Annotated in this window: 54 protein-coding genes (1 of these 54 running past the window's edge); 27 read left to right on the forward strand and 27 right to left on the reverse strand. The window is 73.5% G+C overall.

The genetic code is table 11. From position 1 onward, the window contains the following. Both A3Q37_RS18535 and A3Q37_RS18540 read left to right on the forward strand, forming a co-directional pair. Nucleotides 1–690, forward strand: a 690-nt coding sequence (locus tag A3Q37_RS18535; protein WP_065485909.1) for an electron transfer flavoprotein subunit alpha/FixB family protein, incomplete at its 5' end; no start/stop codon positions are given. Nucleotides 691–853: 163 nt separating this feature from the next. Continuing rightward, nucleotides 854–2,152, forward strand: a complete 1,299-nt coding sequence (locus A3Q37_RS18540; RefSeq protein ID WP_065486253.1) for a DUF6986 family protein — start codon at nt 854–856, stop codon at nt 2,150–2,152. On the opposite strand, the gene A3Q37_RS18545 is transcribed toward A3Q37_RS18540, so the two are convergent. After that, nucleotides 2,139–3,125: an SMP-30/gluconolactonase/LRE family protein gene (locus tag A3Q37_RS18545; RefSeq protein WP_255311854.1), complete on the reverse strand. Its 987-nt coding sequence runs from the start codon at nt 3,123–3,125 to the stop codon at nt 2,139–2,141. The genes A3Q37_RS18540 and A3Q37_RS18545 overlap by 14 nt on opposite strands. Nucleotides 3,126–3,341: 216 nt before the next feature. Next, a complete protein-coding gene (locus A3Q37_RS18550; protein ID WP_065485913.1) occupies nt 3,342–3,893 on the reverse strand; it encodes a CGNR zinc finger domain-containing protein in 552 nt (183 codons plus the stop codon). Between the two features lie 93 nt (nt 3,894–3,986). On the opposite strand from A3Q37_RS18550, the gene A3Q37_RS18555 reads away from it, so the two are divergent. Next, on the forward strand, nt 3,987–4,820 hold the full coding sequence (locus tag A3Q37_RS18555; protein ID WP_065485915.1) for an alpha/beta fold hydrolase: 834 nt from the start codon (nt 3,987–3,989) through the stop codon (nt 4,818–4,820). 28 nt (nt 4,821–4,848) lie between these two features. Here A3Q37_RS18555 and A3Q37_RS18560 read toward each other — a convergent pair whose 3' ends face one another. After that, nucleotides 4,849–5,877, reverse strand: coding sequence for a LacI family DNA-binding transcriptional regulator (locus A3Q37_RS18560; RefSeq protein ID WP_107471557.1), 1,029 nt, complete (start codon nt 5,875–5,877; stop codon nt 4,849–4,851). 209 nt (nt 5,878–6,086) lie between these two features. On the opposite strand from A3Q37_RS18560, the gene A3Q37_RS18565 reads away from it, so the two are divergent. Continuing rightward, entirely contained in the window at nt 6,087–7,016 is a 930-nt protein-coding gene (locus A3Q37_RS18565; RefSeq protein ID WP_065485917.1) for an ROK family protein, read from the forward strand. 195 nt (nt 7,017–7,211) lie between these two features. Next, on the forward strand, nt 7,212–8,249 hold the full coding sequence (locus A3Q37_RS18570; RefSeq protein WP_065485920.1) for an NUDIX hydrolase: 1,038 nt from the start codon (nt 7,212–7,214) through the stop codon (nt 8,247–8,249). Between the two features lie 7 nt (nt 8,250–8,256). Here A3Q37_RS18570 and A3Q37_RS18575 read toward each other — a convergent pair whose 3' ends face one another. Continuing rightward, nucleotides 8,257–8,943: an MBL fold metallo-hydrolase gene (locus A3Q37_RS18575; RefSeq protein ID WP_065486256.1), complete on the reverse strand. Its 687-nt coding sequence runs from the start codon at nt 8,941–8,943 to the stop codon at nt 8,257–8,259. Nucleotides 8,944–9,058: 115 nt separating this feature from the next. Then, entirely contained in the window at nt 9,059–10,423 is a 1,365-nt protein-coding gene (locus A3Q37_RS18580; RefSeq protein ID WP_065485922.1) for a dipeptidase, read from the reverse strand. A gap of 195 nt (nt 10,424–10,618) precedes the next feature. Here A3Q37_RS18580 and A3Q37_RS18585 point away from each other — a divergent pair, with 195 nt between their 5' ends. Further along, a complete protein-coding gene (locus A3Q37_RS18585; protein ID WP_065485925.1) occupies nt 10,619–11,833 on the forward strand; it encodes a geranylgeranyl reductase family protein in 1,215 nt (404 codons plus the stop codon). Between the two features lie 69 nt (nt 11,834–11,902). Here A3Q37_RS18585 and A3Q37_RS18590 read toward each other — a convergent pair whose 3' ends face one another. Further along, nucleotides 11,903–12,358: a nitroreductase family deazaflavin-dependent oxidoreductase gene (locus tag A3Q37_RS18590; protein WP_065485927.1), complete on the reverse strand. Its 456-nt coding sequence runs from the start codon at nt 12,356–12,358 to the stop codon at nt 11,903–11,905. 126 nt (nt 12,359–12,484) lie between these two features. Here A3Q37_RS18590 and A3Q37_RS18595 point away from each other — a divergent pair, with 126 nt between their 5' ends. From A3Q37_RS18595 to A3Q37_RS18605, 3 genes are all read left to right on the forward strand, one after another. Next, nucleotides 12,485–13,222, forward strand: coding sequence for a TetR/AcrR family transcriptional regulator (locus tag A3Q37_RS18595; RefSeq protein ID WP_065485935.1), 738 nt, complete (start codon nt 12,485–12,487; stop codon nt 13,220–13,222). A gap of 114 nt (nt 13,223–13,336) precedes the next feature. Beyond that, nucleotides 13,337–14,572, forward strand: a complete 1,236-nt coding sequence (locus A3Q37_RS18600; protein WP_065486258.1) for a sensor histidine kinase — start codon at nt 13,337–13,339, stop codon at nt 14,570–14,572. After that, on the forward strand, nt 14,569–15,234 hold the full coding sequence (locus A3Q37_RS18605; RefSeq protein WP_065485939.1) for a response regulator transcription factor: 666 nt from the start codon (nt 14,569–14,571) through the stop codon (nt 15,232–15,234). The genes A3Q37_RS18600 and A3Q37_RS18605 overlap by 4 nt, the downstream gene beginning before the upstream one ends. 12 nt (nt 15,235–15,246) lie before the next feature. Here A3Q37_RS18605 and A3Q37_RS18610 read toward each other — a convergent pair whose 3' ends face one another. Next, on the reverse strand, nt 15,247–15,999 hold the full coding sequence (locus A3Q37_RS18610) for a maleylpyruvate isomerase family mycothiol-dependent enzyme (protein ID WP_065485943.1): 753 nt from the start codon (nt 15,997–15,999) through the stop codon (nt 15,247–15,249). A 99-nt stretch (nt 16,000–16,098) separates the two neighbouring features. After that, nucleotides 16,099–17,229 carry an MFS transporter gene (locus tag A3Q37_RS18615; protein ID WP_065485948.1) on the reverse strand — a complete coding sequence of 377 codons (1,131 nt, stop codon included), beginning with the start codon at nt 17,227–17,229 and terminating at the stop codon, nt 16,099–16,101. 239 nt (nt 17,230–17,468) lie between these two features. On the opposite strand from A3Q37_RS18615, the gene A3Q37_RS18620 reads away from it, so the two are divergent. Further along, on the forward strand, nt 17,469–18,683 hold the full coding sequence (locus A3Q37_RS18620; protein WP_065485954.1) for an ROK family protein: 1,215 nt from the start codon (nt 17,469–17,471) through the stop codon (nt 18,681–18,683). Between the two features lie 154 nt (nt 18,684–18,837). After that, nucleotides 18,838–19,131, forward strand: a complete 294-nt coding sequence (locus A3Q37_RS18625) for an SHOCT domain-containing protein (protein ID WP_065485959.1) — start codon at nt 18,838–18,840, stop codon at nt 19,129–19,131. 56 nt (nt 19,132–19,187) lie between these two features. Here the strand turns inward: A3Q37_RS18625 and A3Q37_RS18630 are convergent, their stop codons facing one another. Together A3Q37_RS18630 and A3Q37_RS18635 are read right to left on the reverse strand one after the other, a co-directional pair. Further along, entirely contained in the window at nt 19,188–19,706 is a 519-nt protein-coding gene (locus A3Q37_RS18630; RefSeq protein ID WP_006122603.1) for an ATP-binding protein, read from the reverse strand. 326 nt (nt 19,707–20,032) lie between these two features. Next, a complete protein-coding gene (locus A3Q37_RS18635) occupies nt 20,033–20,350 on the reverse strand; it encodes a hypothetical protein (RefSeq protein ID WP_065486259.1) in 318 nt (105 codons plus the stop codon). A 235-nt stretch (nt 20,351–20,585) separates the two neighbouring features. Between A3Q37_RS18635 and A3Q37_RS18640 the strand changes: the two genes are divergently transcribed. Next, complete coding sequence (locus A3Q37_RS18640; RefSeq protein ID WP_065485964.1) at nt 20,586–21,719, forward strand: PLP-dependent cysteine synthase family protein; 1,134 nt, start codon at nt 20,586–20,588, stop codon at nt 21,717–21,719. A 46-nt stretch (nt 21,720–21,765) separates the two neighbouring features. On the opposite strand, the gene A3Q37_RS18645 is transcribed toward A3Q37_RS18640, so the two are convergent. The 5 genes from A3Q37_RS18645 to A3Q37_RS18665 all read right to left on the reverse strand — a co-directional run bounded on the left by A3Q37_RS18645 (nt 21,766) and on the right by A3Q37_RS18665 (nt 27,645). Continuing rightward, on the reverse strand, nt 21,766–22,245 hold the full coding sequence (locus A3Q37_RS18645; protein WP_065485966.1) for an SRPBCC family protein: 480 nt from the start codon (nt 22,243–22,245) through the stop codon (nt 21,766–21,768). 71 nt (nt 22,246–22,316) lie between these two features. Continuing rightward, nucleotides 22,317–23,882 carry an SDR family oxidoreductase gene (locus tag A3Q37_RS18650; protein ID WP_065485968.1) on the reverse strand — a complete coding sequence of 522 codons (1,566 nt, stop codon included), beginning with the start codon at nt 23,880–23,882 and terminating at the stop codon, nt 22,317–22,319. A 265-nt stretch (nt 23,883–24,147) separates the two neighbouring features. Beyond that, the gene (locus tag A3Q37_RS18655; RefSeq protein WP_065485970.1) at nt 24,148–26,163 is read right to left on the reverse strand and encodes a hypothetical protein; all 2,016 of its coding nucleotides are present in this window, start codon (nt 26,161–26,163) and stop codon (nt 24,148–24,150) included. 88 nt (nt 26,164–26,251) lie between these two features. Further along, on the reverse strand, nt 26,252–26,704 hold the full coding sequence (locus A3Q37_RS18660) for an SRPBCC family protein (RefSeq protein ID WP_065485972.1): 453 nt from the start codon (nt 26,702–26,704) through the stop codon (nt 26,252–26,254). 80 nt (nt 26,705–26,784) lie between these two features. Continuing rightward, nucleotides 26,785–27,645, reverse strand: coding sequence for a DeoR/GlpR family DNA-binding transcription regulator (locus tag A3Q37_RS18665; protein ID WP_065485974.1), 861 nt, complete (start codon nt 27,643–27,645; stop codon nt 26,785–26,787). A gap of 243 nt (nt 27,646–27,888) precedes the next feature. On the opposite strand from A3Q37_RS18665, the gene A3Q37_RS18670 reads away from it, so the two are divergent. Further along, the gene (locus tag A3Q37_RS18670; RefSeq protein WP_065485975.1) at nt 27,889–30,321 is read left to right on the forward strand and encodes a hypothetical protein; all 2,433 of its coding nucleotides are present in this window, start codon (nt 27,889–27,891) and stop codon (nt 30,319–30,321) included. Here A3Q37_RS18670 and A3Q37_RS18675 read toward each other — a convergent pair. The 3 genes from A3Q37_RS18675 to A3Q37_RS18685 form a co-directional block, all read right to left on the reverse strand. After that, nucleotides 30,288–32,720 carry a right-handed parallel beta-helix repeat-containing protein gene (locus A3Q37_RS18675; protein WP_065485977.1) on the reverse strand — a complete coding sequence of 811 codons (2,433 nt, stop codon included), beginning with the start codon at nt 32,718–32,720 and terminating at the stop codon, nt 30,288–30,290. The genes A3Q37_RS18670 and A3Q37_RS18675 overlap by 34 nt on opposite strands. A gap of 167 nt (nt 32,721–32,887) precedes the next feature. Then, entirely contained in the window at nt 32,888–33,508 is a 621-nt protein-coding gene (locus A3Q37_RS18680; RefSeq protein WP_065485980.1) for a hypothetical protein, read from the reverse strand. A gap of 169 nt (nt 33,509–33,677) precedes the next feature. Next, nucleotides 33,678–34,163, reverse strand: a complete 486-nt coding sequence (locus tag A3Q37_RS18685; protein WP_065485982.1) for a DUF6643 family protein — start codon at nt 34,161–34,163, stop codon at nt 33,678–33,680. Nucleotides 34,164–34,511: 348 nt separating this feature from the next. On the opposite strand from A3Q37_RS18685, the gene A3Q37_RS18690 reads away from it, so the two are divergent. Beyond that, nucleotides 34,512–35,873 (forward strand): TerD family protein, encoded by a 1,362-nt coding sequence (locus tag A3Q37_RS18690; RefSeq protein WP_065486261.1) that lies wholly within the window; start codon nt 34,512–34,514, stop codon nt 35,871–35,873. 43 nt (nt 35,874–35,916) lie between these two features. On the opposite strand, the gene A3Q37_RS18695 is transcribed toward A3Q37_RS18690, so the two are convergent. Next, nucleotides 35,917–37,098 carry a glycosyltransferase gene (locus A3Q37_RS18695; protein WP_065485984.1) on the reverse strand — a complete coding sequence of 394 codons (1,182 nt, stop codon included), beginning with the start codon at nt 37,096–37,098 and terminating at the stop codon, nt 35,917–35,919. A gap of 58 nt (nt 37,099–37,156) precedes the next feature. Between A3Q37_RS18695 and A3Q37_RS18700 the strand changes: the two genes are divergently transcribed. The 4 genes from A3Q37_RS18700 (at nt 37,157) to A3Q37_RS18715 (ending at nt 40,870) form a co-directional block, all read left to right on the forward strand. Further along, entirely contained in the window at nt 37,157–37,942 is a 786-nt protein-coding gene (locus A3Q37_RS18700; protein WP_065485986.1) for a glutamate racemase, read from the forward strand. Nucleotides 37,943–38,023: 81 nt separating this feature from the next. Continuing rightward, entirely contained in the window at nt 38,024–38,587 is a 564-nt protein-coding gene (locus A3Q37_RS18705) for a hypothetical protein (protein ID WP_065485987.1), read from the forward strand. A gap of 174 nt (nt 38,588–38,761) precedes the next feature. Next, entirely contained in the window at nt 38,762–40,357 is a 1,596-nt protein-coding gene (gene lnt, locus A3Q37_RS18710; RefSeq protein ID WP_065485989.1) for an apolipoprotein N-acyltransferase, read from the forward strand. A 30-nt stretch (nt 40,358–40,387) separates the two neighbouring features. Beyond that, on the forward strand, nt 40,388–40,870 hold the full coding sequence (locus tag A3Q37_RS18715) for an NUDIX domain-containing protein (RefSeq protein WP_065485991.1): 483 nt from the start codon (nt 40,388–40,390) through the stop codon (nt 40,868–40,870). A gap of 33 nt (nt 40,871–40,903) precedes the next feature. Here A3Q37_RS18715 and A3Q37_RS18720 read toward each other — a convergent pair whose 3' ends face one another. Continuing rightward, nucleotides 40,904–42,964, reverse strand: a complete 2,061-nt coding sequence (locus A3Q37_RS18720; protein ID WP_065485993.1) for a neutral/alkaline ceramidase — start codon at nt 42,962–42,964, stop codon at nt 40,904–40,906. 209 nt (nt 42,965–43,173) lie between these two features. Between A3Q37_RS18720 and A3Q37_RS18725 the strand changes: the two genes are divergently transcribed. Continuing rightward, on the forward strand, nt 43,174–44,127 hold the full coding sequence (locus tag A3Q37_RS18725) for a 5'-nucleotidase (protein WP_065485995.1): 954 nt from the start codon (nt 43,174–43,176) through the stop codon (nt 44,125–44,127). A 25-nt stretch (nt 44,128–44,152) separates the two neighbouring features. Here the strand turns inward: A3Q37_RS18725 and A3Q37_RS35795 are convergent, their stop codons facing one another. Next, nucleotides 44,153–44,299, reverse strand: a complete 147-nt coding sequence (locus tag A3Q37_RS35795) for a hypothetical protein (RefSeq protein WP_176711453.1) — start codon at nt 44,297–44,299, stop codon at nt 44,153–44,155. A 264-nt stretch (nt 44,300–44,563) separates the two neighbouring features. Here A3Q37_RS35795 and A3Q37_RS37275 point away from each other — a divergent pair, with 264 nt between their 5' ends. Both A3Q37_RS37275 and A3Q37_RS18730 read left to right on the forward strand, forming a co-directional pair. Continuing rightward, on the forward strand, nt 44,564–44,719 hold the full coding sequence (locus A3Q37_RS37275; RefSeq protein WP_176711454.1) for a hypothetical protein: 156 nt from the start codon (nt 44,564–44,566) through the stop codon (nt 44,717–44,719). 127 nt (nt 44,720–44,846) lie between these two features. Beyond that, complete coding sequence (locus A3Q37_RS18730) at nt 44,847–45,632, forward strand: SAM-dependent methyltransferase (protein ID WP_065485997.1); 786 nt, start codon at nt 44,847–44,849, stop codon at nt 45,630–45,632. Nucleotides 45,633–45,692: 60 nt separating this feature from the next. Here A3Q37_RS18730 and A3Q37_RS18735 read toward each other — a convergent pair whose 3' ends face one another. Then, complete coding sequence (locus tag A3Q37_RS18735) at nt 45,693–46,376, reverse strand: HSP18 transcriptional regulator (protein ID WP_065485998.1); 684 nt, start codon at nt 46,374–46,376, stop codon at nt 45,693–45,695. A gap of 138 nt (nt 46,377–46,514) precedes the next feature. Between A3Q37_RS18735 and A3Q37_RS18740 the strand changes: the two genes are divergently transcribed. From A3Q37_RS18740 to A3Q37_RS18750, 3 genes are all read left to right on the forward strand, one after another. Further along, on the forward strand, nt 46,515–46,946 hold the full coding sequence (locus tag A3Q37_RS18740) for an Hsp20/alpha crystallin family protein (RefSeq protein WP_010069853.1): 432 nt from the start codon (nt 46,515–46,517) through the stop codon (nt 46,944–46,946). 96 nt (nt 46,947–47,042) lie between these two features. Next, on the forward strand, nt 47,043–47,441 hold the full coding sequence (locus A3Q37_RS18745; protein ID WP_065486000.1) for a DUF2267 domain-containing protein: 399 nt from the start codon (nt 47,043–47,045) through the stop codon (nt 47,439–47,441). Nucleotides 47,442–47,545: 104 nt separating this feature from the next. Next, complete coding sequence (locus A3Q37_RS18750) at nt 47,546–47,983, forward strand: DUF2267 domain-containing protein (protein WP_065486002.1); 438 nt, start codon at nt 47,546–47,548, stop codon at nt 47,981–47,983. A 166-nt stretch (nt 47,984–48,149) separates the two neighbouring features. Here the strand turns inward: A3Q37_RS18750 and A3Q37_RS18755 are convergent, their stop codons facing one another. The 3 genes from A3Q37_RS18755 to A3Q37_RS18765 form a co-directional block, all read right to left on the reverse strand. Next, nucleotides 48,150–49,619 carry a SulP family inorganic anion transporter gene (locus A3Q37_RS18755; RefSeq protein ID WP_065486004.1) on the reverse strand — a complete coding sequence of 490 codons (1,470 nt, stop codon included), beginning with the start codon at nt 49,617–49,619 and terminating at the stop codon, nt 48,150–48,152. Nucleotides 49,620–49,691: 72 nt separating this feature from the next. Beyond that, nucleotides 49,692–50,288 (reverse strand): carbonic anhydrase, encoded by a 597-nt coding sequence (locus A3Q37_RS18760; protein WP_065486006.1) that lies wholly within the window; start codon nt 50,286–50,288, stop codon nt 49,692–49,694. A 318-nt stretch (nt 50,289–50,606) separates the two neighbouring features. Further along, nucleotides 50,607–51,260: a bifunctional 2-polyprenyl-6-hydroxyphenol methylase/3-demethylubiquinol 3-O-methyltransferase UbiG gene (locus A3Q37_RS18765; protein ID WP_065486012.1), complete on the reverse strand. Its 654-nt coding sequence runs from the start codon at nt 51,258–51,260 to the stop codon at nt 50,607–50,609. A 152-nt stretch (nt 51,261–51,412) separates the two neighbouring features. Here A3Q37_RS18765 and A3Q37_RS18770 point away from each other — a divergent pair, with 152 nt between their 5' ends. After that, a complete protein-coding gene (locus A3Q37_RS18770; RefSeq protein WP_065486263.1) occupies nt 51,413–51,679 on the forward strand; it encodes a hypothetical protein in 267 nt (88 codons plus the stop codon). Nucleotides 51,680–51,768: 89 nt separating this feature from the next. Here the strand turns inward: A3Q37_RS18770 and A3Q37_RS18775 are convergent, their stop codons facing one another. Continuing rightward, the gene (locus A3Q37_RS18775) at nt 51,769–53,667 is read right to left on the reverse strand and encodes an ABC transporter ATP-binding protein (protein WP_065486017.1); all 1,899 of its coding nucleotides are present in this window, start codon (nt 53,665–53,667) and stop codon (nt 51,769–51,771) included. Nucleotides 53,668–53,831: 164 nt separating this feature from the next. On the opposite strand from A3Q37_RS18775, the gene A3Q37_RS18780 reads away from it, so the two are divergent. Continuing rightward, the gene (locus A3Q37_RS18780; RefSeq protein ID WP_065486020.1) at nt 53,832–54,557 is read left to right on the forward strand and encodes a ribonuclease H; all 726 of its coding nucleotides are present in this window, start codon (nt 53,832–53,834) and stop codon (nt 54,555–54,557) included. 27 nt (nt 54,558–54,584) lie between these two features. On the opposite strand, the gene A3Q37_RS18785 is transcribed toward A3Q37_RS18780, so the two are convergent. Beyond that, nucleotides 54,585–54,995, reverse strand: a complete 411-nt coding sequence (locus A3Q37_RS18785; RefSeq protein ID WP_079137861.1) for an ATP-binding protein — start codon at nt 54,993–54,995, stop codon at nt 54,585–54,587. 177 nt (nt 54,996–55,172) lie between these two features. On the opposite strand from A3Q37_RS18785, the gene A3Q37_RS18790 reads away from it, so the two are divergent. Beyond that, nucleotides 55,173–55,982: the 5' portion of a Scr1 family TA system antitoxin-like transcriptional regulator gene (locus tag A3Q37_RS18790; RefSeq protein WP_065486270.1), read on the forward strand. It continues 24 nt past the right edge of the window; only the first 810 of its 834 coding nucleotides appear in the window; the start codon lies at nt 55,173–55,175; the stop codon falls past the right edge of the window.

Consider the following 55,982-nt stretch of genomic DNA (forward strand, 5'->3'; position numbering starts at 1 on the left):
TCCTCGGCGGAGGGCAAGGAGATCGCGGCGCGTCTGGCGTTGCGGATCAAGTCGGGCATCATCACCGACGCCACCGACCTGGAGGCCGGGGATGAGGGTCCGGTGGCGACGCAGGCGGTGTTCGCCGCTTCGTACACGACGAAGTCCCGGGTGTCTCAGGGTGTTCCGGTGATCACGGTGAAGCCGAACTCGGCTCCGGTCGAGCCGGCTGCTGCCGCGGGTGCGGTGGAGGCCCTGCCGGTGTCGTTCAGCGCGGGCGCGACGGGCACGAAGGTGACGTCGCGGACGGCGCGTGAGTCGACCGGGCGTCCGGAGCTGACCGAGGCGGCGATCGTGGTCTCGGGTGGGCGTGGGGTCAACGGTGCGGAGAACTTCCCGCTGATCGAAGCCCTCGCCGACAGTCTGGGGGCTGCGGTGGGTGCGTCGCGTGCGGCGGTGGACGCGGGCTGGTACCCGCACACCTCGCAGGTCGGGCAGACCGGTAAGTCGGTCTCGCCGCAGCTGTACATCGCTTCGGGTATCTCGGGTGCGATCCAGCACCGGGCGGGGATGCAGACCTCGAAGACGATCGTCGCGATCAACAAGGACGCCGAGGCCCCGATCTTCGAGCTCGTCGACTACGGCGTCATCGGCGACCTCTTCACGGTCGTTCCCCAGCTGACCGAGGAGATCAACACCCGCAAGGGCTGACCCCTCCTCGCACGACTCCCGCCCGGGCCGCACGGTGAACCCCACCGCGCGGCCCGGTGCCGTTCCGGGCGACCATTGACGCAGGTCGAGCGGCCTTATAACTTCACTATACGGATTGTTGATTCCGGGAAGCGGAAACGGCGAGAGTGTGGAGGGTACGGTCATGGGTCAGCAGGAGAAGGTGGCGACGAGCCTCGCGGGCACGGTCAGCGAGGAGATCAGCGCCTCCCTCGCGGCGGTCGACGCGGAGCTCGCCCGCCGCTACCCGGGCGATCCCGGTACCCGCCAGCCCGTGCACACCGTCTACGTACCCGGTGACGTCTTCGAGCCCGGCACCCTGCGCTCCTGGGGCGACCAGGCGCTGGCCGCCCTCGACGAACACGCCCCCGACGCCGCCTCGTTCGCCGCCGTCCTCGGCATCCCCGACGAGCTGGCGGGCCCGGTCCACGACCGCGTACGCGCCAAGCTGGAGCGTGAGCCCGTCGAGGACCTGCGCATCGACTTCGAGGACGGCTACGGCCCCCGTCCGGACGCCGAGGAGGACGAAGCCGCCGCCCGCGCCGCGCGCCTGGTCTCCGAGGCGTACGCGAACGGCACCGCCGCCCCGTACATGGGCATCCGGATGAAGTGCATGGAGGCCGGAGTTCGCGACCGGGGCATCCGCACCACCGATGTCTTCCTCACCGGTCTGATGGCGGCGGGCGGGCTCCCCGAAGGGCTCGTGCTGACCCTGCCGAAGGTCACGTACCCCGAGCAGGTCACCGCCTTCGTCCAGCTCCTCGAAGCCTTCGAGAAGGCCCACGGCCTCGACGCCGGGCGTATCGGCTTCGAGATCCAGATCGAGACCAGCCAGTCCATCCTCGCCGCCGACGGGACCGCCGCCGTCGCCCGCATGATCGACGCTTCCCGGGGCCGGGCGACCGGGCTGCACTACGGCACCTTCGACTACAGCGCCTGCGTCGGGGTCAGCGCCGCCTACCAGGCCAGCGACCACCCGGCCGCCGACCACGCCAAGGCCGTCATGCAGGTCGCGGCCGCGGGCACCGGCGTACGCGTCTCCGACGGCTCCACCAACGTCCTGCCCGTCGGCCCGACCGCCCAGGTCCACGAGGCCTGGCGGCTCCACTACGGCCTCACCCGCCGCGCTCTGGCCCGCGCCTACTACCAGGGCTGGGACATGCACCCCGGCCACCTGCCGACGCGCTACGCGGCCGTCTACGCCTTCTACCGCGAGGGCCTGGAGCCCGCCGCCGCCCGGCTCGCCGCCTACGTGGCCAAGGCCGGCGGTGACGTCATGGACGAACCCGCCACCGCCAAGGCGCTGAGCGGCTATCTGCTGCGCGGCATCGACTGCGGCGCGCTGGACACCGCCGAGGTCGCCCGGCTGACCGGCCTGACCCGTGCGGACCTGGACGCCTTCGCCTCCCCGCGCCGGGGCGACCTGACGGTCACCGCTCCGTAGAGCCATGGCCTTTGCGCCCTGAGGGGATCGCCAGTCCCGCCGGGGTGCGCAGGCCCGCGACCGGCACCGTCCGCTGGCCGCCGCGCACCGGCAGCTTCACCACCCGGTCGTTGTTGAAGTCCGCGATGTACAGCGCGCCGGCGGGGTCGAAGGCGAGGCCGTACGGGGAGTTGAGCCCGATCGCCGGGGCGGTCCGCTGCGGTCCGCCGCCCGCCGGCAGCCGCACCACCCGGTCGTTGCCGCTGTCGGAGACGTACAGGTCCCCTCCTCTGCCGAAGGCCAGGCCGGTCGGCTGGGAGAGGCCGGTCGTGGGCACGGTCGTCTGCGGGCCGCCGTCGGCCGGGACCTTGACCACGCGGTCGTTGACGAAGTCCGCCACGAAGAGGTTCCCCGCCCTGTCCAGGGCGAGCCCGTTGGGGTGGAGCAGACCGGTGGTGGGGACGGTGACCTGGCCGCTGCCGTCGGCGGGCACCTTCACGACCCGGTCGTTGAAGCTGTCGGCGATGTAGAGATCACCGTCCGCGTTGAGCGCCAGCCCGATGGGGCGGGAGAGGTCAGTGGTCGGGACGACGGTCTGGGGGCCGCCGTCGCCCGGCACCCGGACGACCCGGTTGTTGCCGGTGTCGGAGATGTACAGGTCGCCCGAGGAGCCGAGCGCCATCCCGGTCGGGCGGATCAGGCCGGTCACCGCGACCATGACCGGGGCCCCGCCACCGGGTGGCAGCCGCAGCACGGTGTTGTCGCTGTAGTCGGAGATGTACAGGGGCGCCCCGCCGTGTGCCGGAGGGCGCCCTTCCGCCGTGCGGGGTGCGGTCCCGGGGGCGGCGGAGGCGACCGGCGCCGCGCAGAGCAGCAGCGCCGCGGCCATCGCGGCGAGCCGCCAACGGGACTGTCTGCGGACCGGCTTCGGGGCATCCGCCCTCGGGTCGCCGGAAGGTGTGGACGCCGACGGGGCTGTTGCGGGATGGCTCATGAGGTACGCACCTGTTCTGGACGTGCTGCCGCTGCCGTACGGGCCCGGGGCGTGTTCGGCGTGTCCGGCGGGTCGTGGCCGGGGCCGTGGTGTATCCGGTCCTGATCCGCCGGAACCGCCCCTCGGGCGCCGACGGCCGACGTTAGGAACCACCCCCGCCGGCCCGGAGGCACCACGCCCCGACGGGCCGGGCCGCCACCCCAACAGCCCTGGTGATCAGCCGTCCCGGCGTGCGGCGGCCCCGCCACGGGCGCGGTAGGCCCGCATCTTGTGCCGGGCGCCGCACACATCCATGTCGCACCACAGGCCGTTCGACGACGGCGCCCGGTCGTAGAAGACCCAACGGCATTCGGGAGCCGCGCAGGCCTTGAGGCGGGTGGCGTGACGCCCGGTCAGGCCGTACCGCAGCAGGGCTTCGAGCACCGTTCGTACGATCTGTGCCGCCGGCCCGTCGTCGTCGGCCGGGCGCAGGGCGAGTGTGCCGTCCGGCTGTACGGCCGGGGCGCCCGCCACGGAGCGGATCAGCCGGTTGAGGGCGTCGAGGGCCTCCGGCGAGGTCCGCTCCACGAGGAATGCCCGCACGGTCTCCCGGGCCCGAGTGAGCGCCGCCAGTTCGGCCGGGGCGACCGCTTCCGGATATCCGTACGCCCGCAGCCAGCCGCCCGCCGTCCCCGGGCGGGCGAGCTCGTCCTCTCCGTGGAGCAGGGTCGCCGTGTTGCAGAACGCCTCGACCGGTTCGAGTTCCGGGGGTGCCGGGTTCCGTCGCATGATCCCCACTTTATCAACGTTACCGACAATCGGCTTGCTCTGGTAACGTCGAAAGTCCGGCAGGGTTCTGCGCCCGACATCAGGAGGCGTGTCATGAACGGCGATCTGACCAGGACATTCGAGACCCCGGACGGGACGGTCCGCTGGGACGTGCTGGGGGAGGGCGACCCGGTCGTCCTGCTCCACGGCACCCCGTTCTCGTCGCGCATCTGGCGCGAGATCGCACCGGCGCTCGCCCGGGACCACCAGGTCCACGTCTTCGACCTGCTCGGCTTCGGGCAGTCGGAGCAGCGCGCCGGGCAGGATCTCCGGCTGGCCGCGCACACGCGGGTGTTCACCGGGCTGCTGGACCACTGGGGTCTTGAGCGCCCGAGGGTGATCGCCCACGACATCGGCGGGGCCGTGGCGCTGCGGGCGCTGTTGCTGGAAGGAGCGCGGTACGCCGATCTCACCCTGGTCGACGCGGTGGGCTGCGGTGACTGGGGGACCGGGCTGTTCAGGCTCGTACGGGACAACGCGCGCGTCTTCGAGCAACTGCCCGTCTACGCGCACGAGGCGCTGGCCGAGAGCCACCTGCGCTTCGCGAGCCACACCGGCTACCGGCCGGACGTGCTGGCCGCCCATCTCGCCCCGTGGCGCGGTGAGGAGGGCAGGGCCGCGTACTACCGCCAGTACGGGCAGCTGGAGCAGGCGGACACCGACGAGTTCCGGCATCTGCTGGGGTCCGTACCGGTGCCGACCCGGATCATCTGGGGCCGCGAGGACGGCTTCCTGCCGCCGCTCTTCGCCGAGCAGCTGCACGCGCTGATCCCGCACTCCGAGCTGCACTGGCTGGAGGGTGCGGGCCACGCGACCCCTGAGGACGCGCCTGCGCGGCTCCTGGCGTTGCTGACCCGGGAGTTCCGGCCGGTGGCCGCCGCGGCCTGACGAGGGGCCTCCCGGGGGCCGACCCGGCTCAGGCAGGCGGCAGTTCGCCCGAGCCTCGCGGGATCAGCGTCGTCGGCAGCTCCACCCGCGCGGGGGCGTGGTTCGCCCCGTCGAGGCGGCGGAACAGGTGCTCGGCGGCGGTCCGGCCGACCGCCGCCGCGTCCTGCGAGATCACGGTGATGCCGAGCAGATCGGCCAGCTCGATGTCGTCGAACCCGACCAGCGCCACCGGACGCTCCCGCTCCGCGATCACCCGCACCGCCGTCACCGTCACCCGGTTGTTGCCCGCGAAGAGAGCGGTGATCGGTTCGGGGCCGCTCAGCATCTCCTCGGCCGCGGCCCGCACCCGCTCCGGCTCGGTGGAACCGAGGGAGACCCAGTCGTCCTCGACGGCGATGCCCGCGTCCCGCATCGCGGCGTGGTAGCCGCGCAGACGCTCGGTGGCCGTATGGATCCGCGGCTGGTCACCGATGAACCCGATCCTGCGGTGACCGTGCGCGATCAGATGCGCCACGCCCTCCCTGGCCCCGCCGAAGCTGTCGGAGAGCACCATGTCGACGTCCACGTGGCCCGCCGGACGGTCCACGAACACCGTGGCGATGCCCGCCTTGATCTCCGGCTCCAGATAGCGGTGGTCGTCGCCCGCCGGGATCACGATCAGACCGTCGACGCGGCGGGCGCACAGCGCCAGCACCAACTCCTGCTCCCGCTCCGGGTCCTCGGCGCTGGAACCGTTGATCAGCAACGCACCGTGCGCCCGGGCGACCTCCTCCACCGCGCGGCTCAGCGGACCGTAGAACGGGTCCGCCAGATCCTCCAGGACCAGTCCGATGGATGCCGTACGCCCCTTGCGCAGCACCCGGGCGCTGTCGTTGCGGCGGAAGCCCAGCGCGTCGATCGCCTCCTGCACGCGGCGCTCGGTGTCGGGCGTGACGCCGGGCTCGCTGTTCACCACCCGGGAGACCGTCTTCAGGCCGACTCCGGCCCGGGCCGCCACGTCCTTCATGGTCGGCCGGTTGCCGTAGCGGGTCTCGGAATGACGGGCGGTCCGGTCCACGTGCGCTGTCCTGTCGTCGGATACGGGCGGGGCTCTGCGGTGCTCCGGCCGGGGCCGAGCGGGGCCGAGACGGGGCGCCGCGGGGGTGATCGGAGGCTGTGGCGTCGAGCATAGGCCCTGGACAACGTTGTCAAGAGGATGAAGACTGTGCAGACTATGGACGGAACCCGCAGGTCCCGCCCCTTCAGCGATCCGGAGAGCCCACACCGATGCATACCGACCTCGTCGCCGCGCTCGACATCGGCGGCACCAAGATCGCCGGAGCGCTGGTGGACGGCGACGGATCCCTCCTCGTACGGGCGCAGCGGCCGACGCCCGCCCGGGAGGGCGCCGAGGCGGTCATGGGGGCGGTGGACGAGGTGCTGGGCGAGCTGATGGCCTCGCCGCTGTGGGGCAGGGCCGGTTCCGTCGGCATCGGCAGCGCAGGTCCCGTGGACGCCGCCGCGGGCACGGTCAGTCCGGTCAATGTCCCCGGCTGGCGGGACTTCCCGCTGGTGGAGCGGGTGCACAAGACGGCGGGCGGGCTGTCGGTCGCGCTGGTGGGCGACGGGGTCGCGATGACGGCCGCCGAGCACTGGCTCGGCGCCGCCCGGGGCTACGACAACGCGCTCTGCCTCGTCGTGTCGACGGGTGTCGGCGGCGGCCTCGTCCTCGGCGGCACCCTGCGCCCGGGCCCCTCGGGCAACGCCGGGCACATCGGCCACATCAGCGTCGACCTGGACGGCGACCCGTGCCCCTGCGGTGCGCGCGGCTGCGTCGAAGGCATCGCCAGCGGCCCCAACATCGCCCGCCGCGCCCTGGAGAACGGCTGGCGGCCCGGCCCGGACGGCGACGCGACGGCCGCCGCGGTCGCCGTCGCCGCCCGCGCCGGGGACCCGGTCGCCATCGCCTCGTACGAGCGCGCGGCCCAGGCACTGGCCGCCGGCATCGCCGCGACCGCCACCTTGGCGGACCTCGACATCGCGGTGGTCGGCGGGGGAGTGGCCGGGGCCGGTGACGTCCTCTTCGTACCGCTGCGCCGCATCCTGCGCGAGTACGCCACGCTCTCCTACCTCCGCCGGCTGACGGTGGCGCCCGCCGTGATGGGTAACGACGCGGGCCTGGTCGGGGCCGCGGCGGCGGCCATCGCCCTGCGGTAGCCGGCCCGGGGCCGCAACGGCTTCCAGGAGGCGCCCGGTTCGTCAGGCCGGGCGCCTTCTGGGTCCATCGGCCGCGTGCCGCGTTCGCACGGTGGCGGCCGGGCGGCCGCATCCGGCCAACGCCGTCGCCCCCTCGGGGTTTCCGCGGCAGGGTGTTGCGGGCAAGCCACAGGGGGCTACGGAAGAGGGGGAACCGTGATCGTCTGGATCAACGGTGCGTTCGGCGCGGGCAAGACCAGCGCCGCCGGCGAACTGATCGATCTGATTCCGAACAGCACGCTGTACGACCCGGAGATCACCGGCGCGGGGCTGCGCGCCCTGCTGCCGCAGAAGCGGCTCGCCGAGGTCACCGACTTCCAGGACCTGCCGATCTGGCGGCGGCTCGTGGTGGACACGGCGGCGGCGCTGCTCGCCGAGGTGCCCGGGGTGCTGGTGGTGCCGATGACGCTGCTGCGGCAGGAGTACCGCGACGAGATCTTCGGCGGGCTCGCCTCTCGGCGCATCCCGGTCCGGCATGTGGCGCTCTCACCTGAGGAAACGATCCTGCGGAGCCGGATCGCGGGCCGTGAGGAGTTTCCCGGCGACGACGAGCAGAACGACCGGGTGCGCCGGTGGGCGTACGAGCACATCGGCCCGTACCGCGACGCGCTCGGCTGGATCGCCGAGGACGCGCATGTCGTCGACAACGGCGCCCTCACCCCCCGGGAGACCGCCGAGCGGATCGCGGACGCCGTGCGCACCGGGAGCGTGCCGCCGTGCCCCATCGTGCAGAGCCCCGAGCCGACCGGTGAGACGGTGGCCGCCGGGGTGCTGCTCTTCGACGAGCAGGACCGGGTGCTGCTCGTCGACCCCACGTACAAACCGGGGTGGGAGTTCCCCGGCGGGGTCGTGGAGGCGGGCGAGGCCCCCGCGCAGGCCGGGATCCGTGAGGTCGCCGAGGAGATCGGCCTCAGCCTCGACCGGGTGCCCACCCTGCTCCTCGTCGACTGGGAGTCGCCCCGCCCGCCCGGCTACGGCGGGCTCCGCTTCCTCTTCGACGGCGGCCTGCTCCGCTCCGAGGACGCCGGCCGGCTGCTGCTGCCCGGCTCCGAACTGCGCGGCTGGCGCTTCGTCACCGAGGAGGAGGCCGCGGGGATGCTGCCGCCCACCCGGTACGAACGACTGCGCTGGGCCCTGCGGGCGCGCGAGCGGAGGACGGTGCTGAACCTGGAGGCGGGGGTGCCGGTGGGGTGAGAGGTTCTCACCGGCCGTTCGCCGCCGCTTCCATCACCGCCGCGGCGTCCTCGGTGAGCGGGTCGCCGTGGCCGCAGCAGACGGTGCGGGGCCCGAGCGCGGTCAGGCGGCGGAACGTGGCCGTCGCCTCCGCGCGGTCCACGTTGAACACGCCGAGCATCACCCGCTCCACGGAGGCCACGGCGTCCCCGGTGAACAGCACGCCGTGGCGCGGCAGATGGAGCGCGACGGAGCCCGGTGTGTGGCCGGGGGCGTGGACCACCCGCGTACCGTCCCCGAACGGCAGCACCTCGCCGCCGGTCAGCTCCCGGTCGACCCGCGTCGGCGGGGCCTCGGGGCACGTCACCCCATGGGCGTACAACGGCCGTTCCCAGTCCAGCAGGTCCGGCTCCGGTACGGGGCGCTCGCCCCGGATCACCGGGGCGTCCAGCGCGTGGGCGAGGGTCTCGGCGCCGTGCCGGTCCGCCAGCTCCTGCGCCGCCCCGTAGTGGTCGCGGTGGCCGTGGGTGACGACGATGCGGCGGATCCGGGCCGGGTCGTGGCCGAGGGCCAGGATCGCGTCCTCGATCGCGGCGGCCGATTCGATGTCGCCCGCGTCGATCAGGGTCAGGTCCGCCCCGTCGCGCCAGAGATACGCCTGACCGATCCGGAAGCGGAACATGTGCAACTGGGGGAGCACCTCGACGAGATCCATGCGGCGAACGTACGCAGCGGCGGCCGGACGCCGCACGGATCTACGCTCCGGGCGACTTCGCCGAGGGCGTGGATCCGTGCGGCCGGGGCCTCCCCGAGGAGCACCACCCGGGAGATCAGGCCTTCTTCGACTCCGCGTAGTTGCGCAGGAACAGCGCCTCGGCGACCGACATCCGCTCCAGCTCCTCGGGCGACACGCTCTCGTTCACCGCGTGGATCTGCGCCTCCGGCTCGCTCAGCCCGATCAGCAGGATCTCCGCCTCCGGGTAGAGGCCCGCCAGGGTGTTGCACAGCGGGATGGAGCCGCCCATGCCGGAGGACTGCATCTCCTGGCCCGGGTAGGCGTCCCGCATCGCGTCGGCCATCGCCTGGTACGCCGGGCTGCTCATGTCGGCCCGGAACGGCTGGCCCTGGCCCACCTGTTCCACCTTCACCCGCGCACCCCAGGGGGCACGCGACTCCAGGTGCGCGGTGAGCAGCTTCGTCGCCTCGGCCGCGTCGTGGCCCGGCGGCACCCGCAGGCTGATCTGGGCCCGGGCGCTCGCCTGCACGGACGGGGTCGCGCCGACCACCGGCGGGCAGTCGATGCCGATGACGGTGACGGCGGGACGGGCCCAGATGCGGTCCGCGACCGTACCCGTGCCGATCAGCTCCACCCCGTCCAGCACCTTCGCGTCCTGCCGGAACTCCGCCTCCGGGTACTGGATGCCGTCCCAGTCGGCGTCACCGGTCAGACCGTCAACCGTGGTCGTCCCGTCCTCGGCGCGCAGCGAGGCCAGCAGCTGGATCATCGCGGCCAGCGCGTCCGGGGCCGCCCCGCCGAACTGCCCCGAGTGCAGGTTCCCTTCGAGGGTGTCCAGCTGCACGCGCAGCATCGTCATCCCGCGCAGCGTCGCCGTGACCGTCGGCAGCCCGACCCGGAAGTTGCCGGTGTCGCCGATGACGATCGTGTCCGCGCGCAGCAGCTCGGGGTGTGCCTCCGCGTACCGCTCCAGACCGCCCGTGCCCTGCTCCTCGGAGCCCTCGGCGATCACCTTCACCGAGACCGGCACGCCGCCGTCCGCCTTCAGGGCGCGCAGCGCGAGCAGGTGCATGATGAATCCGCCCTTGCAGTCGGCCGCGCCCCGCCCGTACCAGCGTCCGTCACGCTCGGTCAGCTCGAACGGCGGGGAGATCCACGCCGACTCGTCCAGCGGCGGCTGTACGTCGTAGTGGGCGTAGAGCAGCACGGTCGGCGCCCCGGCCGGCCCCGGCAGGTAGCCGTAGACGGACTGCGTCCCGTCGGGGGTGTCCAGGAGGGCGACGTCCGTGAACCCCTCGGCGCGCAGCGCGTCGGCGACCCAGTTCGCCGCGCCCTCGCACTCGCTCCTCGGGAACACCGCCGGGTCCGCCACCGACTGGAACGCCACCAGCTCGGCCAGCTCCTCCCGGGCGCGGGGCATCAGCGAGGCGACGGTCTCGGGAATCGGACGGGCGGTCATGGGCACGCTCCTCGTGGGTGCGACGTTATGGGTAGGGCGCGGTGTGTACGCGACCGTGTGCGAAGCCGTGTGTGCGACGACGCATGTACGACGAAATCATGGCCGATCCTCCCACAGGAGGGCCGGCCCACAGCGCGCCGTAGGATGCCGTGAGCAGCTTGGGGCCACTGGGCGGATCAGGAGCAGAAGCACATCGTGAGCAGCGAGAACGCAGACGCCGGACGTGAGCCGGAAGAGTCGTTGGTGTGGGATGTCGTCGTGGTCGGCGCCGGACCGGCCGGGGCATCGGCGGCGTACGCGGCAGCCGTGGCGGGCCGGAGAGTCCTGCTGCTGGAGAAGGCGGAACTGCCGCGCTACAAGACCTGCGGCGGAGGCATCATCGGCTTCTCCCGGGACGCCCTGCCGCCCGGGTTCGAACTGCCCCTGAAGGACCGCATCCACGCGGTCACCTTCTCGCTCAACGGCAAGCTGGCCCGCACCCGTCGCTCCCGGCGCATGCTCTTCGGGCTCATCAACCGCCCCGAGTTCGACGCCGGTCTGGTCGAGGAGGCGCAGAAGGCCGGGGCCGAACTGCGCACCGGCGCCTCGGTGGTGCGGGTCGAACAGCACGGTCCCGCCGTGCCCGACCGGCGAACGGTCGCCGTGGTGCTGGCCGGTGGCGAGACCGTGCTCGCGCGGGCGGTCGTCGGCGCGGACGGCAGCGCGGGCCGGATAGGAGCCCATGTCGGGGTGAAGCTCGATCAGGTCGACCTCGGCCTGGAGGCGGAGATCCCGGTTCCGGCCACCGTCGCGGAGGACTGGGCGGGCCGGGTCCTCATCGACTGGGGCCCGCTGCCGGGAAGCTACGGCTGGGTCTTCCCCAAGGGCGACACGCTCACCGTCGGCGTCATCTCGGCGCGCGGCGACGGCGCGGGCACCAAGCGGTATCTGGAGGACTTCATCGCCCGCCTCGGCCTCGCCGGATTCGAGCCCGCCATTTCCTCGGGCCATCTCACCCGCTGCCGCAGCGACGACTCGCCGCTCTCCCGCGGCCGGGTCGTGGTCTGCGGCGACGCGGCCGGACTGCTGGAGCCGTGGACCCGCGAGGGCATCTCTTTCGCGCTGCGCTCGGGGCGGCTCGCGGGGGAGTGGGCGGTCAGGATCGCCGAGGCGCACGACGCGGTGGACGCCCGCCGTCAGGCCCTCAACTACGCGTTCGCCATCAAGGCGGGCCTCGGTGTGGAGATGGGCGTCGGCCGCCGCATGCTCAAGCTGTTCGAGCGCCGTCCTGGCCTGCTGCACGCGGTGCTGACCGGTTTCCGCCCGGCCTGGAAGTCGTTCGCCGGAATCACCCGGGGCACGACGTCGCTGGCCGAGCTCGTCCGTACGCACCCGCTGGCGCAGCGGGCGCTCCACGCGATGGACCGCTAGCGGCACCGATCGTCGCGACCGCGACCGCGCCCCCGTTGCCCGTACCTCCCGTACGGCACGGGGGCGTCGTCATGCCTCGACGGTGATGCGGAAGACCGGGTGGTCCGGGCAGGCGGCCAGCAGCTCGGCGTCCGTGGACTTCGCCGTGACCCCTTGGAAGTACTGGTTGACCTCCCAGCCCCACCGCTCCAGATAGGCCCGGAGGATCCGGGCCTTCTGCGCGTCGTCGGGGATCTCCACGGCGGTGAAACGGCTGAGCTTGCGGCCCAGCCGCAGCTCCCCGCCGCCCGCCACGCGCATGTTGCGCACCCACTGCGAGTGGCCGCGCGCCGAGACCAGGTACTGGTCGCCCTCGAAGGTGTGGGTGTTGACGGGGACGCGCTGCATCTGCCCGCTCTTGCGCCCGCGCACCGACAGCTCGGCGGACCCCATCAGGCTGAAGCCGTGCCGGGCCAGCCAGCCGACGACCTTGTTGAAGCGGGCGGCGGAGGCGCTCGCCCGGAGGTAGTAGGGCTGCTGCGACATGATGACTCCCGGGCTATAGAGAGCGATGCTCTCGCTTGAGATCAGTGTGCACGAGATGTGTGATCCAAAGCAAGAGCGCTGCTCTCGTTCTTGGTCGGTGCTCCATTCGCATGGCAGACTGATCGCATGAGCACCATCCGAGGGGCCAGGGAACGTGCCCGTATCGAAGTGACCGCGGCGATCAAGGACGAGGCCAGGAAGCAGCTCGCCGAGGAGGGTGCGCCGAAGCTCTCGCTGCGGGCCGTCGCCCGGGAGCTGGGCATGGTCTCCTCCGCGCTCTACCGCTACTTCCCCAGCCGCGACGACCTGCTCACCGCGCTGATCGTCGACGCGTTCGACGCGATCGGCGCGGCCGCGGAGCAAGCGGCGGCGGAGCAAGCCAGGACGGAACCGGCGGCGGAGGAGCAGGCGTCGGCGGAGGTGCCGCCCGCCGAGCGCTGGGTCGCCGTCGCCTGTGCCGTACGGGAATGGGCGCTCGCCCACCCCCATGAGTACGCCCTGATCTACGGCTCACCCGTCCCCGGCTACATCGCCCCGATGGACACGGTCGGGCCCGCGGCACGCGTGGGCCTGGTCCTCATCGACATCGTCCGCGGCGCGTACCGGGCCGGCGACCTCACCCTGCCGCCGCTCGCGGACGGGCTGCGCGCCGACGCGGAGCGGATGGCCGCCGACTTCGCCGAGGGCGTCCCGCCCGAGGCCGTGGCCGCTCTGGTCGCCGCCTGGGCGCAGCTGTTCGGCCTGATCTCCTTCGAGCTGTTCGGCCAGTTCAACCGGGTCGTCGAGGAACGCGAGGCGCTGTTCCGGCAGGCCGCAGGAGAGCTGGCCCGCTCGGTGGGCCTGCGCGCCGCCGGTACGGCCTGACGGGCCGGGCGCGCCGCCCTTCCGGCTCTCCGGTGGCGTACTCCCCACGGAGTACGGGTGATCACCACGCACGGCGGACGCCTCCCCGCCCGCCCGCCGTCTAGCGTGGCCGCCATGGACGAACTGCAACCGCCGCACCGGGGCGGGCCGCCGTGGCTGTCCGGCGCGCGCTCGCGGACCGCCGCCGGGCTGCCCTGGGTGTCGACGGCCGTGCTCCTGGTGTTCGTCATGGTCGGTACGGGCTTCGCCGAGGAAGGGCAGGGCCGTCGGCCCCTGGACCTGGCGGCCCGGCTGCTGCTGTTCGTCGCGGTCGGCGTGCTGCTCCTGCGGCGTCGCCGGCCCGTGGTCGCCGTGGTCACGACCTGCGCGGCGACCCTGGTCTACCTCGCGGCGGGCTATCCGTACGGCCCGGTGTTCGCCGCCGTCGCCATCGGCTGCTTCAGTGCGATCGTGACCGGACACCGCAAGGCCGCCTGGTGGTCGCTGGGCGGGCTGTGGGCCGGGCACGTCCTGGTCTCCCACTGGCTCTACCGCTGGCTGCCGCCGGACGGCGACGGGCCCGCGCCCTGGACGCAGGAGGGCTTCGTCACCGCCTGGGTCGTCGCCGTCGTGGCCGCCGCCGAACTGCTGCGGGTACGCCGCGAGCAGTGGGCGGCCGTACGGGCGGAGCGCGAGGCGGCGGAGCGTCGCCGGGCCGACGAGGAGCGGCTGCGCATGGCCCGCGAACTCCACGATGTGCTGGCCCACTCCATCTCCGTCATCAACGTGCAGGCCGGGGTCGGGCTCGCGCTGCTCGACTCCGACCCCGAACAGGCCCGCACCGCCCTCACCACGATCAAGGGGGCCAGCAAGGAGGCGCTCGACGAGGTACGCCAGGTGCTCGCCAACCTCCGTACGCCCGGCGACGCCCCGACCTCCCCCGCCCCCGGCCTCGACCGGCTGCCGGAACTCGTCGAACAGGCCGCGGCCGCCGGACTCACCGTCACCGTCGAGAGCGAGGGCGACCCGGCCGCCGTTCCGCCAGGCGCCGGGCTCGCCGCCTTCCGCATCGTCCAGGAAGCCCTGACCAACGTCGTCCGCCACTCCGGCTCCCGTACCGCCGAGGTGCGCATCGGCTACGGCTCCGGGCGCGTCCGCCTCCGTATCGACGACGCGGGACCGGCCACCGGCGGCGACGCGGGCGGCAGCGGCAACGGACTCGTCGGGATGCGGGAGCGGGCCGCCGCCCTCGGTGGCACGATCGAGGCGGGCCCGCGCCCGGACGGCGGCTTCCGGGTCCTGGCCGAACTGCCGTTCACCGCCCCGGACCGCGACCGACGCCCGCCCGAGCCTCCCGAGGAGACGATGTGATCCGCGTAACTCTCGCCGACGACCAGCTCCTCGTACGGGCGGGCTTCCGCGCCCTGCTGGACGCGCAGCCCGACATCGAGGTCGCCGGGGAGGCCGCCGACGGCGAGGAGGCCGTCCGCCTGGTCCGCGAACTGCGCCCCGACATCGTGCTGATGGACATCCGCATGCCCCGCCTGGACGGCCTTGCCGCCACCCGGCGGATCACCGGCGATCCGGAGCTGAACGAGGTGAAGGTGGTCATGCTCACCACCTTCGAACTCGACGAGTACGTCTTCGAGGCCCTCCGTAACGGAGCCTCGGGCTTCCTGGTCAAGGACACCGAACCGGAGGAACTGCTGCGCGCGGTACGGGCGGTGGTCGGCGGGGACGCGCTGCTCTCCCCGGGCGTCACGCGCCGGCTGATCGCGGAGTTCGCGGCCCGCTCCAAGGAACCGACCGCCGCCGCCTCGCTCGCCCTGCTCACCGAACGGGAGCGGGAGGTGATGGCGCTCGTCGGCATCGGCCTGTCGAACGAGGAGATCGCCCGCCGACTGGTCGTCAGCCCGCTCACCGCGAAGACCCACGTCAGCCGCACGATGGTCAAGCTGGGGGCCCGGGACCGGGCCCAGCTCGTCGTCCTCGCCTACGAGTCGGGGCTGGTGCGCCCCGGCTGGCTCGGCTGAGCCGGCCCGTCCCTACCAGGTCACGGCGGAGTTGTCCGTCCAGAGCCTGGCCACCGCGCGGTCGCCGCGCAGGGTGACGGCGGTGAGCGGCAGCCGGTTCCAGAGGACGAGGTGAAGCCCCTCCGCCGTACCGCTCAGCTCGCAGTCGACCTCTTCCGCGTTCCCCTCGCCCGCCGTGCGCACGGTCTGCGGCGGGTCCTCGGAGATCCGCACCGTCCAGGTCGCCGTCGTGTCCACGGTCCGTACCCGCAGGGTGCGCGGCTTGTCCGAGCGGACCCGGCTCTTGGGGCGGGCGTGGAAGCCGGTGAGCAGTTCGTCGATGCCGTCGACGGCCCGGTCCGCGGAGACCGGGGTCAGTGGGCCGCCGAGCGCCGACTCCGCGTCCACCCGGTGCACGGTCGTCTCGTGCAGCTGACGGCGGGACCAGAACGCCAGCGGTGAGGGGGCCGGAAGGAAGGTCCAGCACTCCAGGTCGGCGGGCGCCTCCTCCAGGGACCGGACCAGATGGCGGTGCCCCTCGCGGAACCAGGCCAGGAGTTCGGCCCCGTCGAGGTCGGGCTCGCCGCCGTCGGGGTGGTAGGCGGTGTGCCCCTCGGTGATGAACGCCGCCGCCCACCGGTGCACCATGCCCGTGTGCCGCAGCAGATGGCGTATCTGCCAGCCGGGGCAGGTCGGGACGGACGCTCCCGGACCCGCCTGCTCGGCGGCCGCCGCGAGCAGCCGCCCCTCCTCGGACAACGACGCGATGTGCTCGGTGATCTGCATGGCGGCGATTGTGCCAGGGCCGCGCGGGGCCCGGCCGGGTGCGGCGGCCGGGCGGTCGGCGCCTGGCCGGGGCCGGTTGCTCCCTCGGCCGGGCGGGCGTCAGCCGGGCGTGCTCGTCGTGGCGTTGCGGGCCGCGTAGCCCAGGGCAGCGGCCGCCGCGGCCAGCAGGGCGACCGTGGTCAGGGCCACCGGCAGCGAGAACCAGTCGGCGAGGAAGCCGATCGCGGGCGGGCCGAGCAGCATCCCGCCGTAGCCGAGCGTCGAGGCGGCGGCGACCCCGCTGGGACCGGCCAGTTCGCCCGCGCGCCCCACGGCGACGGGGAAGATGTTGGCGAGCCCGAGTCCGGTGACCGCGAAACCCGCCAGCGCCAGCCAGGCGGTCGGCGCCAGCGAACCCAGCAGCATTCCGGCCGCGGCCGTCGCCCCGCCGAGGACCAGGGTGCGGGTCTGGCCGAGCCGTTCCAGGAGCAGGGTTCCGGTCAGCCGGCCCGCCGTCATCGTCAGGGCGAACAGCGCGTATCCGGCGGCGGCGAGCCCGGGGTGCGCGTCCAGGTCCTGTTCCAGGTGGAGCGCGCCCCAGTCGGCCAGGGCCCCTTCCCCGTACGCCGTGCACAGGGCGATCACGCCGAAGAGCACGACGATCCGGCGGGCCCGGGGCGACAGCCGCTGCTTCGGCTCGCTAGGGCCTTTCGTTTGGATCATGTCGGGGGCCGGGCGGTGGCGGAGTAGGGCGGGTCCGGCGAACGCGGTGACCAGCAGGCCGATCCCGGCCAGCAGGAACAGATGGGTCGAGGCGGAGAGACCGCCCGCGACCAGGCCGCCGAGTCCGGCGCCGACCATCCCGCCCAGGCTGAACGCCGCGTGGAAGCTCGGCATCACGGGCCGGCGCAGCGCGGCGACCAGATCGACGGCGGCGCTGTTCATCGCCACGTTCATCCCGCCGTACGCGGCTCCGAACACCAGCAGCACGAGGCCGAGGGAGAGCGCCGAGTGGGTCTGGGCGGGCAGCGCGATGCTCAGGGGGAGGAGGACGCCGCAGGCCACGGTGACGGCGTGGCTGCCGTAACGGCGGCAGAGCCGGCCGGTGAGCATCATGGTGATCACCGCACCGGCGGAGACACCGAGCAGGGCGAGGCCGAGGGTGGAGGCGGAGGCTCCGGTCTGCTGCTTGATGGCCGGAATACGGACCACCCAGCCGGCGAAGAGGAACCCGTCGAGGGCGAAGAACACGGTCAGCGCGGTACGGAGGCGGGCCGACGAGGGTGGGGCGGTGTCTCCGCCAGGTCCCCCCGGTAGGGCCGTCCGCAGTTTGTTTAGTTGCGGCACAAATTCAGCATAGGGGCGCTCCGGCGGCCGACGCAACACCGCTGCACACCGCCTGCTCCGGGGGCACTGCCGTGGCCGGAACGGGATCCCCGGACCGGCCCTGGGCGTCCGGGAAGCCCCCGGATCATGGGAGACTCGCCCCCATGAACGGCAAGGCGACCACCACCCGGACCAAGCTGGAGAGGGGCCGCAGCGCGCTCGGGCCCGCACTGGAACTGGTCCACACCGGACGCGCCCCCACCCGGGCCGTCCTCACCTCCGAACTCGGCGTCACCCGCGCCACCGCCGGGGCGGTCGCCGCGGAACTGGAGGCGCTCGGGCTGATCCGGGTCGACTCCAGCCCCGGGTCGGCGGCCGGTTCCCAGGGCCGCCCCTCGCACCGGCTGTCCGTCCTGGAGACCGGCCCCGTCGTCCTCGCCGCCCAGGTGCACGCCGACGGCTTCCGGGCCGCGCTCGTCGGGCTCGGCGGCCGGATCGTCGCCACCTCGCCCGGCTGTGTCGCGGTGATGGCCGACCCCGCGCAGGTGCTCGGCGAGGTCGTGGAAGCGGGGGCCGAACTGCTCCGCGCGAGCGGGCTGCGCTGCGTCGGCGCCGGACTCGCCGTGCCGTCGGCGGTCGCCGAACCGGAGGGCACCGCCCTCAACCCGCTGCACATCGCCTGGCCCGCCGGCTCCCCGGTCCGGGACATCTTCGCCGCCTGCGTACGCCGGGCGGGCATCACCGGACCCGCGTTCACCGGCAACGACGTCAACCTCACCGCGCTGGCCGAGCACCGGCACGGCGCGGGGCGGGGCGCCCAGCACCTGCTGTGCGTGGCCACCGGACACCGGGGCGTCGGCGGGGCCCTCGTGCTCGACGGCCGCCTGCACAGCGGGAGTTCGGGCCTCGCCCTGGAGGTGGGCCATCTCACCGTGAACCCCGAGGGCCGGCCCTGCCACTGCGGCGGGCGCGGCTGCCTCGACGTGGAGACCGACCCGCTGGCCTTCCTCACCACCGCCCACCGCGAGCCCGGCCCCGAGGAGTCCCTCCTCAAGCAGGCCGGGAACCTGCTCCGCACGGAGTACGACGACCCGGCGGTGCGGCAGGCCGCCGAAGCGCTGATCGACCGGCTGGGGCTGGGACTCGCCGGGCTGGTCAACATCCTCAACCCCGACCGCATCATCCTCGGCGGCCTCCACCGCGACCTGCTGGAGGCGGACCCGGAGCGGCTGCGCGCCGTCGTCGCCGACCGCAGCCTGTGGGGGCGCAGCGGCAGCGTGCCGATCCTGCCCTGCACCCTGGCCCACAACAGTCTGGTGGGCGCCGCCGAACTGGCCTGGCAGCCGGTCCTCGACGACCCGCTCGCCGCCCTGGCCTGACCGGCCGCCGGGCGGTCATCGCGCCGGGAGGCGTGCTCCCGCCGCAGTACGCGCACGGCCGCCTCGTGTACGACGCCCCGAGGCCCCTCGTCCGGGCAGGCTCGAAAGCGACCGGAAGGCATCACGCCATCCGCGAACGAGGGAGCTGACCGAGATGAACACCCTGGCGCACACCGGCGGACCCGGCCCCTGGGTCCTGCTCTTCCCGCTCTTCTGGGCGGCGGTCGTCATCGGGATCGTCACCCTGCTGCGCCGCACCGTCTGGCGCGGGCGCAGGGGTCCGTGGGCGGCTGCCCGCACCCCGCAGGGCGCCCCCGGCCCGTCCTCGCCGATCGCGCTGCTCGGCCGTCGATTCGCCGCGGGGGAGATCGACGAGGACGAGTACTGGCGCCGACTGTCCGTGCTGGACGAGCAGTTCGGCCGGACCGCGGGCGGCGGCCCGGCGTGACCCCGTCACCGCGGTCCCGCCCGGTGGGCCTGCGCCCGCCGGGCGGGACTGCCCCGTCAGCCGACGACGGCCGACCGGGCGGGCAGGGCCGCGATGTCGTCGGGCGTGATGGTCACGGCCCCGAACGGCCCGTCGGTCATCGACCCGTAGACCGCGAGCGGCGGCAGGGTCGAGGCGCCGGTGACCGCCGGCAGGGTGAACCAGACGGCCTTCCCGGCCGAGCCGATCGGCCGCACGCCCCAGCTCTCGCTGACGGCGGCGATCAGCGCCAGACCCCGGCCCGACGTGGCGAACGAGTCCGCCTCGTTCACCGTGGGCAGACGCGGATCGTGGTCGTGGACGGAGACCGTCAGACGGTCGAGCAGCAGCTCGATGTCGACGGTGCATGACTTGTCCGGCTGTGCGTGCCGGTGAACGTTGGTGAGAAGCTCGGTGACGCCCAGGGCCGCCTGGTCGATCAGAGGATCGAGATGCCAGTAGCGCAGTTGCGCCGAGATGATTCTGCGGACTTGACCGATCCGCGACGGCAGGGCCTGGAGCTCCACCGTGCAGTGCCTGCTTGGCTCGCTGATCACGGCTGCGACTCCCCGAAATAGGTCCGGAAGAAGAGAAGAGACACGAACGGGCCCGGCGGACGACTGACTGCCGGATCCGCTCTGCTCTTGTCGTGTCTGCTCGTGTCGCGCGACCCGGTCCGTGGAGCGGATCGCTCTGTCACCGAGGCTGCACCTTCAGTGACGTGGATCCAGCGTGGCCCAGGGGCTGTGGCTCCGCAACTCGCGACGGAACCCGACGGGCCGGGACCCGGTCGCCGTGCGCGTACCGGCAGGCCGGTGAACCGGAACGCCGACGTCCGTACCGGCGGGCCCGGGGCCCCGCCCGCCGTGGACGTACAGCCGGCTCAGTCCCGGTGGCCGCGCGCGCTGCGCAGCGTCTCCAGGAAGCGCCGCAGCGGAGCCGCCCCGTCGCGTCTGCGGTTGCGCTGCCCCATCGTCAACCGGTAGCGCACCCCGTTCACCCGGGCGATGACGGAATCCGCCGCGATGAACCACCACTTGCGGGCGCTGACCGTGCCCACCGGGGCGCTGTCGATCTCCCGCCCGTTGCTCGTGAGGAGGGACAGCCGGCCGTCCTTCACCACCACCTGACCGGCCCTGGTCAGCGACCGGGTGAACCGTTCGATCCTGACCCCCGACGCACTGAACTCGACGTCCGCCATCGCGGATTCGCCCCCCTTCGTCACTGCTCCTGCTGTTGCAGTGTGCCCGGACACGGGCCGGACCGCCAGAGGGCCCGGAAGCCCGGTGCGCGGCCGCCCGCACCGCCCGTCACAGCCGCCCCGCAGGCGGCGCTCAAAGGCAGCGCTATGGGCCATCAAAGTGACCGTTTGTGCAGGTGGGATGCATATCGTGGGAGGTGCGAGCACCGGATCGACGACCAACAGGAGCAGGCCCATGGAGACCAGAGAACACACCGTCGGGGGCGGGGCCAGGGCGACCGTGGACGTCGACCGCAGCGACCCGGAGTACCGGACCTGGCTGAAGGAGGCCGTCCGCAAGGTCCAGGCCGACGCGAACCGCTCCGCCGACACCCATCTCCTGCGCTTCCCGCTGCCCGAGGCGTGGGGCATCGACCTGTACCTCAAGGACGAGTCGACGCACCCCACCGGCAGCCTCAAGCACCGCCTGGCCCGCTCGCTCTTCCTGTACGGGCTCTGCAACGGCTGGATCCGGCCGGGCAAGCCGGTCATCGAGGCGTCCAGCGGCTCGACCGCCGTGTCGGAGGCGTACTTCGCCAAGCTGATCGGCGTCCCGTTCATCGCCGTGATGCCGCGCACCACCAGCCCCGAGAAGTGCCGCCTCATCGAATTCCACGGCGGGCAGTGCCACTTCGTGGACGACTCGCGCACCATGTACGAACAGTCCGCGGCGCTCGCCGCCGAGACCGGCGGACACTACATGGACCAGTTCACCTACGCGGAGCGCGCCACCGACTGGCGCGGCAACAACAACATCGCGGAGTCGATCTACCAGCAGCTGCGCCTGGAGCGCTACCCGGAACCCGCCTGGATCGTCGCCACCGCCGGGACCGGCGGCACCTCGGCGACCATCGCCCGCTACGTCCACTACCTCCAGCACGACACCCGCATCTGCGTGCCCGACCCGGAGAACTCCTGTTTCTTCGACGGCTGGACCCACCACGACCCGCACGCCACCAGCGACCGCGGCTCCCGCATCGAGGGCATCGGCCGCCCGCGCATGGAACCCAGCTTCGTGCCCGGCGCCATCGACCGGATGATGAAGGTGCCCGACGCCGCCAGCGTCGCCGCCGTCCGCGCCCTGGAGCGTGCCATCGGCCGCAAGGCGGGCGGCTCCACGGGCACCGGACTGTGGAGCGCGTTCAAGCTGATCGCGGAGATGGTGGCGCGCGGCGAGCAGGGGAGCGTCGTCACGCTGCTGTGCGACCCGGGCGACCGCTACCTGGACAAGTACTACTCCGACTCCTGGCTGGAGGAACAGGGCCTGGACATCTCTCCGTACGCCGCCGCCATCGACGACTTCCTCGCCACCGGCACCTGGCCCTGCTGAGAACCCGCGCCCGGCCTGGCTCTGCTGAGGGCCCGCCCCGTCCCGCTCAGGGCGTCGTCGTCGCCAGCCGGGCGTCCAGGCGGCGCACGGCGTCCCGGAAGGACCGGCCCACCCCGGCCCGGCCCAGGCTCAGCACCAGACGGAACAGCCCCGTCCCGTCGGCGGCGAAGGTCCACTGCACCCGGGTGCCCGACCCCTCCGGGGTGAGCCGCCACTCCTCCAACAGGGCCCGCAGACCGGGTGCGTTGGTCTCGTCGACCCGGTAGGCGTAACAGCTGCCCGGCTCGGTGGCGACGACCGTCTCACGGAAGCGGACCCCGCCCCGCAGCCGCACCTCCCGGCCCGCGCCCGCCTCGGTGGGCGTGGCCCGGGTGACGGCGGTGAACCAGGACGGCCAGGACGCCACATCGTCGGCGAGCGCGCGGTACACCACGTCCGGCGGCGCGGACACCTCGGCGGCGAACACCAGCCGCATCGGCGCCGAGTCGACGAACTCCCTTCCCACGGTACGGAGTCGGCGTGCCATCCCGTGCACCTCCCGGCGGTCCGCGGTGTGCGGTGTGTGGTCTGTGGAGCGCACACCTAGCGGCCGATTCGTCAGTTGTCTGTACCACTGACGGGCACCGGTCCGCGCCGCTTCTCCTCCGCCACGGCCGCTTCGGCGATGTTGCGCGCCATCCCGCCGAACACCACCGAGTGGAAGGGCCACACGCTCCACCAGTACGCGTGCCCGAACAGCCCGCGCGGATGGAACAGCGCGCGCTGCCCGTACATCGTGCGGCCCCGCTCGTCGCGGCGCACCGACAGCTCCAGCCAGGCCAGCCCCGGTACCCGCATCTCGGCCCGCAGCCGCAGCAGTTCGCCGGGCACGATCTCCTCCACCCGCCAGAAGTCCAGCGAGTCGCCCACCCGCAGATGCTGGGCGTCCCGGCGGCCGCGCCGCAGCCCCACCCCGCCGACGAGCCGGTCCAGCCAGCCCCGTACCGCCCAGGCCAGTGGGAAGGAGTACCAGCCGTTCTCCCCGCCGATGCCCTCGATCACCCGCCACAGCGCCTCGGGCCCGACCGGCACGGCCATCTCCCGCTCGTCCCGGTAGAGGCTGCCGCCCGCCCAGTCCGGGTCGGTGGGCAGCGGGTCGCTCGGCGCGCCCGGCACCGCCGCGTTGGACCAGCGGGTGTCGACCCGCGCCTCCTGGATCCGCTTCAGGGCCAGCCGCAGCGCCCGGTCGAAACCGATGGCCCCGTCCGGCGGATCGGGGACGTACTCCTTGATGTCGTGCTCCGCGCAGACCACCTCGTGGCGCAGCGACTCCGTGAGCGGCCGGGCGATGGAGCTGGGCACCGGGGTGACCAGACCGACCCAGCGGCTGGAGAGCGTCGGGGTCAGCACCGGCACCGGCAGGATCAGCCGCCGCCGCAGCCCCGCCACCGCCGCGTAGCGCTGCATCATGTCCCGGTACGTCATGACGTCCGGGCCCCCGATGTCGAACGCCCGGTTCACCTCGGGCGGCAGCGTCGCACACCCCACCAGATAGCGGATCACGTCCCGGACGGCCACCGGCTGGATCCGGGTCCGTACCCAGCTCGGGGTGATCATCAGCGGCAGCCGCTCCGTGAGATACCGCAGCATCTCGAACGAGGCGGACCCCGAGCCGATGACGATCGCCGCGCGCAGCACCGCCGTCGGCACCCCGGAGTCCAGCAGGATGTGCCCCACCTCGGCCCGCGAACGCAGATGCGGCGACAGCTCCTTCTCCGGCACCCCGGTCGGGGTCAGCCCGCCCAGATACACGATCCGGCGCACCCCCGCCGCCCGCGCCTGCTCGCCGAAGGTCCGGGCCGCCCTGCGGTCGGTCTCCTCGAAGGACGAACCGGTGCCGAGCGCGTGCACCAGGTAGTACGCCACGTCGACGCCCCGCATCGCCTCCGCCAGGGAGCCGGCGTCGGTGACATCGCCGCGCACCACCTCGACGCGGTCCGCCCACGGGTAGTCGCGCAGCTTCTGCGGCGTCCTGGCCAGGGCGCGCACCCGGTGCCCGGAGTCGAGCAGGGCGGGCACCAGGCGACCGCCGATGTAACCGGTGGCCCCGGTCACCAGACAGCGCGGGGCCGATCCGTCGGGGAGTTCCGCGCTGCCGCCGGGGCCTTCCTCAAGATCCGTCACCTGTCCGAGTGTGACACCGGACGGCCCCCGCTACCGTTCGGGGACTCCGTACGGCGGCATCGATCCCGCCGGTACGGTGACGGCCCCGGCTCCCGGCCCAGGCCCCCGACTCCGGCTCCGGCTCCGGCTCGGCCCCGGCTCTCGGCTCCGGCTTGACCTCGGCTCCGGCTCCCGGCCCGGGCTCCCGACTCGGCCGCGCCCCCGGCCCCCGGCCCTCGCGCCGGCCTCAGCGCACCGCCGTGAGCGTCCTGCCCTCGCGCCGGCCTCAGCGCACCGCCGTCAGCCTCCCGCCCTCGCGCAGCGACGCCGTCAGCTCCACGTCGGCGTCCCGGGGCGCCCGCACCGCGAACGTCGGCCCGCCCGCCGCGCCCTTCACCGCCCCGCTCGCCTCGATACGGGTCACCGCCCGGCTCCCCGCGGCCAGGACGTACCACCGGCCCGAGGCCGCCTTCCAGTGCGTGCCCGCCAGGACGTGCTGCCCGAACCTGCTGCACAGGGCCGTGTCGTCGCGGTCGGCGACCACCGCGGCCGGTTCCGTGGGCGAGGCGGCAGGGGCGAGGAACTGCACCAGGACCCGGCCGGGGCCCCGCCAGGTGTCGGCCCGGGTGCACAGCCAGTCGGCCGACGCGCGGCCCTCGGGCAGCTTCTGCTCGGCGAACGCCCAGTTGTTGACCGCCCGCACACCGGAGCCCGCCAGCGTCCGCAGGGAACACGCCGTACGCGCCCAGGCGAGCAGCGCCTCCGTGCCCGTCGCCTCACGTGGTTGCCGGGCCGGCGCGCCCCGCCCCGGCTTCGGCGTGTACGTCAGATGCGCGGGGGCCAGATCGCCCAGGTCCGTCACCAGGAACGCGTGGTTCTCCACGATCCGCTCGGAGGACCGCAGTTGGAGCACCGGCCACGTCTCGCACGCGCCGCCCGCGGCGGGCCGGGGCACCGCGGCGGTCACCCCGTCCGGGTCCACCTCCAGCGGCCTTCCGGGCGTGTCCGGCGCCAGCAGGTCCCGGGTGGTCGACGCGTCGATCCAGGGGGCGAGCAGGAACCGCGCGCCGTCCCCCGTACGGCTGACGACGACCGCCGCACCCGTCGTCACGTCCGCGTCGTCCGTCCTGGCGAAGTCGAGCGCCGCCCCGCCGGACCCGGACAGCGGCTCCGCGTACCGCACCACCCGGACCCCGCCGTCGTGGAACAGCACCACCGCCGCCCCGTCCACCTCACCCGCGAACAGCAGCCGGGGCGGCTGCGCGGGCGGCACCGTGACCGTGCCCGGCGTCGTGGACACCCGGACCGCATCCGGCGGCCCCGCCCAGGCCCGCAGCGCCCGGCCGAGCAGCCCGTCGTCGTCCGTGCGCCCGCCCCTGGCCGGCCAGGCGGTGAAGTCGACGCGCGAGGTGTCCGCCCACCGCTCCGCCGCCGTCCGCATCAGCTCCGCCGGATCGAGCACCGGCGCGAACACACCCGCCGGGGCCCGGTCCTCGCCCCCGCCCCGCGCCCCCTCCTCGACGGCGACCGCCAGGCCCCCCGCCACCACGCACAGCACCGCCGCCAGCCCCGCCGCCCGCACCCGGTGCCTGCGCCGCAGCAGATCGCTCGGGCGGGTCTGGACCGTGCACGGGTCGAACTCGCCGGACCTGAGCATCGCCCGCGCCCCGGCCCGGTCCGGCCGCCCCAGCCGGGCCGCCCGGCGCACCGCGTCCGCCGGATCGGCCACCCCCGCCCCGGCCAGCAGCTCCCGGACCCCGGACTCGTCGAGCCCTTCCAGCAGATGCAGCGCGAACGCGGCCCGGACCGGCCCGTCCACCGCGGACAGCGCCCGGTCCAGGGCCAGTTCGTCGACGCCGCCCGCCCGAGGGAAGAGCCGCAGCCCCCACACCACCGGCAGGGCCGGACGCAGCGAGGCCGGCGCCGGGAGCCGACCGGGCCACCAGCGGGGCCGCCGCTCGTGCGCCAGCGCCGCCCGCAGCACCCGCTGGCGCACCCACCCGTAAGCCGAGTGCGCGGGGTTCCGGTCCGAGGCGCCCTCCCCGCCCGCCGGAGCGCCGGTCCGGCGGGACTGGGCCGGAACGCGCGGGGCCGACGCCTTGCTCCCGGCCGCGGGCAGGGCCCGCTGGACGACGGCGTGGGCGGTCAGGACCCGGCGGTGCCGGCCGAGCGTCGGCGGCAGCACGACGTAGGCGAGCCGCACCAGGCGCGGGTAGTGCTCCACGAGGGCGGCCTCGGCCTGCTCCACGCCGGTGCGGTCGCTGCGTACGTCGGTCCGCTGCTGCGGTTGATGGATCGGCATGAAATGGGTGCCTTCCGGGGCCGTGGCGGGGTGTCATACCGACAAACGAGTCAATCGTGTGACGGTCACATCACCCGTACGCGGCGCGTCACCCGTGAGCGTCACCGGGGGAGGCGAGCAGGGAGTCCAGGGCCTTGCCGAACACCCGTCGTCCGGCGGAGGCGAGCAGCGGGTCGCCCCACCGGGGCACCAGCCGCACCCGCAGCTCCTCGACCCAGACCACATGGGAACCGGAATCCGTGGGCAGCACGTCGATCGAGGCCCGGCCCAACACCACGGCGCCCCGTTTCTCCAGCTGGCAGACCCCGGCCCGGCCTCCTGCCGGCGGCGTCCACCGCACCACTTCCATCGGATCGTCGAACGCCAGCGGGCCCAGCCCCGTACGCGCCACGAAGACCGTGCCGAGCCGCGAGGGAAGGCCCGTCGGGACCGAGATCGAGGTCAACGGCACCTGCGCGGCGTGCCGTTCCCAGTCGGTCACCCGACGCCAGGCCTCGGCGGCGGGGAGAGGGGAGAAGCGCTCGATCCGGAAGACGGCCACACCGCGATCCTAGGGGGTATCGCGCACACCACGGGCCGAGCGGAATCCCGCCCGGCCGAACGTCATTCGTGGTGCCGCCGTCAGCCCTCGGTGACGGGCGAGCCGTCGGCGGTCGCGGCGGGGGCGTCGCCCGCCACCAGCAGACCCGGCAGATGCTCCTCGATCTCCGCGCGCAGCTCCGGAGCCAGGCCCGCGTCCGTCACCAGCGTGTCGACCTCCTCCAGCGCGGCGAACGAACTCAGGCCCACCGTGCCCCACTTGGTGTGGTCGGCCACCACCACGATCCGGCGCGCCGCCCGCACGAAACGGCGGTTGGTCTCCGCCTCCGCGAGATTGGGCGTCGAGAGCCCCGCCTCCGCCGAGATCCCGTGCACACCGAGGAACAGCACATCGAAGTGGAGGGAGTCGATGGCCCGGTCCGCGACCGGCCCGACCAGCGAGTCCGAGGGGGTGCGCACCCCGCCCGTCAGCACCACCGTCGCCGCCCCGGGCCGGGCCCCGCGCCCCCCGGCCGGACGCTGCGCGTCGTGGAAGACGTCGGCGACCCGCACCGAGTTGGTCACCACCGTCAGATCCGGCACGTCCAGCAGATGCCGGGCCAGCGCGAAGGTCGTCGTCCCGCCCGAGAGCGCGATGGCGCTGCCGGGCACCGCCAGCGCCGCCGCCGCCCGGGCGATGTCCTCCTTGGCGCTCGGCTCCAGCACCGACTTCGCCTCGAACCCGGGCTCGTGCGTACTCGCCTCGACGACCGGGACCGCGCCGCCGTGGACCTTCTCGATGACACCCTGGCGGGCCAGCGCGTCCAGATCCCGGCGGATCGTCATGTCGGAGACGTTCAGCTTGCGGGTCAGCTCGTTGACCCGGACCCCGCCACGCCTGCGCACCTCGTCGAGGATCAGCGCACGGCGCTGCTCCGCGAGCAGGTTCTGATTCTCGCTCAACGCCGGGTCCGGTCCTTCCCTCTGCCGTACCGTCCGCAGCGGTCTGCGGGCCACGCTCATCCTGCCACGCAGGCATGTCCCGCGTATCACCTGGGGAGATTCCGTGAGACCGCTCACGCGGCCGCCCCGGACCGGGAATCGTGGCTCCGGGCGGTCCGCCGCTTCCCGTTGCCCGCCCCGCCCGCATCCGTTCCCGCCGTGCCGCTTCCCGCTGTGCCGCTCGCCCGAGAAAGAGTCGCCCCCTTGGCTCCTGCCGCCCCGCCCCCGCCCGCCTCCTCGTCCCCCGAGCACACCGGAAGCGCACTGGAACTGCTCGTCCACGGCGTCGGCGGCGCCACCCCGCAGGAGATGCTGGGCGACCCGCGTACCGTCCGGGTCACCGGGGACACCACCGCCGCCGTGTACCGGCGCACCGAGGACGCCCACGGCGAGAAGCACCCCGAGCGCTACCGGGACGAGCCCGTCGCCGAGGCGTACTGCTGGTCCGGCCTCACCTCCGGCAACGGCTCCCGCGCCCTGTGGCTGCTGCTCCTGCCGTTCATGGTGGTCAACCTCGCCCACTGGATGCGCCCCACCGCCACCGGCCGCACCCGCGCGGTCCGGCTGTACGGCGTCCTGGTGCGGCTCGTCGCGCTCAGCCTCACCGTGCTGCTCACGGCCGCCGCCTGCGAAGTCGCCCTCGACCTGCTGGCCTGGCAGTGCGCGGGCGCCGACGCCTGCGCCGAACGCCGCTCCTGGCTCGGCTTCCTGTCGGCACATCAGGGCGGCTGGTGGTCCCAGCCCGGCCGCCGCCTCGCCCTGGCCGCCGTCGTGCCCGCCGCCCTGGTGGGGCTCCTGTGGTACCTGTCCAACCGGACCTGGAGCGCGTACGAATCCCAACGCCCCCTGGACGGAAAGGACTTCGACGCGAACGACCCCTTCGGAGCGGCGGCGGACCACGGCCCGGGCGCACCCGACCCGGACGCCGACGGGGCCCCGCGCCCGGCCGCCCCGGTCCGCCCCGCGCTCGGCAGGCCCGGCTTCTGGTACGGCCGGCGGCTCGTCGCCCGGCTCCGCGCCGCCCACACGGCGGCCGGATTCCTGACCGTCGCCGCGGCCGTCGCCGGCGCCGCCGCACGGTACGACCGGGGCGCCGAAGGACCGGCGCCCCGGATCGTCGGCGCGGCCGTCGAGGCCGGCATCGTCCTGTGCGCGCTCGTCGTCGTCTGGGTCGTCTGCCGCCGGGGCCGCAGCGAACGGACCCGCGACACCCGCCTGGACAGCGCCCTGATCAGCTATCTGCCCGGCTCCGCGCTGGCCCTGCTCGGCCTCGCCGTGCTGTACGCGTCCTGGTCGCGCCCCGGCTGGCAGTCCGCGGGCACCCTGCCCGGCGAGGCCACCTTCCGGTTCCTCGCCCTCGGCCAGGGCGTCCTCGTCATCGCCCTCGCCGTGGTCGCCCGGGGCCTCTACCGGCGCACCCCCGAACCCCGCACCGTCCTGTACGGGCTGGGCGGCCCCGCCGTCGCGATGCTCGCCTGCGCGCTGGGCGGTGTGATGACCGGCGGGGTGGCCCAGCGCGTCGCCGACTGGCTGGACGGCCCCGGCACCCCGGGCATGGGCCACGGCGACGACATCACCGGGCCGCCGGTCCTGCTCAGCTGGCAGGCCTCCGTCATCCCGGTGCTCCTGCTCCTCCTGCTCGTCCCCGTCCTCGTGCTGGTCGTCCGCACCGCGCGCACCGCCCGCCGCCTGGGCCCGGTCGTCGAGGCGGAGTACGCCCCCGAACCGCCCGACGAGGGCCGCACCCGCCGGATCGCCCGGATCCGCGCCACCGCCGCCCTCACCGACTCCGCCCCCTGGATCATCGGCGTCGTCTCCACGGCGACCCTGCTGCTCGGGGCGGGGGCGATCGCCGGCTCCTGGTACAGCGACCAGGTGCCGGGCCGGGCCGCCGACGGCAGCGGGCCGCTCCTCGAATCGCTGGCCGAGGCCGCGCAGTCGACCGGCTCCTGGCTGATCGGCTTCGGCTTCATACTCTTCGTCGCCGGGGGCCGCCGCGCCTACAAGGACGCCTCGGCCCGCCGGACCATCGGCATCCTCTGGGACGTGGGCACCTTCTGGCCCCGCGCCGCCCACCCCTTCGCGCCCCCGTGCTACGCCGAGCGCGCCGTCCCCGACCTCGCCTCCCGGATGTCCGCCTGGACGGCCACCACACCCCGGGGCCGGCTCGTCATCTCGGGCCACTCCCAGGGCAGCGTGCTCGCCGCGTCCGCCGTCTGGCAACTGCCCGACGCCACCCGCCCCCGGGTCGCGCTGCTCACCTACGGCTCGCCCCTGGAGCGGCTGTACGGGCGGTGGTTCCCCGCCTACTTCGGCCCCGAGCCGCTGATCGGGCTGCACCGCTCGGTGCACTGCTGGCGCAATCTGTGGCGGGCCACCGACCCGATCGGCGGCCCCGTCCGCATCGGCGCCGACCCCGGCCCGGGCGTCGACCGGGGCCCGCTGAAGGACCCGCTGGGCTACGGGCGGACGACGAAGCTCCCGCTGCCCGAACCGATCCTCGGCCACTCCGACTACCAGGCCGACCCGGCCTTCGCCGACGCGCGCGCCGACCTCCTGGAGGAGCTGGGCCCGCGCGTCCCCCGGCAGGCGGAGGTACGGATTCAGAAGGGCACTTCGGGGAGGTCCTCCGGGTAGAGCAAAGTCAGGTCGTCCGTGCTCGGCTCGGCGAGCTGGGCGACCCGGCCCGCGTGCCGCTCCACCATCGACTCGAAGGTCTGGCGGGCGGTGCGGCCGTTGCCGAAGGCGGGGCCCTTGGGAAGCGCCGTGAAGTGTTTCAGGAGCGCCTCCCCGGTCCCGGCCGCCAGGCTGTACTCATGCTCCTCGGCCTGCTGTTCGACGATCCGCAGCAGCTCCTCGGGGAGATAGTCCTGAAAGGTGATGGTCCGGGAGAACCGCGAGGCCACCCCGGGGTTGACGGTGAGGAACCGCTCCATCTCCAGGGTGTAGCCCGCGACGATCACGACCACCGCGTCCCGGTGGTCCTCCATCAGCTTCACCAGCGTGTCGATGGCCTCCCGCCCGAAGTCCCGGCCGGAGTCCTCGGGGGAGAGGGCGTACGCCTCGTCGACGAACAGCACCCCGCCGCGCGCCCGGTCGAACGCCTCCTGGGTCCGGATCGCCGTCGAGCCGATGTGCTCGCCGACCAGGTCGACCCGGGACACCTCGACCAGATGACCGCGCTCCAGCACCCCGAGCGACGCCAGGATCTCCCCGTACAGCCGGGCGACCGTGGTCTTGCCCGTACCGGGGGAGCCGGTGAAGACGAGGTGGCGGCGGACGGACGCGGCCTTCAGCCCGGCCTCCGCGCGGCGCCGGCCCACCTCGATCATGTCCGTGAGCGCCCGCACCTCCCGCTTGACGCTGTCCAGACCCACCAGCGCGTCCAGTTCACCGAGGACCGCCGAGGAGTCCCGGGCCGGCTCCGCCGGGGCAACCGGCTCGGGGACGGGTTCGACCGCGCGCTGCCCGGGCAGCGCGCCCAGCAGCCCCGGCGTCGACTGCGTGGCCGTCAGTACCGGGGGCGGCGGCGGGGCCGGAGCCGTACGCAGACCGCTCTCGTCGCTCGTACAGTCCTGCGCCACCGGCCCGGCCGCGGAACCGCCGTCCCCCTCGGGGAACTCGTAACCGCCCCGCGCGCACCGCTCGGTACGGCACCGGGTCAGGGTCGTACGGCAGCCCTCCATGACATGGAAGCCGTACCCCTCACTGCCCGTCACCCGGCAGCCGTCGAAGGTCCCCCGGCCCTCGGCCGAGACGTAGAACCCGGCCTCGGCGGGCGAGGTGACCGTGCAGCGCTCGATGGTGGGGTCCGCGCCCTTGGTGACGATGACCCCGGTCTGCGCCGCGTCGATGGTGCAGTTGTTCAGCGTGCCACCGCTGCCGTGGTCACGGAACCAGGCGCCCGTGGACGCCTCCCGGATCCGGCAGTCGTCGAGCTGCGCGGTCGCCCCGTCGCTCACCGACACGGCGGTGTTACGGATCTGGGAGAGGTCGCTGTCCACCACATCGGCCCGCGAACCCCGGTCGAGGACGAACAGCGCGTCGGGCACGTCGTGCACCCGGCAGGCGTCCAATATCACCGTCGCGCCGTCGCTGACCCAGACCGCCGGATAGTCGCCCGTACTGTCATGGATCTCGCACTGGTTGGCGTCGACCCGGGTCCCCGGGTCCCAGACCGAGAGCCCGTTGCGGCCGAACCGGCGGACCGTGGAACGGGTCAGCGTGAGCACCGAACGCGACCGCAGATCGACGGCGTTCTCCGGGATGTCGTGGATGTCGCAGTCGGCGAGCGTCAGCACCGCGTCGGTGTCCAGCGTGACGCCGTCCGCCGATGTGCGGTGCACGGTGCAGTCGGTGAGATGGGCCGAGGCGCGGGCGGTGACCTGGATGCCGCTGCCCTTGATCTCGTACACCTCGCAGCCGAACGCCTCGAGACCGCTGCCGTCGCCGGTGACGCCGATGCCCGCCCCGGAGGCGTGGTGGATCCGGCAGCGGTCCAGGCGCGGGTGCCCGCCGTCGCGGACCGACACCCCGGACTGGCCCGCCGAGACGATCTCGCACTCCTCGAACACCCCGCCCGCGCCGTCCAGCACGGCGACGCCGACCCCGGCCGGATTGTCGACCGTGCACCGCCGCACGGTCGGCCGGGCCGCGCCGCGCACCTCGATGCCCGCGGCGGACCGGGTCACGATCCGCAGGTCCGTCAGCTCCGCCGTGCCGTCCTCGACCAGCAGCGCCGGGGCCGCCGAGTCCTGCCCCTCGATGTGCAGGCCCTGGACGACCGCGGAGGCGCGCACGGTCAGCGGTACGCCGTCGAGCGGCGCGATCCGCACGGAGCCGGCCGACCCCTCGGGGCCGCGCAGTGTCACCGCACGCGGGACGACGAGGTTCTCCCGGTAGGTCCCGGGCGCGACGGTGAGGACGTCGCCCTCGGCCGCCGCCTCCAGGGCCGCCGAGAGGGAGGCGTACTCGCCGGTGCGGCGGCGCCATCGCGATGTGCCGGTGTGCGTCACCTGGACCGTGCCCTGTGCCATGGCGTTGCTGTGCCCCCACCTCGTGCTGTGCGCTGCCTCGGGCCCGTCCGTCGCCGGGGAGGCGGACGGGGTCGGACCACCGTAGCGCGCGTGAGGGCCGGGAGTTGACGAGTCGGCCCCGCGGGACGATGTCGCCGACGGACGCGTCCGGCCGGGAGAGCGTGTGGTCAGCCGCCCGTTCCGGCCCGGCCCCAGCCCGCGCCCGCCGCGGCCCACTCCCGGTCGAGACGCGCGTACCGCTGCCGCACCATGCGCCCTACGACCACCCTGCGGCCCGCCTCGACACATCCGGCGGCGAGCAGGAACGTGCCGATGCCGCCCAGCACCGCGTGGGTCCGGGCGGCGTGTCCGTCCATCGGCGGGGGAACCGGGACGCCCGACGCGTCCGTCCAGATCCGCAGCGGGGACCCCGGGACACCGGTCCCCGACGCGGTGGCCACCTCACCGGTGCGCGGGGTGCCGTCCGGGGCCTGCCAGGACGCCACCACCCAGATGTGCGCGGCCCGTTCGGTGCGGCCCTCGGGATCACCCACGTACCGTGCCCGCCCCGGGGCCCGGCCCACCACGACCGCGTCGACGGGGCGGCGCTCCTGGTGCTGGGCGCGTACCGACCGCTGGAGGGCGGCGTCGGCGACCGAACCGCCGGCCCAGCCCGCGGCCGGGGCCCCGATCACGAGGAGCAGCAGCGCCGCGAGCGCCACCCAGGCCTCGCGGCGGTCGGTGGCGCGGCGCAGCGGATTGTCCCGGCCGCGCAACAGCCCCCACAGCAGTGTCCACTGCGCCCGCACCCCGTGCCCCCCGTCCCCCTCGGTCGATTCCCCGCGGCCCGCCCTGACGGGCCCGTGGCGCGACGGATCGTCGAGACGCCGGGCCCGGCCTCTGTGAACAGGACCGCGCTCAGCCGTCAGAGGTTGCTCGGTGCGTCCCCCGGCGCACCTCGCCGCACGGAGCCGGGGCTCAGTATCCCCGGCCCTGGTAGGGCCGGTTGTACGGGTCCTCGTACGGCGACTGCGCCGGCACGGGGCGCGGCGATGCCGGACGCATCGACTCGTACCCGGAGGCGGGCGCGGGGCGCTGCGGCTGGGGCTGCTGCGGATAGCCGCGCACCGCCGAGGGCTGCTGCGGGATGTACGGCGCGGGCGCGTGCTGAAGCTGGGCGGGCTGCATCGGCGCGTGCGGCGCCGGAGCCTGCTGGTACTGCGGCATCGGCTGCTGCTGCGGGTAGCCGTAGGAGCCGGTCTGTTGCGACGGGGCCGCGGGCAGAGCCGGCAGCGCCGACGGCAGGGCCGGCAGGTAGCTGCTACCGGTGTCGTACGCGGCCGGCACACGGATGGGGGCGATCTGAGGGGTTCCCCGCTCCGCGACCAAGGAGTCGTAGATCGGAGTGTCGGGGAACGACGCGGCGTAGTAGCCGCCGCCGAAGGTGGAGCGGGGGGACGTCATGCCACCTAAGTTAAGCCCACGATGTGCCGGATGGGGAGCCCCAATCTTTGGGTTATCCGATTTACGCAGGTTCTGTGCGCCCGGGCCGCCAAAACACCGCTAAAGCTTTCGTTAACGGCAGCGGTCTTTCCGCTGGTCGGCGACGGACGTTTCCCGTTCCGGCGGCGGAAGTGCCCCGGTGCCGCCCCGGGCGACCGGGTCATTCGGCGGGCTCGGCAATTCCCCCTGACCGCCGAGGAATTGAGTGATCACTTCGCCGTCCGCCACGCGGTCCCGGGGCCCCGGGACGCTTTCCGGCCGGTGGCCGTTAGGTTGTGGGGGGAAAGCCTGCGGGCAGGCGGAGACATGATGGGGGCGAGTATGATCATGAAAAAGGGAAGCAACGTTCCGGTGCCGGCCGGCACCGTCCGCGTCGAGCTGGGGTGGCACGCCGCGCCGGGCGCCCCCGATGTCGACGCCTCCGCGCTGCTGCTGGTGGCGGGCAAGGTCCGCGGCGACGCGGACTTCGTCTTCTACAACCAGCCGGCCCACGCGTCCGGAGCGGTCCGGCACGAGGGCAAGCAGAGCGCCCCCGACCGCGTCACCGACACGCTCCTCGTCGACTTCGGCAAGGTCGAGCCCGGGATCGAGCGCATCGTCGTCGCGGCCTCGGCCGACGGCGGGACCTTCGGCCGGGTGAGCGGACTCTACGTACGGATCATCGACGCGGCGAGCGGCGCGGAGCTGGCCCGCTTCGACAGCACGGACGCGACGGTCGAGACCGCGTTCATCCTCGGCGAGCTGTATCTGCGCCAGGGCGCGTGGAAGTTCCGCGCGGTCGGGCAGGGTTACAGCACCGGTCTCGAGGGCCTGGCGACGGACTTCGGCATCTCCGTGGACGAACCGCAGCAGGCCGCACCCGCCCCGCAGGCCCCTTCACCGTCGTGGCCCCCGGCCCCGGCCCCGCAGACGCCGGCGGCACCGCCCGCCTCTGCGCCGTCCTGGCCCCCGGCCCCGGCTCCGGTGGCCCCCGCCCCGGTCGCCCCCGCGCCGGTAGCCCCCGCCCCGCCGGCCCCGCCCGCGCCGGCGCCCGTACGGCTCACCAAGGTCACGCTGACCAAGAGCGCCCCGACCGTCTCGCTCGCCAAGCAGGGCGGCACCTCCGGCGTGCTGCGCGTCAACCTCAACTGGGAGGTGCGCAAGCAGTTCAAGGGCTGGGGAGCCAAGCTCGGCCGGGCCGTCGCCATGCACGCCGATCTCGACCTCGACCTCTGCGCCCTGTACGAACTCGCCGACGGCCGCAAGGGAGTGGTGCAGGCCCTCGGCAACGCCTTCGGCTCACTGCGTCAGCCGCCCTTCATCCACCTCGACGGCGACGACCGCACCGGCGCGGTCTCCACCGGCGAGAACATGACCATCAACCTCGACCACAAGGACCTGCTGCGGCGCGTCCTGATCTTCGTCACCATCTACGAAGGCGCGCGGAGCTTCGCCGACCTCCACGCCACCGTCACCCTCCAGCCGCAGAACGGCGCGCCCATCGACTTCTCCCTCGACGAGTGCACCGTGCCCTCCACCGTCTGCGCCCTGGCCCTCATCACCAACAACGGCGGCGACCTCACCGTGCAGCGCGAGGCCCGCTATCTCGTCCCGGACCGGGGCGTCAGCCCCCAGCGCACCATCGACGCCGCCTACGGCTGGGGCATGAACTGGACGCCCGGCCGCAAGTGACGCCCCGCGCCCGCCCGGACCGGCCGCCCGCCTCCCGGCGGCGTCACCGGTCGGGCGCGGCCTCCGGGCGCGCGTAGGTACGGCCCTTCCAGGCCGCGCCCCGCCCCCGGTAGTGCTGCACCGCCGAGTCGACCGTCATCAGCAGGTACAGCACCGCCGTGACCGGCAGCAGCGGCCCCAGCCACAGCGACTGCCGGTAGTACGCCAGCATCGGCAGATACGTCGCCGTCATCACCGCCCAGGCCGCACCGCCCGCCCAGGCCGCCACCGCGTCCCCCGTCGCCACCCCCGCCACCAGCGTCGCGGGCGGTGCCACGTACACGAGCAGCAGCCCCGGGACCGTCCCCGCCAGCAGCAGCGGGCTGTGCCGCAGCTGCGCGTACGCACTGCGCGCGACCATCCGCCACAGATCCGCGAGCCGTGGATACGGCCGGACGCTGTCCACCCGCTCCGCGAGCCCCAGCCAGATCCGGCCGCCGCCGCGCCGCACCTCCCGCGCCAGCGACACGTCGTCGATCACCGCCTGCCGGATCGACTCCGGGATCCGCGCCCGCTCGGCGGCCTCCGCACGCAGCAGGACACAGCCCCCCGCCGCCGCGGCCGTCCGCGACCGGGCGCTGTTGACCCGGCGGAACGGGTAGAGCTGCCCGAAGAAGTAGACGAACGCCGGGACCACCAGGCGCTCCCAGACGCTCTCCACCCGCAGCCGCGCCATCTGCGACACCAGATCGAAGCCGTCGGGCCCGCCGGGACCGGCCGCGGCCACCAGATCGCGCAGGCTGTCCGGCTCGTGCGCGATGTCCGCGTCGGTCAGCAGCAGGAAGTCCGGCTTGTCCCGCCGGGCCAGCGCGATCCCGTGCCGCAGCGCCCACAGCTTGCCCGTCCAGCCCCGCTCGGGCTCCCCGGGCGTCACCACGGTCAGCGGGAGACCGCCGTACCGGGCGGCCAGGTCCCGGGCCAGCTGCCCGGTGCCGTCGCTGCTGGAGTCGTCGACGAGGATGACCCTGGCCTCCCCCGGATAGTCCTGGACGAGCAGCGACGGCAGGCTCACCGGAAGCATCGCCGCCTCGTCGCGGGCCGGCACGACCACCGCCACCGACGGCCAGCGCGCCGGGTCGGTGCGCCGGGGGAGCCGCTGGTCCGTCCGCCAGTAGAAGCCCTGCCCCAGCAGCAGCCACCCCCACGCGATCAGCGAACCCACGGCGATCCAGGCAACGGCGCTCATCCGCCGAAGTCTGCCCCACTGAGCCCGGTTCGCAAGGGCTGTCGGCTAGGGTGACCGGGTGAAGATCGCGCTCATGGACTCCGGAATCGGCCTGCTGGCGGCAGCGGCCGCCGTACGCCGCCTGCGGCCCGACGCCGAGCTGGTGCTCTCCTCCGACCCCGGCTCGATGCCGTGGGGACCCCGCACCCCCGAGGACCTGACCGCCCTCGCCCTGGACGTCGCCCGCGCCGCCGCGGCCCAGCGCCCCGACGCGCTGATCATCGCCTGCAACACGGCCTCGGTCCACGCCCTGCCGGCGATCCGTGCCGAGCTGGAGCCCGCCCTGCCGGTCATCGGCACGGTCCCCGCGATCAAGCCCGCGGCCGCGGGCGGCGGCTCCGTCGCCATCTGGGCCACCCCGGCCACCACCGGCAGCCCCTACCAGCGCGGACTGATCGCCGAATTCGGCGGCTCCGCCGAGGTCACCGAGGTCCCGTGCCCCGGCCTCGCCGACGCCGTGGAGCACGGCGACGAGGCCGCGATCGACCGGGCCGTCGCGGCCGCCGCCGCCCTCACGCCGTCCGACGTACGGGCCGTCGTCCTCGGCTGCACCCACTACGAGCTGGTCGCGACCCGGATCCGCGACGCCGTGCAGCGGCCGGGCCGCCCGCCACTCGCCCTGCACGCCTCCGCCGGGGCGGTCGCCGCCCAGGCGCTGCGCCGGATCGGCGCGGAACCCGCCCCGACGGCCGCCCCCTCCGGCGCGCTCACCGTGCTGCGGGCAGGGCGTGTCGCGGCTCTCCCGGACGCCGCCCTGACCTACGCGGAAGGCCGGATCCTGGCCGCCGGAGCGCCCGTCCGCTGACCGTACAGCCGATCGAGCGGCTCGCCCGATCGGCCCCCGCGGCCCCGGCCGGGAGCCCGGAACCCCGCTACGCTGCTGAATATGACCGACCACCCCGAGAGTGCGAGGCACGGGTCGAGCCAGGCGCCGCCCGCGGAGTGGAACGGCCGCGCCACCAACCGCCTCCAGTGGCTGCTGGCCCTCGCGGGTGCGGGATGTGTGGCGCTCGGCATCGAGCTCGCCGTCGACGGGGCCTGGACCTCGGGGATCGCCCCGCTGCTCATGTCCGTGATCGGCTGCCTCGCCGCCGGACTGCTGATCCTCTTCGGCACGCTCGCCTTCGTCCACGTGGCCGTCAGGGTCGACGGGGACAGCCTGGAGGTCCGCTGCGGCCACGCCGGCCTGCCGCGTCGCCGGATCCTGCTCAGCCATGTCACGGGCGCGGAGTTCGTCCCCCGGATCAATCCGCGCGAATGGGGCGGCTGGGGCTACCGCTGGCGCCCCGAACAGGGCACCGCCGTGGTGGTCCGCAAGGGCGAGGGCATGGCCCTGCGCCTCGGCGACGGCCGCACCTTCACCGTCACGGTCGACGACGCGGAGACGGCCGTACGGTTCATCCGGCAACGCCTGCACCTGCCGTCCCCGGGAAAGCGGCCCGGCGACTGACCGGGCGGCCCCGGCGCCAGCCACCCCCGCCGGATGCTGCGCCGTCCCAGCAGCGGCCCGCGACCGTGCCGCCCCGGCGGCGAGCAGCCACAAGCCACCCGGGCCCCGACCCCGCCCAGGTCAACGCCACCGCTCACAGCCGCCCACCGTAGACTCCGGCGGGTGAGCGCCACCATGACTCCCGTCGACGATTCGCCGCCCCCGGCAGCGGCCCCCCGGGCCGCCGGGCTGCCGCGGCGGCTCCTCCGCCCGGCCGCCGCCGTGCTGTCCGGGCTCCTGCTCTACGCGAGCTTCCCGCCCCGGACCGTGTGGTGGCTCGTGCTGCCCGGGTTCGCGCTGCTCGGCTGGGTGCTGCACGGGCGCCGGCTCCGGGCCGCGTTCGGCCTCGGCCTGCTGTCGGGCCTCGGTTTCATGCTGCCGCTGCTGCACTGGACCGGCGAGGACGTCGGCCCGGTGCCGTGGCTGGCGCTGGCCGCCGCGGAGGGGCTCTTCATCGCCGTGGGGTGCCTGGGCATCGCCGCGGTGACCCGCCTCGCGTACTGGCCCGTCTGGGCGGCCGCGGTCTGGACGCTTGACGAGGCGGTCCGCGCCCGGATCCCGTTCGGCGGCTTCCCCTGGGGCAAGATCGCGTTCGGCCAGTCCGAGAGCGCCTTCCTGCCGCTCGCCGCGCTCGGCGGCACCCCGCTGCTCTCCTTCGCCGTCGTGCTGTGCGGCTTCGGCCTCTACGAGGCGGTGCGCCAGGTCATGGTGTACCGGTCCACCGGGAAGATCCCCCGCGCCGCCGTCGCCGGAGCCGCCGCGAGCGTCCTCGTACCGATCGCGGGCGCCCTCGCCGCGCTGCCCCTGGTCGACGACTCGGCGGAGAACGGCACGGCCACCGTCGCCGCGATCCAGGGCAACGTGCCGCGCCTCGGCCTCGACTTCAACGCCCAGCGCCGCGCGGTCCTCGACAACCACGCCAAGCGCACCACCCAGCTCGCCGACGAGGTCAAGGCGGGCAAGGCGAAGCAGCCCGACTTTGTGCTGTGGCCGGAGAACTCCTCCGACCTCGACCCGTATCTCAACGCCGACGCCCGCCAGGTCATCGACGACGCGGTCAAGGCGATCGACGCCCCCACGGTCGTCGGCTCGGTGGTCGAGAAGGGCTCCGACAGCCTCCGTAACACCCTGATCGAGTGGGACCCCGACCAGGGCCCGGTCGACACCTACGACAAGCGCCACATCCAGCCGTTCGGCGAGTACATGCCGATGCGCACGGTCGCCCGCTTCTTCAGCGAGGACGTGGACCGGGTGCAGCGCGAGTTCGTCCCCGGCACCGAGGTGGGCGTCTTCGACCTCGCCGGGACGAAGGTGGGGCTCGTGACCTGTTACGAGGCGGCCTTCGACGACGCCGTACGCGACACGGTCACCCACGGCGGGCAGATGATCGCCGTGCCGAGCAACAACGCCACCTTCGGCCGCAGCGAGATGACCTACCAGCAGCTGGCCATGTCCCAGGTGCGGGCCGTCGAGCACGGCCGGGCCGTCGTCGTCCCCGTCACCAGCGGGGTCAGCGCGGTGATCCGGCCCGACGGCACGATCGTGCAGAAGAGCGGGATGTTCACCCCCGACGCCCTCGTGGCCGAGGTCCCGCTGCGCTCTTCGCTCACCCCCGCCACCCGGATGGGCCCGCTGCCCGAGGGCGTCATCGCGCTGCTGGCCCTGGCGGGCCTGGGCTGGGTGAGCGTCTCGGCGGTCCGCGCCCGCAAGGCCGGAGGCGCGGCGCGGTAGCACCTGATCAGGGCGCGTAGGCTCGGATCCATGGCTACTCCCGACTTCATCCGTGAGATCCGCGCCACCGCCGGACACCAGCTGCTCCTGCTGCCCGGGGTGACGGCCATCGTCCTCGACGACGAGGGCCGGGTGCTCCTCGGGCGGCGCGCGGACACCGGGAAGTGGTCGGTCATCGGCGGGATCTCCGAGCCGGGCGAGGAGCCGGCGGCGACGGCGGAGCGCGAGGTGCTGGAGGAGACGGGCGTGCACTGCGTGGCCGAGCGGGTGGTGCTCACCCAGGCGCTGGACCCTGTGCAGTACGCCAACGGCGACCGCTGCCAGTACCTCGACATCACCTTCCGCTGCCGGGCCACCGGCGGCGAGGCGCGCGTCAACGACGACGAGTCGCTGGAGGTGGGCTGGTTCCCGCTGGACGGGCTCCCGCCGCTCGGCGAGTTCGCCCTGTTCCGGATCAAGCAGTCCCTCACCGAGGGCCCCGCCTGGTTCCAGCCCACCCCGCGCACGACCTGAACCTCTCCCTGAGGGTGAGGGTTCCCGCCACCTCTACTCCACGGTGAAGCTCCCCGTCGCCCCGGTGAACGGCGTGATCTTCCCGAGCAGGCTCTTGGCGTCCCCGTGGTGGACGATCCGGTAGGTGCCGGGTGCGGTGTCCGCCCCGGTCTTCCAGGTGATCGTGGCCTTCGAGGTGCCGGTCAGCCCGTTGAGCCGGGTCCAGCGGTAGGTGGTTTCCCAGTCACCGTCGTCCAGCACCCGCTTCCAGCTACCGTTCTCCAGCCGCTGGACCTCCAGGAAGGTGGAGCCGCGGCGGAGGTTGTTCTTCGGGTGGCCGGTGGCGAACTCGACGGTGGCGGTGGCCCCGCGCGCGTACGAACTTTCCGGGGCCTTCAGGACCGCGCCGAACGCCTTGCCCGAGGGCGGGTTGTCGTACACGACCCCCGTCTGGAAGGTGAACTGCCGCCCCGACTCGTCCGCCGGCACCGTGCCCCGGTCCAGGGCCGTGCCCGCGCGCAGGGACTGGGCGATGCGGGCGTACTCCTGCTGGTAGGCGGGCAGGGTGTAGCGGCCGTACAGCGTGGAGCCGCCCTCGTAGTTCTGGGTGTCGTACTCCTCCGGCGTCGTGACGTACTGGCTGTAGGCGTTGGCGTACCCCTGGAGCAGGACGCGGTCCAGAGGCGCGCCCAGCTGCTCGGCCACCGTGCGGCGTACGCGGAGGCCGGAGGTGATCGTGAACTCGCCCGGGGCGGCCACCAGATACAGCTCGCCGATCCTCATGATCTGGAGGGGGAGCCGCTTCGGGGTGACCGGGTGGACGTTGCTCAGCAGACCCGTGGGGATCAGGCTCGCCTTCGGGTACTGGCAGGTCGCGAGCCAGGACGGGGTGTCGACGCGCAGCGCTTCGAGTATGGGGGCGATCGGGGTGCGCATGCCCTCCTCGAAGCCGGGTATCGCCGGACCGTCCTCCACACTGCCCGCGAGCGTGGACGCGCCGACAACGGCGGGACAGGTGCGGTGCTCCTTGCCGTCCGGGGTGTACTCCGGCCGTACGGTGACGTTCTCCATGTCGACGTACGCGAGCCGGGAGTCGACCCCTCCGGCGACGGGCCGCGCGTCGTCGTAGATCTCGCGGGCCTTGTCGAGCTGGCGCTCGCCGATGATGCGGGTGTTCTCGAACTCGTCCTCGGTGGGCCCGGAACCGGGCTTCAGGTTGAGGTTGGGGGACATGTCGCCGGCGTTGGTGTTGGGGAAGGCCGCGACGAACCCCGGGGTGTCGTCGAGATAGCGGACGTCCTCGTGGTCGTGCTCCCAGACGTAGGAGGCGTAGCCCTTGTTGTCGGGGCTGATGAGCGTGTTCTTGTTGGTGATCGAGGTGTTGTGGGTCGCGAACCAGCTGATCGCGCCCGCGTCCTTCTCGCCCTGCTTGAAGCGCAGCACGGTCATCGCCGGGTCGATTCCGTCGGGGAAGGCGGCCCGGTCGGCGGCCGGATTGCGGTCGAACGCCTCCCGCGAGCGATTGACGCTGGCGTTGGTCAGGGTCCCCGTGCCCAGGCTCATCGTGCCGGGCTTCAGGTCCTCGTGCGCCTTGGCGACGGACTCGGTGATGCCGTCGACGATCGCCCGGTAGGTCTCCTTCTGGAAGCCGAGGACGGAGAGGTTGTAGGCGACGTTGTGGGAGTATCCGCCCGGCCCCGAGTGGGTGTGGGTGGCCGAGAGGAGGACGTTCTCCTCGCCGTACAGGCTGCCGTAACGCTCCGTCAGCCGGGCCATGACGCCCTGCCGGACGGACTGGAAGATCATCGCCAGGTCCGCGTTGACGTACACCACGCGCTTGCCGCTCGACCGGTCGACGACCACGAAGGCGCGCGACCGCTGCCGCTGGTGGATGCCCGAGGTCTTCTGGTCGAAGCTGGAGTAGCCCATCATCCCCGTCTCGGCGGCCTCGCCCGTGACATCGGCGATACCGCGCCCGACGAGGTAGCCCGCCTCCTCGGAGGTGTCCGACGCGGACGCGGGGGAGGGGGCGCCGAGGGTGACCGCTCCGAGGGCGGCGGCGAGCAGCGCGACGGGGAGCCTGCGCCGGGAGCGGCGGACGGTGGGGGGTGGCATGGGACCTCCTGGGGCGGGAGACGGGATGCCGGGCCCGGTCGGCGGCTCACCGACGTGGGGGGCCGGGGCAGTGCCCCGACCGTAGAGCAGTGTGACCTGCGTCGCATAGATGTCTACCGGTCAGTAAAGAGACGCGGTCCGTGGGGAACAGCCGTGCGACGGTGCGATAGTGGGGGCGCATCAGCTCAGGGCCGACCGGAGGAACCGCCGTGCACTACGAACTCGCCGACCGGCTGGTCATCGGGATCGCGTCCAGCGCCCTGTTCGACCTGACCGAGTCGGACGCCGTCTTCCGGGAGCAGGGCGAGGAGACCTACCGCGCCCACCAGGAGAAGCACGTGGGCGACCCGCTCCGCCCGGGTACCGCGTTCCCCTTCATCCGCCGGCTGCTGTCACTGAACGACCTGGGCGAGGTGAACGACCCCCTGGTCGAGGTCATCGTCCTGTCCCGCAACGACCCCGACACCGGGCTGCGGGTCATGCGCTCCATCGAGAGTCACGGACTGCCCATCAGCCGGGCCATCTTCATGCAGGGCCGCTCGCCCCACCGCTTCATGCCCGCGCTCAACATGTCCCTGTTCCTGTCGGCCCACGAGGGGGACGTCCGTGAGGCGGTCGCCGCCGGACTGCCCGCCGGGCATGTCCTCGGCGCACCCTACGAGGACGACGCGGACGACCACGACCTGCGGATCTCCTTCGACTTCGACGGGGTCCTCGCCACGGACGCCTCGGAGCAGGTGTTCCAGGAGGGCGGGATCGAGAAGTTCCGCGCCCACGAGGTCGCGAACGCCGCCGTCCCGCACGACGCCGGGCCGCTGCGGGACTTCCTGGCGAACGTGAACCGGATCCAGCAGCGGGAGGAGCAGGAGCGCCGCAAGGACCCCGACTACCGGATCCGCCTGCACGTCTCCATCGTCACGGCCCGCAACGCTCCCGCGCACGAGCGTGCGGTGCAGAGCCTCAAGGGGTGGGGCGTGACCGTCAACGACGCGTTCTTCCTCGGCGGCATCGACAAGGGCCGGATCATGAAGATCCTGAAGCCGCACATCTTCTTCGACGACCAACAGGGCCATCTGGAAAGCACCTCGCGCACCACCCCGAGCGTGCACGTACCGTTCGGAAAGCTCAACGAGCCGGCGGCCCTCGGCATCCCGGACGCCTAAGCGGTACGAGCACGGAGACGGGCGCTCAGCGGGCGCCCTCCGGCTGGTGAACCGTCACCTCCCCGTGGGCCGAGAGCGCGGCCGGGCCACGCAGCCGGTCGGGGAGCCAGCGGGCCAGGACGAGAACGAGGGCGCCGAGCACGGTGAGAGCTTCGGGCGCGGACAGGGGCACCCCCCCCGGGTCGGTTCGGTCATGCGGCCATCGTCGGATCCGGCAGGGGCCCGGCACATCGCGCTCACGTCGCGCCCGTGTGCGACCTGAGGCGCATACGGCGGTGGCGCATGTCATCCCGTACGCGTATCCCACCGCACCGGCGAGAAGGCGCCCTTGAGTACCGATAGTCACGATCATGATGCGCGGCATGATCGCGCGAGGGTGTGGGAGAGTACATCCCTGCGGAACCGGGGGGTTCCGTGTACGGGGGAGGGGTGAACCATGGATCTGTTCGACGTGGAGCTGGGCGGGCGGGACGACGAGGGGGCGGACGCCGGAGGCCGCTGGTCGTGGTGCGGCGTCATCACCGTCGGGATCTTCATCCTGCTCGCGATGCTGATCAGCTGGGTCTTCGGCCTCGTCGGCCGGATCTTCTGACCGCCCGTCCGCCCGCCCTGCCACCTCCGCATGACGCCGGGCGCGGGGTACGGTCGCCCCCAGGGGGCCGGTCGGCGTGCGTCCGGCCGACGCCAGGTCAGGTACGGAAAGCGGGCAGAGGAGAGCCATGAACGTCGACGACGACGAATTCCGCCGCAGCATCCGGTCCGACGTCCCCCACTCGGCGCGCGTCTGGAACGCGTGGCTGGGCGGCAAGGACCACTACCCGGTGGACCGGGAGCTGGCCGAGGCGGTGAGCGCGGCCTACCCGCAGATGGTCGACATCGCCCGTGCCTCCCGCGCGTTCCAGATCCGCGCGATCCGCTATCTCGCGTCGGTGGGAGTGCGCCAGTTCCTGGACGTCGGGACCGGGCTGCCGGTGGCGAACAGCACCCATGAGGTGGCGCAGAGCATCGCGCCGGAGTCCCGGATCGTCTACGTCGACAACGACCCGATCGTCCTCGCCCACGCGGAGGCGCTCCTGACCAGCGCGCCCGAGGGCCGCACGGCCTATGTGGACGCCGACCTCTCCGCGACGGACGCGGTGGTGGACGAGGCGGCGAAGACCCTCAACCTGTCCGAACCCGTCGCCGTGCTCCTGCTCTCGACCCTCGGGCACCTCGCTCCGGCCGAGGGCATCGAGGTCGTCCAGCGGTATCTGGCCCGGATGCCGTCGGGAAGCCATCTCGTGCTCTGCGACACGGTGAAGACCCCGCAGACGCTGGCGGCGCAGGAGGCGTACGCGTCGGGCGACAACCCGCCCTATCTCGTACGGGAACCGGAGGAGATCACCGGCTGCGCCGAGGGCCTGGAGCTGGTCGAGCCGGGCTTCGTCCCGATCGACCGCTGGCGGCCCGAGGAGGAGGACGCGGTGCCGGTCGACCAGTGGGGGCTGGTGGCCCGCAAGCCGTAGCCGTAGCCGTAGCCGTTCGGGGCGGGCCCGGGTGTGTGCCCGGGCCCGCCTTCGTGTTGGTCAGTCGCCGCGCCGGCGGGCGGCCGTGTCCTCGCGCAGTCGGCCGGTGTGCCGGGTCAGTGCGTCCACGCGGTCCGCCAGCTCCCGGTGGTCCGGGGCGAGATGGGTGTGGAGCGCGGTGAGCGGCGTGACCAGGGCGGCGGCGTCGTCGGTGCCGAGCGCCTGCCGGAGCCGGTCCAGCGAGGCGTCCGCCGCGGCGGGCAGATCGGTCAGCGCCGTGATCCGCCCGGCGAGCGACCGCAGATCCGCCGCGTTCTGCCGGGCCCACGTGGTGATCGACCGGTCGCCCGCCCGGCGGTCCCGGGTCGCCCGGACCCGCTGTTCCCCGGTGCTGCCCTCGGAACCGGGGCGCAGGCGCAGATAGCGGCGTTCGGCGGCCTGACGGCTCGCGACGCCCAGCGGGTCGGCGAGGTCGGCCCAGCTCGCCCCCGCCGCGCGGGCCGTCTCGATCAGGCCGGTCTCCCAGCCCGCGAGCTGCTCCCGTACCTCGCGCAACAGCTGGAGCGAGGCCAGGGCCTGGGCCCGCTCCGTGACCGGTGGCGGGGCGGAGGCGGCATCCCCGGTGTGGCCGTGTGCGTCGCGGACCGCCTCGTCGATGGTCTGGAGGGCCGCCCACGCGGCAAGGAAGGAGACGGTGTCCGGGGTGGGGCGGCGGGGTGGTTGGGGCTGGGTCGGTGGGGGCACGGAGGCTCCTCGCTGCGCTCGACGATGCAGTCATCCTTTCGGTGACATGGTCAGTTGTCATCGAATGGATGACATGCTACAACGGTGTCAGGTGAAAAGCGCGGGCTGACCGCCAGATCGACCGGAGGTGTTTCCGTCATGCTGATGCGTACCGACCCCTTCCGTGAACTCGACCGGATCACCGAGCAACTCCTGCGCCCCGGCACCTGGTCGCGCCCCTCGGCGATGCCGATGGACGCGTATCGGGAGGGCGACGAGTACGTGGTGGCCTTCGATCTTCCCGGCGTCTCGCCGGACGCGATCGACATCGACGTCGAGCGGAACATGCTGACCGTCAAGGCCGAACGACGGCCGGCGGTGAACGCCGACAACGTACAGATGGAGCTCTCCGAGCGTCCGCTGGGCGTCTTCTCCCGGCAGATCGTCCTCGCGGACACGCTCGACACCGAGCGCATCGACGCCGACTACGACGCGGGTGTGCTGACCCTGCGCATCCCGATCGCCGAGCGCGCCAAGCCCCGCAAGATCGCCATCGGCGGGGAGTCCCGGCGCAAGCAGATCAAGGGCTGACCCGGGTCGGCCCGCGACAGCGGCGGGGGCCGGGACGGATCTCCTTCTTCTCCCCGGTCCCGGCCCCCGCCCGCACCACCCTGGGAGGGAGCTGCGGTGACCCTGCGATGGGAAGCGTTCCTGGACCGGGTCCAGGAACGCGGAGAGTACGAGACACACGAGGAGGCCGAACGCGCCGCGCGCGTCGTCCTGGCCCTCCTCGGCGCCCACCTGGTGGGAGGAGACCGGGCCGAACTGGCCGCCCGGCTCCCGGAGACCATGGCCCTGATCCTGCTCAACCCGCTCCAGGCCGTCGAACCGCTCTCCCCGGAACGGTTCGTGCGCGCCACCGCGGCCTGGATCGAGGGGGCCGGAGAACAGACCGCCCGGTGGGACGTCGGAGCCGTTCTCAGCGTCGCCGCCGAGGCGGCGGGCGAGGACCTCACCCGCCGCATCCTGCTCCAACTGCCGCCCGGGTATGACCTGCTCTTCGGCGGGCATCCGAAGAGCACCTGACCTTGATCCACCGCTGTCCGCCCCCGCGCCTGCTCGACGACGAGCCGCGGGGGCGGACAGTGCATCGACACGAGCAGTACGGACGAGAAGGGCCTGCCGCCACGATGACCCACAAGCCTCGGAACGCCGGCGCACCGATGGACACGACCTTTGACCTGCTGTTGGAGAAGATCCGGTACGAGGGCGCCTACCCCACGCGCGAACGCGCCGAGGAGAGCCTGCGCGCGGTGCTGGGCGCGCTGGGCCGCCAGATCACCGGCGACGAACGCGTCGCGCTCGCCGCCGCCCTGCCCGAGGAGGCCGCCCGCGTGTTCACCGCGGAGGTCCCGGCCGTGAAGCAGCTCGCCGGGGCCGCCTTCGTCGGCGAACTCGCCGGGCGCACCGGAGGCACCCCGGCCACCGCCCGGTGGGACGCCGGGGTGGTCCTCGGCCAGATCGCCGCACTGGTGGGCGACGACCTTGTCGCCGAGGTCGTCAGCTCCCTGCCGCCCGGTTACGCGCTCCTCTTCGGCCGCGCGGAACTCCTCGCCCAGGCAGCCTGATCGGACATTGCTTCGGGGCGCGGGACCTGGGCCCCTCGAAGCCGCACAGCGAAGCTGCCCCGGGCTCAGCGGCCCCGGCCGCGCTTCAACCACTCGCGCTACTTCGGCGAGACGCCGCGCGCTTCCGTGAAGCGCGCGGCGTCCCGTACGGCCGCCTCTGCGGGGTCTATTGACGGATCGTCACCGGCTCGATCTCCGCGTTGTTGTGCCGGCGCGCCCAGTTCTCCAGGGCGACCCGGCAGGCGTGGTCGAGGTGGCGCAGTCCGGTGAGGTCCAGCTCTATGGGCTGGTCCTGCGGGAGCTTCTCCAACTGCTCCAGGATGCGGGGGAGTCGGAGGAAGGTGGCGTTCCCCGTGAGGGTCACCACGACCCGGCCGCCGGTGAGTTCATGGGTGGTGAGCTGGACGTGGGAGGTCTCCCAGGCCGACTTGACCACCGCGAGCAGCAGGCCGAGCACGACCCCCTCGAAGAGGTTCGTCACCACGATGGCGATCGCGGTGATCGCCAACAGGACGGCCTCCCCGCGGTGTTCGCGCCACAGCGGGCCGAACTCCCTGGCGGGCACCAGCTTGCACCCGGCGTGCACGAGGACTCCGGCGAGCGCGGCCAGCGGGATGATCCCGACGGCGGCGGGCAGCAGCGCGGCGAAGAGCAGCAGCCACAGACCGTGGGCGACCCGGGAGAGCGCGGTGGTCGCCCCGGCCTGGACGTTGGCGGCGCTGCGGACGATGACCGCGGTCATCGGCAGGGCGCCGAGCGCCCCGCAGATGGTGTTGCCGACGCCCTGGGCCACCAGCTCCTTGTCGTAGTCGGTACGGGGGCCGTCGTGCATCCGGTCGATGGCCGCCGCGCTGAACAGGCTCTCGGCCGAGGCGATCAGGGCGAAGGCCAGGACGGTGCCGATGACCGCCACATCGGCGAGCCGGGAGAACTCCGCCCCGCCGGGCAGATCGATGGCGTGCAGCAGCCCGTTGACGTCGGCCACCGCGGGCCGCAGCCCGGCGAGCGAGGCGACGGCGGTGGCCAGAGCGACCGCGGCAAGGGGCGCCGGGACGATCCGCGCCCGGGCCGGGAGCTTCGGCCAGAGCAGCAGCACCGCGACCGTTCCGGCGCCGAGGCCGAAGGCGGTCAGGGCCTCCTGGCCGGTGACGATGTCGACGGCGAGACCGGGGAGCCCGGCCAGTTTGGCGAGGCCGCTGCCCGGCTGTTCCAGGTCGGCCATGGCGTACACCTGGCCCAGCACGATGATCAGGCCGATGCCGGCGAGCATGCCCTGCACCACGGAGACGGAGATGGCGCGGAACCAGCGGCCGAAGCGCGCGACACCCAGCACGACCTGGAGGAGCCCGGCCGCGAGCACGATTGGGCCGAGCGTACTCAGACCGAATTCTCTGACGGCTTCGAAGACGAGGACGGTGAGTCCGGCGGCGGGGCCGCTGACCTGGAGTTTGCTTCCGGGGAGGAGGCCGACGACGAGTCCGCCGACGATGCCGGTGACCAGGCCCAGTTCGGCCGGGACCCCGGAGGCGACGGCGACGCCGACGCACAGCGGCAGCGCGACCAGGAAGACGACGAGTGACGCCAGCAGGTCACGTCGTACGACGTGGGGGTTCTTGAGTTCCTTCGCGGAAATCACGATGGCTTCCCTTGTGGGTACGGTCGCGCCCGGCCGGGGCCGAGCGCGGGGACGTGGGGGGAGGGAGAGCCGTCAAAGGCGGGCGAACTCGGTGCCGCGTTCGGGACGGTGGACGCTGACGGAGCCGGTGTGCACTTCGTAGTACCAGGCGTGCAGGCCGAGGGAGCCCTCGGCGAGCCGCTCGCGCACCGCGGGGTAGCCCCGCAGGGTGTCGAGCTGGGCGAGGGCGTGGGCCTGGACCGCGCCGGGGAGGTCGCCGGCGTCGGCGGGGGGTGTGCGGCCGTCCGTGGAGTGCTTCAGCCAGTGGCGGACGGCGGGCATGGCGGAGAGGTCGTCGCCGCGGAGAATCGCGCCCACCGCGCCGCAGTGGGAGTGCCCGCAGACGATGATGTCGCGCACCTGGAGCACGCACAGCGCGTACTCGATGGTGGCGGCCTCGCCGGTGGGCCGGTCCTGGCCCGGATAGGGCGGCACGATGTTGCCCGCGGTGCGGAGTTCGAAGAGCTGACCCGGGCGGGCGCCGGTGATCAGCGAGGGGACGACACGCGAGTCCGAGCACGTGACGAAAAGTGCTTCGGGGGTCTGGCCGTCCGCGAGACGTTCAAAGTCCTTTGCGTTCGCGGCGACGTGCTCGGTGAAAGTCCGGGCGTGTTCTACGAGGGACTGCATGGTGGCCTGCCTCCTGCATCCGGCGGTGCCGGGGAGCGGTGTGGTCGGGTCATATCGACGAATGCGCTAGCTGTGTCCGTATGCACGTTCGGAAGGGGCGAGGGGTGCCTCACCTTGAGGTTTGCCGGACGGCAGCCGTCATGAGGCCCGCTCCGGCCGCTCCGCACGGATACGACTACAGCTGAGCATATAGACCAGAACTTTGCTATCGCATTACCTTCTCGTGAAGGAACGTAAATGCGCCACCCAAGTCATTCATTCGGCTTGTTCTTTGTGATAGCCAATGGGTGGAGAGTTCCGAGAGGTATGTCTGCGACGTCAGATGCGTCGGCCGTGCACGAAGACATGCGGCTCGGGTGCGCCCGCCGGGTGGTCCGGGGTGAACAGCGCGCTGTGCGTCCACTCCACGGCGACCCCGGCCCGTCCGACGAGGGCGGTGAAATCCTCGGCGCTGAAGCTGGAGACCCGGACCGGCTGCCCCATGAACACCGCGTCGGCCCCCGCGACGTCCACCGGCACCGTCGCGGCGACCAGCAGCCCGCCGGGCCGCAGCGACCGCACGAGCCGCTCCAGCAGGTCGGCCTGCTCGGCGCGCTCCAGCTGGAGCAGCGAGAAGTACACGCAGACCGCGTCGAACTCGCCCTCCGCCAGCGGGAGATCGCGGATGTCGGCGCACCGGAACTCGGCCCCCGGAACCTGCCGGGCCGCGAGCGCGGTCATCACCGGCGACACATCGACGCCCAGCACCCGGTGCCCCGCTTCCGCCAGGGTCGCCGCCGTGGGCCGGCCCGTCCCGCTGCCCACGTCCAGCACCCGGCTGCCCGGGGCGAGATCCGCCAGCAGCCGCTCCAGCGACTGCCGGTGGGCGGCCGAAGCGGCGAAGGCCCGTTCGTACTCCGCGCCCAGCGCGTCGAACACCGCCGCGGCCGGACTCCCGTGACCGTCGCCCGTACGTCCCTGGCTGTCACCCATCGAGGCGGTCCTTCCTTGGTCCGGCGGCCGGCCGGGAGCCATGTGCCCGGCCGCTGTGAGCGTCCCCCGGCGAGCGCCTGAGTATGCCGGTCCTCCACTCCTGAGTACGTTCCCCGATGCCCGGGGTTTCCGGGCCGCTGTTCGATGGCCGTATGACCTCCGAAGCGCCGCGCCGCCCCCGTATCGAGCACGTCACCACCGCCGGCTCCGCCCTGGCCGTCACGCTGCTCCCGCTGGTGGTCGGCGTACTGCTGGCCAAGACCATGGCGGCGGACCCGATGACGTCGGTGAACGCGCTCGTCACCAACGGGCACCGCCCGCGGGTCTCCCCGAAGGAGTGGCGCCGGTGCGGCGGCCACGCGCTGCGCCGCCTGCGGACCGCCGAGCGGCCCTCCTTCGCCCGCACCGGCACGCGCTGACGCCGCCCGGCCGGTGAGGTCCGGCCGAACGGCGTCGGTGGGGGAGTGTGTACGGGCGTGGGTACGGGCCCGAAGCCCCGGGTCCCGGGTCAGCCGACCGGCTGGACCGGTCGTTCCCCGTCCGAGGTCGGCCGCTCGAACTGGGTGCGGTACAGCTCCTCGTACCGCCCTCCGGCCGCCAGCAGTTCGTCGTGCGTGCCGCTCTCGACGACCCGGCCCGCCTCCAGCACCAGGATCTGGTCGGCCGCCCGTACGGTCGACAGCCGGTGGGCGATCACCAGGGCGGTCCGGCCCGACAGCGCCTCGGCCAGCGCCTCCTGGACGGCCGCCTCCGAGGTGGAGTCGAGGTGTGCGGTCGCCTCGTCGAGGATCACGACCCGCTGACGGGCCAGCAGCAGCCGGGCGATGGTGAGGCGCTGGCGCTCCCCGCCCGAGAGCCGGTAGCCGCGCTCGCCGACCACGGTGTCGAGCCCGTCGGGCAGCGAGGCGATCAGACCGTCCAGCCGGGAGCGGCGCAGGGCGTCCCAGATCTCGTCCTCGGAGGCGTCGGGCCGGGCGATCAGCAGGTTGGCGCGCACCGACTCGTGGAAGAGGTGCCCGTCCTGGGTGACCATGCCGAGCGTGTCCCGGATCGAGTCGGCGCTCAGATCGCGTACGTCGACGCCGTTCAGCCGTACGGAACCGGCGTCCGCGTCGTACAGCCGGGGCAGCAGCTGGGCGATCGTCGACTTGCCCGCGCCCGAGGAGCCCACCAGGGCGATCGTCTGCCCCGGCTCGGCCCGGAACGACACCTGGTGCAGGACCGGTGTACCGCCCCGGTCGTCGAGCGTGGCGACCTCCTCCAGGGAGGCCAGGGAGACCTTCTCGGCGGTCGGGTAGCCGAAGGACACCTCGTCGAACTCCACGGAGACCGGTCCTTCCGGCACCCGGCGGGCGTCCGGCTTCTGCTCGATCAGCGGCTTGAGGTCCAGGATCTCGAAGACCCGCTCGAAGCTGACGAGCGCGCTCATCACCTCGACCCGGGCCCCGGCGAGGGCGGTGAGCGGCGCGTACAGCCGGGTCAGCAGCAGCGCCAGCGCCACCACGGCCCCCGGGTCCAGGGTGCCGCGCAGGGCGTAGAAGCCGCCGAGTCCGTAGACCAGGGCCAGCGCCAGGGCGGAGACCAGGGTGAGGGCGGTGATGAAGGCCGACTGGGCCATCGCCGTACGGACGCCGATGTCCCGCACCCGGTCGGCGCGGGCGGCGAACTCGGCCGACTCGTCCGATGGCCGGCCGAAGAGCTTGACGAGGGTCGCGCCGGGGGCGGAGAACCGCTCGGTCATCTGGGTGCCCATCGCGGCGTTGTGGTCGGCCGCCTCCCGCTGGAGCCCGGCCATCCGGGCCCCCATCCGGCGGGCCGGCACGACGAACACGGGGAGCAGCACCAGCGAGAGCAGGGTGATCTGCCAGGAGATCGTGAGCATCACGGCGAGCGTCAGCAGCAGCGTGACGAGGTTGGAGACGACACCGGAGAGCGTGTTGCTGAACGCTCGCTGCGCGCCGATCACGTCGTTGTTGAGCCGGCTGACCAGGGCGCCGGTCCGGGTCCGGGTGAAGAAGGCCACCGGCATCTTCTGCACATGGTCGAACACGGCGGTGCGCAGGTCCAGGATCAGCCCCTCGCCCAGCGTCGCCGACAGCCAGCGGGTGAGCAGACCGAGACCGGCCTCCACGACGGCGATGAGCGCGATGAGCAGGGCGAGCCGGGTGACCGTGCCGGTGTCCTCACCGTTCACGATCGCGTCGACGACCTTCCCGGCCAGCAGTGGAGTGGCCACCGCGAGCAGCGCGGTCAGGACGCTCAGCAGCAGGAAGCGGTAGATCCGCCGTCGGTGGGGGCGGGCGAAGAGCATGATGCGGCGCAAGGACGCCCGGGAGAAGGGCCGGCGGTCCTGCTGGGCGTTCATCGCGCTGTGCAGCGAATGCCACGCCGTGACTTCCATGTCCATGGGGCGCTCCGAAATCGATGGCCCCCGGATCCCCCGACGGCCTGCGGATCCCCGTCGGCCGTGCGGCCCCGGGTTCACCGAGAACGCTAAAACCTGAAGCTTGGTTGAGGTCAAGGCCGATGGGCATGCCGGGAGCGGTCATGCGGGGCTGGCATGATCGGGGGATGAACGAGAGCATCATCGCCGCGTGTGACGGGGCGTCGAAGGGGAATCCCGGGCCGGCCGCCTGGGCGTGGGTCGTCGCCGACGCGCAGGGCGAGCCCGTGCGCTGGGAGGCCGGTCCGCTGGGCACCGCGACCAACAACGTCGCCGAGCTGACGGCCCTGGCGCAGCTGCTGGAGTCCACCGATCCGGCGGTGCGCGTCGAGGTGCGGATGGACTCGCAGTACGCCATGAACGCCGTCACCAAGTGGCTGCCGGGCTGGAAGCGCAACGGCTGGAAGACCTCGGGCGGCAAGCCCGTCGCCAACCGTGAGCTGGTCACCCGGATCGACGCCCTGCTCACCGACCGTTCGGTGACGTTCCGCTACGTTCCCGCCCACCAGGTGAACGGCGACCCGCTCAACGCGATCGCCGACCAGGCGGCCAGCGAGGTGGCGGTCACCCAGCTTCCGGCCGGTACGGCGCACGGCGCGACGGCTCTGCCGGTGCCCGCGCCCGCGCGGTCCACGAAGGGGCGTACGGAAGCTTCCGGGGCGGCGGGCGGCCGATCGGGCGGCGCGAAGGGGAGGAGCGCCGGGGGCGCGGCCCGGAGCGGGCGGTCCGCCGGCACGATCAAGGCGCGCTTCGCGGGCCGGTGCCACTGCGGCAAGCCGTACGCGGCCCAGGAGCCGATCGCGAAGAACCCCAACGGCTGGGGTCACCCGGAGTGCCGTACGGCTCCCGCCTGAGGGGGCGGGGAGGCCGCGGGGGAAGTCTCAGAGGTCGGCCCAGACGAGCCGGCCCGCCAGCGCGGCGCGGGTGCCCCAGCGGGCCGCCAGCGCGTCGACGAGCAGAAGGCCCCTGCCGTCCTCGCTGAGACGGTCGAGCGCGTCGTCGGCGTCGAGATCGCGGGCCGTCGGCGCCTCGCCGACGGGAAGGCCCGCGGAGTCGGCCGGGGAGGCCGGGGCCGGGATCCGGGCCCGGCCGCGGTTCCACACGCAGATGCGCACGCCCTCCGCGGAGCGCAGGAGCCGACAGCGGATCCGCCGGGTGCTGGTGTGCTGCACCGCGTTGGTGACCAGTTCGGTCACTATCAGAGCCGCCGCCTCGATCCGTTCGGCCGGTTCGCCCCAGGCCCGCATGGCCTCCTGGACCCGGTGCCGGGCCTCCGGCACACCCCCTGGCAATCGGGGAACCCACCAGCTGTGTGCACCTCGGTCACCTCGAACACCTCCGTCATCGGGGGCACGCTCCGCGCAACTGACTATTTCCGACATGTATGCACTCTCGACGCAAAACGCATACTTTGCAAGCGACAGAGTGTGTAATGCTCCGCCTCGGGGCTCGACGAAGAAGGTATGCGCATGCGAGCCCGGTCCGGTCCCACGGTGGAACACCGCGTCCTCGCGGTCCGCCTCCGCATGCTGCGGGAACGCGCGGGCGTCAGCCTGCGGGCCGCCGCCGAGGCGCTGGACGCCCACCCAGCCACCGTACGGCGCATCGAACGCGCGGAGACCGGGCTCGACGCCCGCCAGGTCGGCGAACTGCTGCGCTGCTACGGCGTGCCGCCCGCCGTCGCCGGGCCCATCATGGCCGGGCTCGCCGCCGCGAATCTGCCCGGCTGGTGGCACCGCTGGCGGGACGCGATGGAGGCCTGGCAGCAGGAGGTCATCGGCGTGGAGTCCTCGGCGAGCCTCGTGCGGACCTGGCACCCGGCGCTCGTGCCCGAACTGCTGCGCACGCCCGCGTACGCCGCCGCGCTCTACCGCACCCAGTACCCCGGGGACAGCCCTGCCCGCCGGGAACGCCGGGTCGAGCTGCTGCGGGAGCGCCGCCGCCGGCTGTGCGAGCGCGGGGCCGCCCTCTGGGCCCTGTTCCCGGCCGCGGCCCTCCGTACGCGGGTCGGCGACCGGGAGACCATGGAGGGGCAGCGGGCCGCGCTGGCCGAGGCCATGCGGGAGCAGCACGTCACCGTCCAGGTGGTGCCCCTGGACCACCCGCCGCACCCCCTGACCGGCGTACCGCCCCTGCACATCCTCCGGGTCCCCGCACCCGAGATCGGGGACCAGGCGGTGCTGGAGACCCCGGGCGTCCGGGTCGACCTCATCGAGGATCCCGAGGCCGTGATGGCCCACCGCATCCGGCTCGACGCCGCGTGCGCCGCCGCGCCCGGC

It is taken from the genome of Streptomyces sp. PTY087I2, from assembly GCF_001687325.1.
Taxonomy (GTDB): domain Bacteria; phylum Actinomycetota; class Actinomycetes; order Streptomycetales; family Streptomycetaceae; genus Streptomyces.

Coding starts and splice junctions, on each gene's coding strand:
- A3Q37_RS18565 (WP_065485917.1), top strand. CDS start 6,087: ATGCATACCGACCTCGTCGCCGCGCTCGACATCGGCGGCACCAAGATC.
- A3Q37_RS18555 (WP_065485915.1), top strand. CDS start 3,987: ATGAACGGCGATCTGACCAGGACATTCGAGACCCCGGACGGGACGGTC.
- A3Q37_RS18770 (WP_065486263.1), top strand. CDS start 51,413: ATGACCTCCGAAGCGCCGCGCCGCCCCCGTATCGAGCACGTCACCACC.
- A3Q37_RS18655 (WP_065485970.1), bottom strand. CDS start 26,163: ATGCCGATCCATCAACCGCAGCAGCGGACCGACGTACGCAGCGACCGC.
- A3Q37_RS18685 (WP_065485982.1), bottom strand. CDS start 34,163: ATGACGTCCCCCCGCTCCACCTTCGGCGGCGGCTACTACGCCGCGTCG.
- A3Q37_RS18780 (WP_065486020.1), top strand. CDS start 53,832: ATGAACGAGAGCATCATCGCCGCGTGTGACGGGGCGTCGAAGGGGAAT.
- A3Q37_RS18775 (WP_065486017.1), bottom strand. CDS start 53,667: ATGGACATGGAAGTCACGGCGTGGCATTCGCTGCACAGCGCGATGAAC.
- A3Q37_RS18600 (WP_065486258.1), top strand. CDS start 13,337: ATGGACGAACTGCAACCGCCGCACCGGGGCGGGCCGCCGTGGCTGTCC.
- A3Q37_RS18620 (WP_065485954.1), top strand. CDS start 17,469: ATGAACGGCAAGGCGACCACCACCCGGACCAAGCTGGAGAGGGGCCGC.
- A3Q37_RS18715 (WP_065485991.1), top strand. CDS start 40,388: ATGGCTACTCCCGACTTCATCCGTGAGATCCGCGCCACCGCCGGACAC.
- A3Q37_RS18690 (WP_065486261.1), top strand. CDS start 34,512: ATGGGGGCGAGTATGATCATGAAAAAGGGAAGCAACGTTCCGGTGCCG.
- A3Q37_RS18545 (WP_255311854.1), bottom strand. CDS start 3,125: ATGAGCCATCCCGCAACAGCCCCGTCGGCGTCCACACCTTCCGGCGAC.
- A3Q37_RS18550 (WP_065485913.1), bottom strand. CDS start 3,893: ATGCGACGGAACCCGGCACCCCCGGAACTCGAACCGGTCGAGGCGTTC.
- A3Q37_RS18580 (WP_065485922.1), bottom strand. CDS start 10,423: ATGACCGCCCGTCCGATTCCCGAGACCGTCGCCTCGCTGATGCCCCGC.
- A3Q37_RS18595 (WP_065485935.1), top strand. CDS start 12,485: ATGAGCACCATCCGAGGGGCCAGGGAACGTGCCCGTATCGAAGTGACC.
- A3Q37_RS18760 (WP_065486006.1), bottom strand. CDS start 50,288: ATGCAGTCCCTCGTAGAACACGCCCGGACTTTCACCGAGCACGTCGCC.
- A3Q37_RS18575 (WP_065486256.1), bottom strand. CDS start 8,943: ATGGATCTCGTCGAGGTGCTCCCCCAGTTGCACATGTTCCGCTTCCGG.
- A3Q37_RS18590 (WP_065485927.1), bottom strand. CDS start 12,358: ATGTCGCAGCAGCCCTACTACCTCCGGGCGAGCGCCTCCGCCGCCCGC.
- A3Q37_RS18645 (WP_065485966.1), bottom strand. CDS start 22,245: ATGGCACGCCGACTCCGTACCGTGGGAAGGGAGTTCGTCGACTCGGCG.
- A3Q37_RS37275 (WP_176711454.1), top strand. CDS start 44,564: ATGGATCTGTTCGACGTGGAGCTGGGCGGGCGGGACGACGAGGGGGCG.
- A3Q37_RS18720 (WP_065485993.1), bottom strand. CDS start 42,964: ATGCCACCCCCCACCGTCCGCCGCTCCCGGCGCAGGCTCCCCGTCGCG.
- A3Q37_RS18540 (WP_065486253.1), top strand. CDS start 854: ATGGGTCAGCAGGAGAAGGTGGCGACGAGCCTCGCGGGCACGGTCAGC.
- A3Q37_RS18695 (WP_065485984.1), bottom strand. CDS start 37,098: ATGAGCGCCGTTGCCTGGATCGCCGTGGGTTCGCTGATCGCGTGGGGG.
- A3Q37_RS18705 (WP_065485987.1), top strand. CDS start 38,024: ATGACCGACCACCCCGAGAGTGCGAGGCACGGGTCGAGCCAGGCGCCG.
- A3Q37_RS18640 (WP_065485964.1), top strand. CDS start 20,586: ATGGAGACCAGAGAACACACCGTCGGGGGCGGGGCCAGGGCGACCGTG.
- lnt (WP_065485989.1), top strand. CDS start 38,762: ATGACTCCCGTCGACGATTCGCCGCCCCCGGCAGCGGCCCCCCGGGCC.
- A3Q37_RS18730 (WP_065485997.1), top strand. CDS start 44,847: ATGAACGTCGACGACGACGAATTCCGCCGCAGCATCCGGTCCGACGTC.
- A3Q37_RS18635 (WP_065486259.1), bottom strand. CDS start 20,350: ATGGCGGACGTCGAGTTCAGTGCGTCGGGGGTCAGGATCGAACGGTTC.
- A3Q37_RS18625 (WP_065485959.1), top strand. CDS start 18,838: ATGAACACCCTGGCGCACACCGGCGGACCCGGCCCCTGGGTCCTGCTC.
- A3Q37_RS18610 (WP_065485943.1), bottom strand. CDS start 15,999: ATGCAGATCACCGAGCACATCGCGTCGTTGTCCGAGGAGGGGCGGCTG.
- A3Q37_RS18740 (WP_010069853.1), top strand. CDS start 46,515: ATGCTGATGCGTACCGACCCCTTCCGTGAACTCGACCGGATCACCGAG.
- A3Q37_RS18750 (WP_065486002.1), top strand. CDS start 47,546: ATGACCCACAAGCCTCGGAACGCCGGCGCACCGATGGACACGACCTTT.
- A3Q37_RS18675 (WP_065485977.1), bottom strand. CDS start 32,720: ATGGCACAGGGCACGGTCCAGGTGACGCACACCGGCACATCGCGATGG.
- A3Q37_RS18765 (WP_065486012.1), bottom strand. CDS start 51,260: ATGGGTGACAGCCAGGGACGTACGGGCGACGGTCACGGGAGTCCGGCC.